Origin of the sequence: Exiguobacterium abrahamii, assembly GCF_015645365.1 — a bacterium.
Lineage (GTDB): Bacteria > Bacillota > Bacilli > Exiguobacteriales > Exiguobacteriaceae > Exiguobacterium_A > Exiguobacterium_A abrahamii.
In genome coordinates, this window is the sequence record NZ_JADOYC010000001.1 from 55,432 (window position 1) to 112,261 (window position 56,830).

Genomic DNA, 56,830 nt, shown 5'->3' on the forward strand with positions numbered 1-56,830 from the left:
TTACCCCGGAAGATATTTTTGGATTGATCGCCTTGTCGGGCGACGCCAAAGCAAGCTACCACCAAGCGATGTTACTGATGCAAGAAGGTAAAGTCGAAGAGGCACAAGCGGCTGTTGCAGCAGGTGACGCGACACTAAAGGATGCGCACAGCATTCAAACGAAGTTCGTCACACTTGAAGCACAAGGCAAGACAGCGACGGTTGGCGTCCTGATGGTACACGCGCAGGATCACCTCATGAACACGATCCTCGTCAAGGAAATGCTCGGATATATGATGAACATGCAAAACGAAATCAACCAATTGAAGGGAATGGATCAATAATGATGAAAATCGGACTCTTTTGTGCGGCAGGTATGTCGACGAGTATGTTAGTAGAAAAAATGAAAGCGGTTGCCTCGGAGCGCGGCTTAGAAGCAGATATCGCAGCATATCCGGAATCAGAGATGGAAACGTACGTCAATGAGCTTGACGTCGCTCTCCTCGGACCACAGGTGAAGTACCTTCTTTCGAAAGGGAAACAGATCTGTGAACCAAAAGGTGTACCAATCGATGTCATCAACACGATTGATTACGGCATGATGAACGGAACGAAAGTACTCGATCAAGCAATCAAACTCGCAAACAAATAAGAGGTGAAGACGATGAAAATGCCAAAAGATTTTCTATTCGGCGCTGCTTCTGCTTCTTATCAAGTAGAGGGTGCTTGGAACGTAGACGGAAAAGGCGTCTCGAACTGGGATGTCTTCTCGAAGATTCCCGGAAAGACGTTTGAAGCAACGAACGGGGATATCGCAATCGATCATTACCACCGTTACAAAGAAGATATCGGTCTGATGGCAGAAATGGGTCTTGAATCGTATCGCTTCTCGATCTCATGGCCACGCATCTTCCCGAACGGCACAGGAGAAGTGAACGAAAAAGGACTTGAGTTTTATAACAACGTGATCGATGAGTGCCTCAAGCACGGGATCGTCCCGTTCGTGACACTCTATCACTGGGATTTACCACAAGTCCTTGAAGAACAAGGCGGCTGGCGTAGTCCTGAAACAACAGATGCCTTCGTGCGTTTTGCGAAGACTTGTTTCGAAGCGTTCGGCGATCGTGTCCGCAACTGGATTACTTTCAACGAGACGGTCATCTTCTGTTCGCTCGGCTACTTGACGGGCGCACATCCACCCGGCATCACAGGCGATGCAAAAGCGTACTTCCAAACGACGCACAACGTCTTCGTCGCTCACGCTCGCGCCGTCGAAGCGTTCAAGGAAGCGGGATATGAAGGAGAAATCGGAATCACCCACGTCTTCAACCCGGCATTCAGCATCGATGAAGCACCAGAGAACAAACAGGCCGAAGTACATGCGAATGAATACGCGACGCACTGGTTCTATGATCCGATTCTAAAAGGTGAGTACCCAGCGTATGTCGTGAAGGATTTAGAAAAGCAGGGCTTGTTACCGGAATGGACAGAAGAAGAGCTCGATCTCTTGAAACGGACAGCACCGCTGAACGACTTCATCGGACTGAACTACTATTGTCCACAACGTGTCATGAAAAATGATTCGGCACTCGTCATGGCAGGTGGTCGCGAAAACTCAACTGGACGTCCTGGGAACCCATCGTTCGATGGCGTCTACAAGACAGTCTTGATGGACGATAAAGTCTATACGAAGTGGGGCTGGGAAATTGCACCGGATGCTTTCCTGGAAGGAATGCGGATGCTCCAAGCACGATACGGCGATATCAAAATCTACATCACGGAGAACGGTCTCGGTGACGAGGATCCGATCGTCGGCGAAGAGATCATGGATACACCACGAATCGAGTACATCGAAAGTCATCTTCGCGCCGTCAAGCGTGCTGTCGAAGAGGGCATCAATGTCTCTGGTTATTATGCATGGTCCGTCATCGATCTACTCAGCTGGTTGAACGGATATAAAAAGCAGTACGGATTCATCTATGTCGATCATGCGAATGGTCTGGAACGGAAGAAGAAACAGTCGTTCCATTGGTACCAGGAAATCATCGCGACACGTGCTGCTGAACTATAAGGAGGAGTCGGAATGAACCGATTAGAAACCGTATTTGAAAAAGTCACTCCTGCCTTCGCACGATTCGCGAACGCCAAGCCTGTCCTTGCGATCAAGGACGGCTTCATCTTAACGATGCCGATGACGATCATCGGCTCGTTATTCCTACTGATTCTCGCGTTACCAATCCCAGGCTGGGAGAAGTTCATGACGGGCCTATTCGGTGCCGACTGGACATTACCGCTGACACAGGTCGTCGGTGCGACATTTGATATCCTAGCATTGATCGGTGTTTTCGGTATTGCCTACTCCTATGTAAAAAACGAGAAGATCGAAGGGGTTCCAGCCGGGATTCTTGGAATCATCGCCTTCTTGATCATCACACAATCATCCGTTTTGTCGAAGTCAGGGGAAGTCGTCACGGGTGTCGTACCGAAAGTATGGACGGGCGGACAAGGGGTCCTTGCCTCGATCGTCGTCGGACTCGTCGTCGGGTTCATTTACTCGCAGTTCATCAAGCGCGGTATTCGGATCAAAATGCCAGACGGTGTACCACCGGGTGTTTCGAACTCGTTCTCGGCCCTTATTCCGGGACTTGCGATCATCACGTTGTCTGTCGTCACGTTTGCCGTTTTCCAAGCATTCGCTGACCGGACGTTCACGGAAGTTGTCTACGACGTCTTGCAAGCACCGATTCAAAACTTGACGGATACGCTCGCAGGAGCAGTCTTGATCATGATCTTGATGTCTGTCATGTGGTGGTGCGGGATTCACGGCGCAGCGATCATCATGGGAATCATGGGACCGTTGCTGACAGCGAACGCTTTACAAAACCAAGCGATCATCGACTCCGGAAAAGAACTTGTCGTCGGTGACAACGCGAAGATCGTTACGATTCAGTTCCTCGATGTCTTTACGAAGCTCGGTGGAACAGGGATTACGGTCGGCTTCATCATCGCGACGTTGATCGTTGCCCGCTCGGCTCACTTGAAGCAGCTCGGGAAGCTCTCACTTGCGCCAAGTTTGTTCAACATCAACGAACCGGTCATCTTCGGGATGCCGATCGTCTTCAACCCGATCATGTTCGTTCCGTTCGTCATCGTACCAGCGATTGCATCCTTCATGGTCTACTTCTCGATCCTCTGGGGTTGGGTCGAACCATTTAATGCGCTTCAAGTACCATGGACGACACCACCTGTCATCTCTGGCTTCTTGATCAGCGGCTGGCAGGGTGCCTTGCTCCAGCTGGCGACGATTGCGATGTCGGTCGCGATCTATCTACCGTTCGTCCGCATGCAGGATCAGCTGTCTTACGGTGAAGAACTAAAAGCACAAGAAGAACATGCTTCGGCATGATCAAAAAAAGGAAGCGCGAATGGCGCTTCCTTTGAAACTGAAGACAGAGTGCAATTTTTCTTTAACGAGAAGGATTGCGCTTTTTTGTTCGTTTCGCATCGTTTTCCTGGGACAAGCATCGCGCCGCTTCGCTGCAGGGTCGCTCTTGCTTGTTTTTCCCTAGGAAGCGATGTCGAGTGAACAAAACGCTTCTCTGATCCTTCTTCCGAGTATCAAAAGAATGACGCGTTACACGCCACTCCTACAGGAAAAAGCGCAATTTTGCGCTGTCAGAGACAAACGAGACCCGTTTTCCTGCTCGAATGGAGCAGGAAAATTGGCTAGTGTCTCGCCTGAGGAAAGAGCGTGAAAAGACAAGTCATTCTTTTTTTGAGTCAGCCCATTTGTCTACAATCTGAAAGGAAGCGCGAATGGCGCTTCCTTTTTGTATACCGGTCATGAACGGTTTCGCTTTGATTCAATAAAGCTCGTAAGCTTAGTCAGACGCGGACACGTATCCAGTGAGCTTTATATTATAGAAGAAAAACGTCAATCCCACTCTTCCGTCATCTCTTGGAGTTGCGTTAAGATATGCGTCAAGAGGAACGCACAAAGGGCAAGACTCGGCAGTCCGTGGCGTGAACCGTCTTCTGCGGGAAGCAATCCTTTATTGAACTTCAATGCGAGCGGAGCAATCGAACGCTCGAGCGTTTCCGTCACGTCACTGAGTGTGACGATCGCATAAGGCGTATGCCATGCGTCGTAACGGGCAAGAGAAGCGAGGAAATCCGAGCGTTCCGTATCCGGCGTGAAGATCAAGACACGATCGACAGCGTGCAAGGTCTTTCGATCCTTGATCTTCGTAACGCGTTTCATCTGGTCTGGTCCTTCTGAGAGCATCGGATAGAGTCCTTCACATTCGCCGTAGGCGTCGACGTAGACCGTGCCTTCTCCGACGAGCGCTTGTGCGAGCAGACGGACGACATCAAATAGTTCGTCTTCCTGTTTTGCGAGCGTTTGCAATTTTCCGTTGAATTGTGTAGCTAAGATTTTCATCATTTTTCTTCATCCTTTCTATGTTTCTCTCAAGGACAGTATAAAGCAAGTTTTGCTTTAGTGTAGAATGGAAATAACTAGAGGGGGAGTGGCAGAGATGAAAGGCAGATTGTTGATCGTCGAGGATGAGCCGGGAATCCGGAATTTGCTTGCACAATTGTTCCGGGCAGAAGGGTACGAAACGGACGTCGCCGTCGATGGAGAGGAAGCGATCGTCTACTTACAGGAAACGGCATACGATCTATTGTTGATGGATGTCAACATGCCGGGGAGGACCGGGATCGAGGTATTGCGTCATCAGGACCGGATCGGACGACGTGTCCGGACGACGTGTCCGGACGATTTTAATGACGGCACTCGGTGAAAAAGAAGCGATGGAAGAAGCGAAACGATTAGGGGTCGTCGCCTTCTTCGGGAAGCCATTTGACATCTTTGAATTAAAAAAAGAAGTGACTGTGCAAATTTCTCACGATGTAAGCGGTTAATCTTTCACGTCGCCGTCACAAACCAAAAAACCGAGCGAAATGCTGTACGTTCCGATGAATCAGTATGTTATAATCAGTCTGAAATTGCACGAGTTCGTGTAAGCAGCGATCAAAACAGAGGAGGATGTCATTATGCCATTAGTATCTATGACAGACATGTTAAACAAAGCTCTCGAAGGTAAGTATGCAGTAGGTCAATTCAACATCAACAACCTCGAGTGGACACAAGCGATTCTCGGTGCGGCTCAAGAAGAGCAGTCACCAGTCATCCTTGGAGTATCTGAAGGTGCAGCACGCCACATGGGCGGATTCTACACTGTCGTGAAAATGGTTGAAGGTCTCGTACACGACATGAAAATCACAGTTCCAGTTGCAATCCACCTCGACCACGGTTCGAGCGTTGAGAAATGTAAAGAAGCGATCGACGCTGGATTTACATCTGTCATGATCGATGATTCGCACAGCCCGATCGACACAAACATCGAAACAACTAAAGCAGTTGTTGAATACGCTCACGCTAAAGGCGTTTCAGTAGAAGCGGAAGTTGGTACAGTTGGCGGACAAGAAGACGACGTCATCGGTGATGTCATGTACGCGAAACTTGACGAGTGTGTACGCATCGTCAAAGAAACTGGAATCGACACGCTTGCTCCTGCACTCGGTTCTGTTCACGGACCATACAAAGGTGAACCAAACCTCGGATTCAAAGAAATGGAAGAAATCCGTGACGCTACAAACCTCCCACTCGTTCTTCACGGTGGAACTGGAATTCCGACACACGATATCGAAAAAGCGATCTCACTCGGAACTTCAAAAATCAACGTTAACACAGAGAACCAAATCTCATTCGCGAAAGTCGTTCGTGAAGTGTTAGCTGAGAAACCAGAAGCATATGACCCACGCGTATTCATCGCACCAGGTCGTGAAGCAATCAAACAAACTGTCATCGGTAAGATGCGTGAGTTCGGTTCAAGCAACAAAGCTTAATCGACTCCTCTTTAAAGTGCGGTAGACTTCGGTCTACCGTGCTTTTTTCATATCATGTGAACGCGTATTCAATGGAAAACAGTAGGACTTCTCGTGAAAAAAACCTATAATAGAGTCGTAAGCGATTTCAAGGGATGAAAGGGGAACGAGAAAGATGAGATTTTTTATTGACACAGCAAACGTAGAGGACATCAAGAAAGCACATAAAATGGGGATTTTAGATGGTGTCACGACGAATCCGTCGCTCGTCGCTAAGGAAGGCGTCGATTTCCATACACGACTTCGTGAAATTTGTGAAATCGTCGGGGACGTCTCTGTCAGCGCTGAAGTCATCGCGCTTGATGCAGAAGGAATGATTCGTGAAGGGAAGGAACTTGCCCAGATCGCACCGAACATTACGGTTAAGGTTCCAATGACTCCGGCCGGACTCGAGGCGGTCGCAGCACTTTCAAAAGAGAAGATCACGACGAACGTCACATTGATCTTCAACCCGAACCAAGCATTACTCGCAGCCCGTGCTGGTGCGACATACGTATCACCATTCCTCGGTCGTCTAGATGATATCGGACAAGATGGAATGGGGCTCGTCGAGACGATTGCTCAAATTTTCGTCGTACATGATATTCCGACACAAATCATCGCAGCATCGGTCCGGAATCCGGTTCACGTCACGAACGCTGCTCTTGCGGGCGCAGACATCGCGACGATTCCATTCTCGGTCATCGAGTCACTCACACACCACCCACTCACGACGCAAGGAATTGAAAAGTTCCTCGCCGACTGGGAAAAAACGCAGCAATAATCGTAGCGAAGAGAAAGGTTGATGGAACGTGGACATTTTGCATATCGTAGGGCAACAACGCCTAGAAGGAACCGTATCAATCAGTGGTTCGAAGCAAAGCGCCATCCCGTGTCTTGCTGCAGCCCTCCTGACGGATCAGACGGTCGTTCTGGAAGGCGTGCCGGAGATTGGCGACGTCGCGACGATGATCGAGATTTTGGAGACGCTCGGCGCGGTCGTGACACGTCAAGGCGATATGGTGACGATTGATCCAAGTCGGGTCGAATCGATGCCGTTGACTGGTGCGGAGACGCGCAAGTTACGCGGATCGATCTACCTCATGAGCGTTCTGGCAGCCAGATTCAAACAAGGAGTCGTCGGTCTGCCTGGAGGTTATGCCATCGGACCACGACCGATCGATTTACACATCAAAGCACTAGAGCGTCTCGGTGTTTCTGTACGTAACGAGCAAGGCGTCCATTACATGCGCGTCGATCGTCTCGTCGGCAACCGGATTTACCTCGATCTCCCGTCTTTCGGAGCGACGATCAGTGCGTTACTCGTCGCTGTTTTTGCGGAAGGAACGACTGTCATCGAAAACGCTGCCTATGACCCGGAAGTCATCGACGTCAGTACGATGTTGACGAACATGGGGGCAAGCGTCAAAGGGGCAGGAACGGACGAGATTCGAATCAAGGGCGTATCGCAACTAAGTGGTTGCCGGCATACCTTGATTCCAGACCGCATGGAGGCAGGAACGTTCTTGACGATGGGAGCGGCACTTGGACGCGTCACCGTCGATAACGTCATTCCGCTTCATCTCGAGAGCGTCATCCAAAAACTTGAGCGGTACGGTGCGTTGATTGAAGCAACGGATGATTCCGTCACGGCGACGTTTCAGGAGGCGAAGCCGGTCGATATTCGTGTCTTCCACTACGGTGGATTCCCGAGCGACTTACAACCTGTCATCTCGGCAGCGTTGTTGCAAGCGAAGGGAGCGAGTATCGTCGTCGATAAGTTGTACCCGCAACGTTTCCGGCATGTGCAGGAGTTACGACGCTTGAATGCTCGAATCACGCATGAAGACGCCTCAATCATCATTCGTGGTGGAGAAACCTTACTCGGTACGGAAATCGAGGCACCGGACCCACGCGGGGGCGCAGCACTTGTCTTGGCGGGACTTCTCGCTTCAGGGGAGACGACGTTGCACCACGCAGAAGTGCTTGACCAGAGTTACGAACGATTTGATCAGAAGTTGAAGGAACTGGGCGCCCTCGTATGGCGTGAAACGATTTGACCGATTTGTAACAATGGAGAGGGGACATACACATGGAGAGAAGTCTATCAATGGAACTTGTACGCGTCACGGAGGCAGCAGCGCTTGCCTCTGCGCGTTGGATGGGAAAAGGATTGAAGAACGAAGCGGATGATGCGGCAACAAGCGCTATGCGTGACGTCTTCGATACGATTCCGATGAAAGGAACCGTCGTCATCGGGGAAGGCGAGATGGATGAAGCACCGATGCTTTACATTGGAGAAAAGCTAGGAAATGGGTATGGACCACGACTCGACGTCGCTGTCGATCCGCTTGAAGGAACGAACATCGTCGCAAAAGGAACATGGGGCGCACTTGCTGTCCTCGCGGTCGCGGATGCAGGAGATTTACTCCATGCACCGGACATGTACATGGATAAGATCGCAGTTGGTCCGGAAGCGGCAGGCCATATCAGTCTGGATGCGACGATCGAAGAAAACATCGCAGCCGTCGCGAAGGCGAAGAACAAAGAAATCGAAGACGTCGTCGTCTCGATCCTGGATCGGGAACGTCACGAAGAAATCATTCAACGAATTCGGGCAACAGGGGCACGGATTCGCTTGATCGGTGACGGTGACGTTGCTGGTGCGATTAACACGGCGTTCCCGCATACCGGGATTGATATCTTGCTCGGTTCAGGTGGAGCACCGGAAGGCGTTCTTGCTGCCGTTGCCTTGAAATGTCTCGGTGGTGAACTCCAAGGACGCTTGTTACCAGCAGACGAGGCTGAGATCGAGCGTTGTAAGAAGATGGGCATCGAAGATCCGTCGAAGATCCTTATGATGGATGATCTCGTTGCAGGAGACGACTGTATCTTTGCTGCAACAGGCGTCACGGACAGCGAATTGATGAAGGGTGTTCAATTCACGGCGCAAGGTGGTCAGACGCACTCTGTCGTCATGCGTGCGAAATCAGGAACGGTTCGTTTTGTCGAGGGTATCCACTCGTTCAAGAAGAAACCGAAGCTTGTCATTAAGTAAAACAGGACGACTCCTCAAACAGGACGTCTGAATCCATATAAAAAGAGTTGGCGTTGCGGATGATTTCCGGAATGCCAACTCTTTTTTGATGATGTTTAAAACTGATAACGTTCATATCCTCACTTTCCTCAGGCGGGAGGTAAGCCGCGACATCCCGCAACTTGTGCGGAATGCCGGGTCTTACCTTACCCTGACGAAAACGTTGAACCCGTTTCCTTTTCCTGTAGGAGTTGAGGATGAACGTCATAGATATTGAAATAATGAACATTATAACTATCACCGCGGACGCTGGACTTCTCCTGCTTGTCGGGTGACGTACCGACGCGGTAGAAAACGCGTCGAAAAGATGTACCAGGCATTGCCGAAGCCAGGCACGATGAACGTTTTCCCTTTCATATAGCCGCGGTGGGCGATGCACGCAACTGTCGGAGCATCCATGACGCCTGGCCGCAAGAACAAGCGTGACTGTTCAAGATTTGCTGCCGATTCAAATCCGGTATGGGTCGCACCCGGACAGACGACGCTCACTTGAATCCCGTCTGGTGCGAGCTCTTCCGTCAAGCCTTCCGAGAAATGAAGGACATAGGCTTTCGTTGCGTAATAGACACTCAGCCATGGTCCGCCTTCAAATGCAGCCGTTGACGCAAGATGGACGATACGTCCTTTGATTCCGTGTTCTTTCATCCGTGAGGCATAGACCTTCGTCACATGTGTCAATGCTTCGATGTTTAAAGCAATCATTCGAGACTCGTCTTCAAACGAGGTCTCAAGGAAGGAACCAAAGACGCCGATTCCAGCATTGTTGATGACGCAGTCGACCGGAATCTGTTCCGTTGCCCGAAACAGTGCCAGACGATGCGTCCGCTTCGTTAAGTCATACGGAAAGACGGTTGCCGTTCCCCCGAGTCGCTCGACATGGAACTTCGTCTCGAAGAGTGCTGTCGCATCGCGTCCGACGAGCAGGACGTGATCCCCTTGTCGTGCATGCAGATAAGCGAATTCACGACCAAGACCTCTTGAAGCACCTGTGATTAAGACATGCATCTTGTTTCCTCCTTATGAATGAGATGAAAAAAAGCGATCGAGCCAATGCTCAACCGCTTTGAGATGATGAATTAAAGGTAAGATCCTGCGCCGACAAGGCGTGAACCCCAGTACCCTGATTTGAAGCTTGAGTATTTAACGCCACCTGTTTCTGAGTTGACCATGCTTGACTTGCTTGTTGCGATCCCAACGTGCTGAATGCCGCTACCGTGTGAGAAGAAGACAAGATCTCCTGGTTGTACTTTTGAAACGCTGACTTTCTTAGAAGAAGAATATTGTGAAGAAGACGTACGTGGCAATGTTTTACCAGCCGCTTTCTTGTACACGTAGCTTGTGAAACCAGAGCAGTCGAATCCACGAGTCGTTGTTCCGCCCCATACATAAGGTGTACCTTTATGTTTTGCTGCTTCGTTCAGGATTTTCGTCCGTTTAGAAGAAGAGCTTGTTGATTTTTTAGCGCTAGAAGATGATTTGTATGTCTTTGTGTACTGTGAGTAGACATAGCGTGTTTTACCGCCGTATGAGATTTTTGTCCAGCTGCCTGATTTGCCTTTGTATGTAAAGACTTGACCAGCGTTGACTTTCCCGACGATGCTTGCTTTCGTAGAAGGTGCTGTCCGAACACGAAGACCGTTGTCCGTGATCTTGACTTTTGTGACTGTCGCTGCTTCAACTTTACCTGTACCCACTGATGTAAAACCTGAAACCACTAAGGCTGCCGTCGCGATCGATGCTAGAAAACGTTTCATGTTAAGAATTCCTCCGTTTAAATGTAGTGTGTTGCGTCCGTAAGTTATATGATGAAATCATTAAGTGTGTGATTAAGCAGTCTACCTTACAACTGTGTAAGAATTTTGTCTGCAGGAATATCTTAGCACGAGCACACTTGAAAACGTTTTTTCAGTTAGAAGACAAAACAGATGCTTTTGTAACATAACTGAAATAATATCCTTGAATATTACAAAGTAAGAAACGCAGAGGATTGTTAACGACGAATTCAAAAAAATATGATACCTTTAGTTCACGAATAAAATTACATACCTCCTGATGTATGTATGGAAGTATGCTGAATGCAGTTGAATTTATAAAGAATAGGTGAAGAACATGCCAACAACTGATAAAAAAGATAAACCAGAACGTTCCTATACACTGGCTCAATTGAGCCAACTAACATTAAAAGAACTCTATGAAATCGCAAAGACGAAGAATGTCCCACAATACCGGGAAGCCCGTAAACGCGAGTTGATGTTCAAGATTCTAAAAGCACAGGCTGAATCGACTGGTCTTTATTTCCTCGAAGGGGTACTCGAAGTCATCCCTGGCAACCCACAAATGCAAAACGATGGTGGCTTTGGCTTCCTTCGTCCTATCAATTATTCCCAATCCTCTGAAGATATTTATATCGCAGCATCTCAAATCCGACGCTTTAATCTACGTAATGGTGATGTCGTCACAGGTAAAGTCCGTCCACCGAAGGAAAACGAACGATTCCAAGGATTACTGAGTGTGGAAGCCGTCAACGGTGAAGCACCGGATACTGCCCGTAACCGGTTATTCTTCCCGGCACTGACACCAATCTATCCGGATCGTCTAATGCGACTTGAGACAGAACCACGCCATCTATCTGTGCGTGTCATGGATATGATTGCACCGGTTGGGTTTGGTCAACGTGGTTTGATCGTCGCACCTCCAAAAGCAGGGAAGACATCACTCCTCAAAGAAATCGCAAACTCGATTCAGGAGAATCATCCGGAAGTCGAATTGATCATTCTCTTGATTGATGAGCGTCCTGAGGAAGTAACAGATATTGAGCGCTCGGTTCCGGGAGCAGATGTTGTCAGCTCGACGTTTGACGAAACACCAGACAACCACGTCCGGATTTCTGAGCTTGTCCTCGAGCGGGCGATGCGACTCGTCGAACATAAGAAGGATGTCGTCATCTTGATGGATTCGATCACACGTCTGACACGGGCCTATAACTTAACGGTACCGCAAAGCGGTCGGACGCTCTCAGGGGGAATTGACCCGGCTGCGTTCCATAAGCCGAAACGGTTCTTTGGGGCAGCGCGAAACATCGAACACGGTGGTAGTTTAACGATTCTTGCGACAGCACTCGTTGAGACAGGATCACGCATGGATGACGTCATCTATGAGGAATTCAAAGGGACGGGTAACATGGAGTTGCATCTTGATCGTAAGCTGTCAGAGCGTCGGATCTTCCCAGCGATCGACATTCGGAAGTCGGGTACACGGAAGGAAGAACTCTTGCTTCCGAAAGAGCAACTCGATGCGCTTTGGACGATTCGCCGGACGATGAATGAGTCGAACGAATTCGTTGATACGTTCTTGCGTAAGATTCGTGATACGAAAAATAATGAGGAATTTTTCGTCGAACTCGAGAAGGAAAAGAAGAAGGCGGTCCGACGCGCACCGGCAAAACCGCGTACCGTCAAGAAGGAAACGACGACGGAAAAATAACTATTGCGACGCGCAAAAAAATCGTTTAGTATAGGAAGGTAACTTACTCTGGCTCAGCAAATGAACCAGGGCGGAAGGAGAGAAATCAACCATGAAACAAGGAATTCACCCTAACTACAACAAAGTAGTATTTATGGATTCAACGACTGAGTACAAATTCTTAAGCGGTTCTACTCGTTCTTCGAACGAAACGATCACTTGGGAAGATGGTAACGAGTACCCACTCATCCGTGTGGATGTGTCTTCAGACTCGCACCCATTCTACACAGGTCGTCAAAAGTTCAACGCGGCAGATGGTCGTGTCGATCGCTTCAACAAAAAATACGGCCGCAAGTAATCACTTGTCGGTTCTTAAAAAAACAGCCTGCCTCCATTATGGAAGCAGGCTGTTTTTGTATAGACTGAATTGTGAACGATACGCGAGATACGTCTTCAAGACGAAGGAGAAGGCGATTCCACCGGCAATCCCGATTAAATACGGCATGACTTCCGGATGTGCCAAGATATAGTCCACGACTTTGTGGAACGAGAGATGACGACCGACGAAGTAGCCGGCGCCTAAGAAAACGCTGATCCAAATCAACGCACCTGTATACGCATAACTCGCAAACACGCGAAACGGCATTTTCGAGACACCTGCAAAAAAGGCAGAGAGTTGGCGGAGACCAGGTATGTAGTAACCGATGATTAGGACCGATTTTCCGTAACGACGAAATCCGGCTTCAGCGGAAAGAATATGTTTTTCTGAGATACGCATTTTCGGTCCGACGCGGTGTAGTAGTGGCATACCGAGTTTTAATCCGAGTAAATAGCTGATCGTCATCCCGATACAACTGCCGGCGTAAGCGGCGAGAATCGTACCGACGAGTGGTAGATTGCCTTGATGCATCCAAAAACCGGACAGGACGAGCAGGGTCTCATCAGGAACCGGCAATCCCACGATACCACCTGCGAGAAGGACGGAGAGACCAAGGGCACCATATTGGTGCAGGATGTCATGTAAGAGATGATGAATCGGGGACACCTTCTTTCGTGAGAGTCTTCTTCTTCAGTGTACAGGAAATAGGGGACGGTTGGAATGAAAGGACAAAAATTCTAGGTAAAGAAAAAATGAATTTTGATTTCCGGAAGTCAACCCTTTTTCTCGATACCGTTTCGGGCTATACTCGTTAAAGTGACTATTTTTAGAGGACGGTGTCGGACGATGATGCATGTAATAAATCAGTACGGCTGGATCGAAGTAATTTGTGGCAGTATGTTTTCCGGGAAATCGGAAGAGTTGATTCGTCGTGTCAGACGGGCGCAGTACGGCAAACTGCCCATTCAAGTATTCAAGCCGGCAATCGACGACCGGTACCATGAAGAGCATGTCGTCTCTCATATCGGCAATTCCGTCGTGGCGATTCCGATGGCGACGAGTCGCGATCTCTACGCAGCAGTAGCAGAAGAAACACAAATCGTCGGAATCGATGAAGTTCAATTCTTTGATGATGAGATCGTACAAGTCATCGAAGCACTCGCACAAGACGGAAAACGCGTCATTTGTGCAGGTCTTGATCAAGATTTCCGGGCAGAGCCATTCGGCAAGATGCCGGAATTACTGGCGCGCGCAGAATTCGTAACGAAGCTACAGGCCATCTGTCTTTCGTGTGGGGATCCGGCTTCCCGGACACAACGGTTGATTGATGGAAAACCAGCGAACTACGATGATCCGATCATCCTAGTAGGCGCTTCAGAATCGTATGAGCCACGATGCCGCCATTGCCATGAGGTGCCTGGAAAACCGAAGCCGCTCCAGTCGGTGCAGCACCAAGAAAATTAAAAAAAGACGAACCGATCGCGGTCGTCCTTTGATGTAGCAGCTATTCGCTTCTAAGTGAATAGCTGTTTTTTTTTATTATCCCGTTTCCTGTGAGAACCGGCTTGAGCGTTCGATGAAGCGGATCGTCTCACGAACGATCAAATCCTGATCATGATCGAGTGTCGCGACGTGATACGAGTTCAGTAAACAGTAGCTGCGTTTATCATTCGTCCCGATATGTTGATGCAGATAATCTGAGCTCGATGGCGGAACGACGTGATCCGTCGCCGAGTAAAGAATCAAGGTCGGTAGAAGGATCGATCCAAGACGTCCTTTCGTCTCATCCATCAGACGAACGAGTTCGAACGCACAACGGCTTGGAACGAGGTCATAAATGATTTCGAAAGCAGACCGCTTGATGTCCGGTGCCCCTTCCGGTAAATACTCTGGACCGTCGTCGAACGATAGTGCTTCATAGGATGGAACGGAAAGAGCGGCATTGATCGTAATGATGCCGGCGAACGGAATGCCGTCAGCGGCGAGTGACAGTGCAAGCGTCGCCCCCATCGATTGACCGATGACGAAGACTTGATCGCATGTTTCTTGTAAACGTTCATAGCCGTCTTGCAGGCTTTGCTTCCAACATCGAGCAGTCGATTGTTCAAACTCGCGGACGTTCGTTCCATGTCCACGTAAGCGCGGGGCATAGACGGTAAAACCTTCAGCAGCGAATGCCTCACCGACGTCTCGGACACTTTGCGGAGTGGCATTAAACCCATGACAGATTAGAATGCCGATCGGTCCACCTTGAAAATAAAACGCTTCAGCACCAGTCAATACAGGATAGTTCATCATTACTATTTTTCCTCCATTCATGAAAAAAACTCGTCGACGTCACTGCTTGGACGCCCACGAGTTTTTCACCGTATCATCCAAAGCCGCGCTTTGCTGGTCGGAGCACCTTACAGATTGCAGGTTGCCGTGAAGTCATAGAGCCAGGTCTCTCGTTCACTCTTGATAAATATCATATTGGAATTGTCGGAATAATCATTGAAACGATGGTAGCACGTTCGAAAATGACTTGTCAAATCGTTCTTGACGAATCATGATCCGTTCATTAAGCTAATTCGTAACTTGTTTATCCATCGATATGCGCCAAATGGATTATTTTTGCAAAGTTGGTTGACTTTTAAAGTTTCGACCCGTAATGTAAAAATTAGTTTTACGACATAAGCAACAACGCAACAACACACATACGAATTTCATACCGCAATACTTATCCAGAGAGGTGGAGGGACTGGCCCTACGAAACCTCGGCAACAGACTCATTATGAGCACTGTGCCAATTCCATCAGACAGATGTCTGAGAGATGAGTGGAGTGGATTCTGCCACTGTGCGGATCCAGGTCTCTTCTTGTTTCTCAAGAAGAGACCTTTTTTGTTGAATGAAGGGGGAAAACGGAATGATTGCATTTCATCAAGTCAAAAAAACGTACGTCACGAAAGATCAGACGATCGCAGCGCTCGACGGTGTCGACCTGACAATCGAAAAAGGCGAAATCTTTGGTGTCATCGGCTTTAGCGGTGCCGGAAAAAGTTCACTGCTCCGCTGCGTCAATCTGTTGGAACGACCGACGTCAGGAACGGTGACGGTCGATGGGGAAGATTTAACGCAACTGTCTCCGAAAAAATTGCGCCAAGCAAAACAACGGATCGGCATGATCTTTCAGCACTTCAATCTATTGAATGCGAACACGGTCTTTACGAACGTTGCGAAGCCACTCGTTCTCGCAGGCGTCAAGAAAGATGAGATTCGCCGCCGGGTGACGGAGTTGCTCGAATTCGTTGATCTCGCGGATAAGGCGGATCATTATCCGGATCAATTGTCGGGTGGACAGAAACAGCGCGTTGGTATCGCCCGGGCACTCGCGACGCAACCTTCCGTCCTCTTATGTGACGAAGCGACGTCAGCGCTCGATCCCCAGACGACGCATCATATTCTCCAGTTATTAAAACGGATTAATGCCGAGTACGGGATCACGATTCTCTTGATCACCCACGAGATGGGCGTCATCCGGGAGATTTGCGACCGCGTCGCTGTCATTGAAGCTGGGAAACTGATCGAGTCAGGAACGGTCTTTGACGTCTTTTCAAATCCGCAGACTGAGACAGCGAAAAACTTCGTCCGCTCTGTCATGCATGACGAGATTCCAGCATCGATTCGTCAGTTGATCGAGTCGCGGAGTGCACATCCAATTTATAAGATTCATTTTCTCGGACACCATACCGGTCAACCACTCTTATCGCAAGTCGCAAAACGCTTTGACGTCGATGTCAATATCTTGCACGGGAGCATCACAGAGTTGCAGGAGACACCGTTTGGCACTCTGCTCGTTGAACTGATCGGTGAGCCGGCTGAAGTGAAACGAGCGTTACACTACATCGATCAGGCACAGGTGACGGTCGAGGAGGTACTTGCCCATGCTAGTTAATTACAGTGATATCTGGACAGCATTTTTGCAGACGATGACGATGGTATCCGTCTCACTCTTATTCTCGACCTTGATCGGTTTACCACTCGGGATCCTGCTTGTTGTCACGCGAAAAGGCGCATTGCTTGAAAATGTTCCACTGTTCACGTTCTTCAACAGTATCGTCAATATTTTCCGCTCGATTCCGTTCATCATCTTACTCGTCGCAATCATCCCCTTGACGCGCTTGATCGTTCAGACATCGATCGGAACAGAAGCCGCCATCGTCCCGCTCGTCTTTTACGCCGCACCGTACATGGCACGTTTGATTGAGAGTTCGTTACTCGAAGTCGATAAAGGCGTTCTTGAAGCAGCAGAAGCGATGGGCGCAACACCGTTTCAAACGATTTTCCGCTTCCTTCTGCCGGAGGCACTTGGTTCACTCATCCTGAACTTAACGATCGCGACGGTCGGCTTGATTGGGGCGTCAGCGATGGCAGGTGCCATCGGTGGTGGCGGTTTGGGTGACTTAGCAATTACTTATGGTTATCAACGATTCGATACGAAAGTCATGATCATCACGGTCGGGATTCTCGTCATTTTAGTCCAAGGCTTACAGACGACAGGCAACATCGTCGCACGAAAAATCAGAAGACATTAATCAAGGGAGCGATTCAGTCATGAAAAAAGCAGTAGCAATTGGAGCAACACTCACGACGATTTTATTTGCCGGGTGCGCAGCATCAGGAGAAGACGAAAAGACGATCAAGCTCGGTGTCAGCGGTTCAGACACACAAGTTTGGGATTATGTCGCGAAAAAAGCAGAGAAGGAAGGCATCAAAATCGAGCTCGTCAAGTTCTCCGATTATGTCCAGCCGAACATGGCACTGGCTGAGGGCGAGATCGACGCCAATGCCTTCCAGACGATTTCCTACTTCAACGCCTTCAAGAAGGAACACAAGTTGAAGCTATCACCGATCGCGACGACCGTCATCGCACCGATGGGGATCTACTCGGATAAATACAAGGACGTCAAAGACATTCCAAATGGCGGGAAAATCGCCGTTCCGAACGAAGCGACGAACATGGGGCGCGCCCTCTTATTACTGCAAGAAGCGAGTCTGATCAAGCTACCGGACGACTTCGATGGCAACGGCTCGGTCGATAAGATCGTCGAGAATCCGAAGAAGCTGAAAATCGTTCCGATCGTCGCCGGGCAAACGCCACGCGTCTTACCGGACGTCGCGGCATCAATCATCAACAATGGCATTGCCGTTGACGCTGGCTTCAACCCGATCAAGGACTCGATCGTTCATGAGAACGAGACAGCCAAACCATACATCAACATCATCGCGACACGGACGGAAGATAAGAACAAAAAAGAACTGAAAAAAATCGCGTCGCTGTATCAACAAAAAGATGTCGCGGCCTTCATCAAAAAAGAATATAAAGGCAGTACGATCCCGACGTTCGTTCCACTGAGCGATATCGGCGAATAAATTTAAAAGGAGAGTGGACAGTATGACGACACCAGTACGCACGACATGGGTAGAGACGATTGAACAAGACATCGAACAAAAACGGGAATCGCATCTTGAGACAAGTCACCGGATTCATGCAACGCCGGAAATCGGGAACGAGGAATTCTTTGCTTCGCGGCTCCATGCGGAACGTCTAACGGCGGAAGGTTTTACGGTAGAACTCGGCGTCGCGGGACACGAGACCGCATTCTTCGCGAAGAAGTCGAGCGACCGACCAGGCGCGACGATTGCCTTTCTGGCTGAATATGATGCGTTACCAGGCATTGGTCACGCGTGCGGACATAACATCATCGGCACGACGAGTGTCGCGGCAGCGATCGCACTCAGTAAAGTGCTCGATGAAGTCGGCGGGAGTGTCGTTGTCCTTGGAACACCGGCCGAGGAAGGGGGACCGAACGGTAGTGCGAAAGGCAGTTTCGTCAAACATCAGTTACTCGAAGGAATCGATGCAGCCTTAATGGTTCATCCGTCGGGTCAAACACGGATTACGGGTTCTTCCCTTGCGGTCGATCCACTCGACTTTGCCTTTACGGGTCGTCCGGCACACGCAGCGGCGTCACCGGAAGAAGGCATCAATGCCCTCGACGCGGTCATCCAACTCTTTAACGGAATCAATGCTTTACGTCAGCAATTACCGGACGATGTCCGGATTCACGGAATCATCACGCATGGAGGCGATGCGCCGAACATCATCCCGGAATACGCAAAAGCACGTTTCTTCATCCGGACGACGACACGAGAACGATTGAATGCCGTCACGGAAAAAGTCAAAGCCGTCGCCCAAGGCGCGGCACTCGCGACTGGGGCGACACTTGACGTCATCGCCTTCCAAAATGAAGTCGATAATCTCGTCTTCAACCGGACGTTCGACCGTCTGTTCCAAGAAGAAGCAGAGGCGCTTGGTGAAAAGGTCCACTTAGATGAACGACCGGGTCTTGGTTCGACGGATGCCGGTAACATCAGTCAAGTTATTCCGACGATCCATCCGTATATCAAGATTGGTCCGGACGATCTCGTCGCGCATACGGAAGCATTTAAAGAAGCGGCTCGTTCAGAAGCTGGAGATGAAGCATTGATCACGGGGGCGAAAATCCTCGCTCGGACAGCGCTTCGCGTCCTCGCTGATGAACGAACGCGCGGGGCGATCGCTCAAGAATTCCACGATCGGAAGAACGGATATTTATAAGCGGAAAACGACGACTGGATGCACTGCTATCAAGTGCTCCGGTCGTTTTTGAGATGCAGTCGATCACGAATTGGGGATGGGTGACAGAACTGGAGCGACATCAAAAAAGAGACAAGACAGAAGCATTTGCGCTTTGTTTTCTTGAAAAAGATATGCTAGTCTAAAATTGTATAACTCAATAATCCAGTTCTTCGGGGTAGGGTGAAAATCCCAACCGGCGGTGATGCGATCGATTGATCGACGAGCCCGCGACCTGTGATGTACGCATCATGGCTGACTTGGTGAGATTCCAGGGCCGACGGTAAAGTCCGGATGGGAGAAGAACGAAACGACACGATTCAAGCCGTTTTCTGAAAAAATGTTTTCAGGAGATGGTCTCTTTCTGCATGAAAAAATGCAGGGAGCGAACCGTGTATTTCGTGAACCCTTCTATACAGACGCCCCTTTTTCAAGGGGCGTCTTTTTCATTTGAAAGGAGTGAACGCGATGTCACAGATGATGAGTTATGCCATGCAATTAGCACAAATGTTACACGGACAAACAAGTCCGAATCCAAGTGTCGGCTGTGTCATCGTCAAACAAGGACGCATCATCGGTTTTGGTGCGCACCGGTTTGCCGGTGGTCCGCACGCAGAAGTCGAAGCCTTACGGATGGCAGGGGAAGCCGCCCGTGGTGCTGATCTCTATGTGACGCTCGAGCCATGCAACCATCACGGCAAGACACCACCGTGTACGGAAGCGATTCTCCAAGCAGGAATCAAACGAGTCTTCGTCGCAACGGAAGACAAACATGCGATCGTCGCTGGTTCCGGAATCAAACGGCTACAGGACGCGGGAGTCGAAGTCGAGGTCGGCTTGTTACGGCATGAGGCAGAAGCCCTCTACACGGCATTCTGGAAGACGATCGAACGAAAACGCCCGACCGTGACCGTCAAAATCGCTCAGACGATGAACGGGATCGCGGCGACAGGTGAACAGCGCTGGATCACGTCAGAAGAAGCACGCGCGAACGGTCGTGCCCTGCGTGGACGCCACGATGCAATCCTCGTCGGCAGTGAGACGGTGCTCGTCGATGATCCGGCACTGACGTTACGCGCATCGTCAGGCATCGAGCCGATTCGAGTAATCGTTGATCGCCGGGGGCGGGTTCCGGAGACGGCACAAGTCTTCCGCGATGGTAAAAATCCAACCTATTGGCTAACGAGTGTACCGCGTGTTAGTCACGATCAAGTGACGGTGCTCGTAGGTGAATATGAGACGCCGGAAGCGATTTTGAAACGCTTATACGAACAAGACATCCGCAGTGTCTTGATTGAAGGTGGACCAACGATTCAAGCTGCTTTTCTTGAGGCAGATCTCGTTGATCGGCTTGAAGTCTATCAAGCCCCATCGATTTTTGAAGGCAATGCGTGGAACAGTCAGCACGATATCGAAGATCGGTTTCAAATCGACCAGATTGAAACGGTCGGACCGGATCTCCATCTGACGTACATCCGAAAGGAGGAGACGACATGTTCACCGGATTGATTGAAGAAGTCGGAACCTTAAAACGAAAGATCCCGCGACCAAACGGGTTAGCGCTTGAAATTGAGGCGCATCGGGTACTCGAAGGAACGAAGATCGGAGATAGCATCGCCGTCGATGGGATTTGTTTGACGGTCACGTCGATGAGTCCGACCGGTTTCACGGCAGATGCCGTCCATGACACGATCCGGTCGACGGCACTCGGCACGTACCGCGTCGGAAGCCCATTGCAACTCGAACGGGCGATGCCGGCAGACGGTCGCTTCGGCGGCCATTTCGTCAGTGGACATATCGACGGAACAGCGCGGCTGATCAGTCGGCGACCGGATGGAGAAGCGATGGTCTATACGTTTGATGTCGGATCGTGGCAAAAGTATTGTATTCCGAAAGGCTCGATCGCAATCAACGGTACGAGCCTGACGTTGCAACGCGTCACGCCGGAAACGATCTCGATTTCATTGATTCCGCACTCCCGTCAAGTGACGACGTTTGATCGATTGGCAAGCGGTGCAGTCGTCAATATCGAGTGTGACATGATGGCGAAACATCTCTATCATTTCACGCGGCATGAGAAGCAGACGGACTGGGCAGCATTCTTAGGAGGCGACATGTAATGAACGGATTCGACTTGATTGAAGACGCAATAGAAGATTTGAAAAAAGGACGACCGATCATCGTCTGTGATGACGAGGATCGTGAGAATGAAGGCGATCTCGTCATGCTCGCAGAACACGCGACACCAGAAAACATCAACTTCATGATCACATACGGAAAAGGACTCGTCTGTGTACCAGTCAGTCCGCGGATCGCACAGCGACTCGAACTTGCTCCGATGACAGCGAATAATACGGATCCGCATGGAACGGCATTCACACTCAGCATCGATCATGAAGAGGCGAAGACCGGTATCAGTGCAGAGGAACGGTCGCTAACGATTCAGCGAATGCTGACGGATGGACCGGAACGTTTCAAACGACCGGGTCATATCTTCCCATTGATCGCAAAAGAGGGTGGTGTCCGGGAACGACGCGGACATACGGAAGCGGGTGTCGATCTTGCCCGTCTTGCCGGTAGCGATGAGATCGCCGTCATCTGTGAAATCATTAAGGAAGATGGCACGATGGCACGGGTCGATGATTTACTTCTCTACAAGGAAGAACATGATTTGAAGCTGATTACGATCGAAGCACTCGTCGCGTATCTCGAGCGTCCATTGACGCGGGAGGCGGAAGTGTTACTTCCGACGACGTTCGGAGCCTTTCGGATGATTGGCTATACGACACAAGATAAGAAAGAACATGTCGCTGTCTTATCCGGCGAAGCACACGACGGGATGCTCGTCCGTCTACACTCGGAATGCCTGACAGGGGACGTCTTCGGTTCGAAGCGGTGCGATTGTGGACCGCAACTCGATGCGGCACTCGAGCGGATCGAACGAGAAGGTGGAGCCGTCTTGTATTTACGTCAGGAAGGACGCGGCATCGGTCTGATGGCGAAGTTAAAAGCGTACGAGTTGCAGGAACAAGGACTCGATACGGTCGAAGCGAACCATGCACTCGGTTATCCGACGGACATGCGTGATTATACGGTCGCAGCGAACATGTTGCGCGATCTCGGCGTGACGAAGATCCGCTTGATGACGAACAATCCGGACAAACAACGGGTGCTCGAACAAGAAGGCATCGAAGTCATCGAACGTGTACCCCATCAAGTACCGGTTGAACCTGAAAATCAGCGTTATCTGAAAACAAAACAAACGAAACTCGGGCACTGGCTCGATATCCAAGGAGGACACACATCATGATCTACGAAGGTTTCTTAACAGGAGAAGGACTACGCGTCGCAATCGTCGCTGCACGTTTTAACGAATTGATCACTTCAAAACTCGTCGGAGGAGCAAATGACGCTTTCCGTCGTCACGGTGTCGCAGCGGATGCTGTCGATACGGCGTGGGTTCCGGGAGCATTCGAAATTCCACTCGTCGCGGAAAAATTAGCGAAAAGCGGCAAGTATGACGCAGTCATCACGCTTGGCGCCGTCATCCGCGGGGCGACGTCGCACTATGACTATGTCTGTAACGAAGTCGCGAAAGGTGTCGCGAGCGCATCACGCGACACAGGCGTACCAATCATCTTTGGTGTCCTGACGACGGATTCGATCGAGCAAGCAGTCGAACGTGCTGGTACGAAAGCTGGGAACAAAGGCTACGAAGCTGCGGTTTCTGCGATTGAGATGGCAAATCTTTTACGCACGATCTAACAAATCAGAAACGGGGCTGACTCAAAAGTCAGTCTCTACAAAGATAAGGGTGGCAGAATGATGATCTGCCATCCTTATCTCGTAACAAAAAGAATGACGCGTCACACGCCACTCCTACAGGAATAAGCGCATTTATGCGCTGTCAGAGACGAACAAGACCCGCTTTCCTGCTTGAATGAAGCAGGAATACTGGCTTGTGTCTCGCCTGAGGAAAGGGCGTGAAAAGACGCGTCATTCTTTTTTTGAGTCAGCCCCGTTTTTTTTGCAGAAATCTCGCGAATACTGAACCAAATTTCAAAAAAAGGATAGTAGATTTGAAATTTGAGGGTTCGTTTTGAAGTAGAACGGTAATGGTCTACTAAAGAAAGTTTGAAACATTTTCCAATGTTTTTCGTAAATCAGGGTAACGCGTATAAAGGAGGAAATGAATATGAAGAAAACAAGGTGGGTAGCAGCCGGGATTGTCGCAGCATCGATTGGACTTGCCGGATGCCAAGATGGACAGACGGATTCAGGTAGTGGTAGCGGATCGGGTTCGACGAAGTCAGGGGAACTCTCGAACACAGAGCTATTAAAGAAAGCGACGGCCGCTCAAGAAGACATTAAATCGTTCCATATGGAAGGAACGGTCAGCTCTAAAGCAGGTGAGATGGCGATGGATCAGAAAGTTTCAGCTGATATCATTCAAAAGCCGCTCGCGATGAAGCAGACGATGACGATGAAAAATCCTGAAGACGGGAAAGATGTGACGATTGAGAGTTATATCGTTGACGATAAAATGTATCTCTCACAAAACGGACAATGGATCGTTCAAGATGTTTCGGAGCTAGGCGAAATGGTCGAAGCGATGGAATCATCGGCATCAACGGAACAAAACCTACAGCTCCTAAAGAAATACAAAGATAATTGGACAGCGAAAAAAGAGGGCGACGTCTATCAGATCGACGTTAAGCTGAGTGGTGACGATCTGAAAGCCTTCATGAAGGATTCACTCGAACAGACAGGACAGATGGCACAGATGAAAGACGCGATGGATAGCATCGATTATAAGAAGATGAACTACAAGATGACGTACGATGCGAAGACGTTCTATCCGAAGTCTCTCGACATGGACATGGTGTTTGCGATTGAAAAAGAGACTGAGTTCAATATGAAGAATGAGTCGACGTTCTCGAAATTCAATGAGATCGACGAGATCACATTACCGGCGGAAGCAAAAGACGCACAACCGCTCACAGGTGCAGGACAATAAATAATAAAAAGCAAGCCCCTCTCTTCTGATCTGAAGACGAGGGGCTTGTCGTTTAGACTTGGAACTGGCGTAAGACCTCTTTTAGTGCCTCCGCCTGCTGTTGACTGACGGAAGTCTGGTCATGGACATCCCGGAACGCTTGGACGGAATGATTGATTTGTTCTGACATCGATTGTGTGCCTTGCGCCCCATCATTGACGGTGACGGCAACATCATGGATGACACCGAGCATGTTCGCTGTCAGTTCCTGGAGTTGACCGGCTTGAGCGGCGAAGTGTTCCGCTGCATCACCGAATAATTGTGCGTCATTTCGATACTGAACGGAGGCGTCTTCGAATAAATCATAGTCCTTGACGACCTTCGTATCGATGAAGGAGAGCATCTCACCGGAAGCGGAATTCAAATGTTCAACGGACTCGATGACGGAAATCGAGACGTCTTGGATTTGTTCGACGGTATCCCGGCTACTCTCAGCAAGTTTACGAATCTCATCAGCGACGACGGCAAAGCCGCGACCGACTTCACCAGCGCGTGCTGCTTCAATTGAAGCGTTAAGGGACAATAGATTCGTTTGCGCCGCAATCGAGAGGATGGCGTCCGATAAGACGGAAATTTCTTTGACAGCTTTCGCGCGAGCCATCGCGTCCTCGAGTTTACTTTTCGTTTCGGCGAGAATCTGATTCGCGGTCTGTTTCGCTTCTGTTGCGACGACTTGAAGCGATTCGGCACGTCCGCCGACTTCTTGTGCCCGTTTTCCGTTCGCTTCCGCACTAGAGACGATATCATGAATCGTCGCTTCCATATCGACGGCAGACGAGTTCATCTCTTCGGCAGAAGCAGCTGTCTCCTGCATCCCGGCTGATAAGTTTTCAATCGTATGGGAAGTCGACGCCATATCCTGATCGAGTTCGCTGATTCGACCGGAGACGTGACGTGAAGTCGACACGACATGGGTTGCTGTATCATCGACCTGGACGATGATCGTCCGTAAATGGGCGATGAATTGATTCATCGACTGGGCGATTTGTCCAATCTCGTCATCACGTACGACGTCGAGTTGTGCCGTCAAATCGCCACCTTGTGTTGCCAGTTCATGCGTTTTCGCCTGCAGTTGGCGGAGTGGACCGAAGATCGAGCGTAAAATCAAGACGGTGAAGATGACACCGAGTAATCCGACGACACCGATGATCGTGAAGAGAAGGATGTGAGCTGTATTGGCAGAACTTGTGATGGCATCACCATTTATTTTGGCTTGTTGATTATTAAATTTCACGATTTTTGTTAATTGATCAGAAACAGCGAAGTATGAATCACGACTCTCACCTTCATAATAGGTGACCGCTTCTTTTTGAGTTTCCGGCGTACTGAGGGCGAGAAGACGATCAGTCGTCTCATTGAAAGTTTGCCATTTTTTCGTGAGATCATTGAACAGTTCGCGATCGCTTTCTAAATAAATCGTTTTCTCGTATTTCGCGAGATTCGCGTCAACGGTCGCTAAGCCGTCTTTGACACGCTTATCATAACCGGCTTTAATTTCTGGATCATTTTCTTGAATGTGTAATAATTCAACACGTCGTAAATCCGATAGAGCAGTATTCGTTTCATGAGATAAGTTCAGACCAGGAATCCAGGAGGACGTGATGGTCTGACTCTCTTTGTCGACACGGTCGAGCGAGAATCCGCCGTACAGTCCGACACCAATCAAGCTAAGCAAAAGTATGGAGGACAATAAGATAAGCTTCGTTTTAATCTTCATTTGACTCGCTCCTTTTTTTGCAAGATGAACTATTTATTTTCTTGATTATACCGTCACAAGTAAAAAATTTACTTATTATCGAAAAAATTAAAACGCAAAATAGTTTCATGAAAAAATAGTTTGACAATTATCAGTAAATTCTGAAAAAATGGTAAGGAACTACATATTTCATAAAGGGAGGTAAGACGAATGGGAAATTCATTTAGTGACTGGGTTAGTGCGGTGTCCGATATCGTATGGGGACCACCGTTACTCATTCTGTTGGTCGGTACGGGGATTTACTTGACGATTCGCTTAGGATTCATTCAAATTACCAAACTGCCGTATGCGCTGAAACTTGCGTTTTCAAAGCATCAGGACGATAAGTCAGAAGGTGACATCAGTCACTTTCAAGCGTTGATGACGGCACTGGCTGCGACCGTCGGTACGGGGAATATCGTCGGTGTCGCGACCGCTGTCGTCCTCGGAGGACCAGGCGCGATCGTCTGGATGTGGTTGTCCGGTCTGTTCGGGATGGCGACGAAGTACGCGGAAGCGATCCTTGCCGTCAAATATCGTGTCGTCGATGAAAAAGGACAGATGGCAGGAGGACCGATGTATTACCTTGAGCGTGGACTGAAGCAGAAATGGCTCGGTGTCTTGTTTGCTGCATTCGCTTCGATCGCTGCGTTTGGGATTGGAAACGGGGTCCAGACGAACTCGGTCGCCCTCGCGATGAAATCGACGTTCGATGTGCCACTTTACGTGACGGGGATCGCGTTGATGGTATTGACGGGTGTCGTCATTCTTGGTGGGGTCAAGTCAATCGGGAAAGTCGTCAGTCTGTTCGTTCCGTTCATGATTTTCTTCTATGTCGGAAGTGGTTTACTGATTCTCATCATGAACTATGATCTGATTCCAGGTGCGATTTCAACGATCTTCAGTAGTACGTTCTCAAGCGAAGCCATCACAGGTGGGGCAATCGGAGCGGCAATTCGTTATGGTGTCGCGCGTGGTGTCTTCTCGAACGAAGCCGGTCTTGGTTCAGCACCGATCGCAGCTGCTGCTGCAAAGACAGACTTCCCGGGGCGTCAAGCACTCGTCTCGATGACGCAAGTCTTCCTCGATACATTGGTTGTCTGTTCAATCACGGGACTGACGCTCGTCATGGGAGGACAGCTCGATACGGACTTGCAAGGCGTTGAACTGACGACAGCGAGCTTCGAGGCTTTCCTTGGACCAACAGGAAAATACATCGTTACGATCGGACTCGTCATGTTCGCGTACTCGACCGTTCTTGGCTGGTCGTACTATGGTGAAAAATCGATTTATTATCTATTTGGTCAAAAATCAATCCTACCGTACCGCATCCTGTTCGTCTTAGTCGCTGGAGCCGGCGCGATGACGACGAACTTGAACATGGTCTGGGCGATTTCCGATGTCTTCAACGGATTGATGGCGATTCCGAACTTAATCGGTTTGATTGGATTGTCCGGCGTTGTCATTGCCGAGACACGACTGTTCCGCGAACAGTTGAAACGAGAAGAAGCGAATCGGAAGGTTTCGTAGGATACATGCTCTAAAAACGAGCTTGCGTATGATGAAGTATGAGAAAAGGAGATCACGTTCCGGGTCATGGACTCGGATGGTGATCTCCCTTTTTATTTGATCGAAAGAAATTAAGAATGTGCATCCTCGACTCCTACAGGAGAAAAAAGCACAGACAGTGCTTTCGGCAGGGATAGGTAAGACCCGGCAGACCGCAGTGGATTCGGGTGGGCGCGGCTTACCTCCCGCCTGTGGAAAGCGAGGATGAAACATTCGTTATTATAGATGGTAATCAAGAGAAAAACGAGAGATACATCACTTTTGACGATAAAGCATCAGGGATTCATACGGACGTAACGTCAAAGTCTGACCCTCTGTCTGCATCTCCTGGTAGTTGTGAAGCAACACCGTATAATCCGATCCGTCACGAGGTAACGTGAACGTCGTCTCTGTTCCGTAGAAGTTCGAAACGACAAGCAACTCTTCCACGCTTGTGGCACGTTCGTACGCCCAGAGTGACGAATCGTCTGGTGTCAACAGACGGTATGAACCGTCCGTCAGCACGTCATACTGTTTGCGGAGTTGAATCAATCGTTTGTAATGATGATAGACCGAGTTTGGGTCTGCGACTGCCGACTCGACATTGATGTGCTCATACGTCGGTGAGACTGGTATCCACGGCTCGCTTGTACTGAAGCCACCGTTACTTGTATCCGACCACGGCATCGGTGTCCGCGCATTATCACGCGATTTTTGACGAATCGCAGCGAGAATCGCTTCTTCCGTTACGCCGTTGTCCCGAGCTTCCTGATAGGCGTTCAACGTCTCGACATCGCGGTAGTCGGACAGATCCGTGAAGTCCGGATTCGGCATGCCGATCTCTTCTCCTTGATAGATGTACGGTGTACCTTGTAGACCATGAAGCGTCGTCGCGAGCATCTTCGCACTTTCGACGCGATACGTGACGTCGTCACCAAACCGGCTGACGACGCGTGGCTGGTCATGGTTGCACCAAAAGATTGCGTTCCAGGCTTGTCCGTTCATGCCGGATTGCCAGTCGGAGAAAATCTGTTTCAGTTGCTTGAAATCAAATGGTGCTGCCGTCCATTTTTCACCGTTCGGATAATCGACCTTCAAATGATGAAAGTTGAACGTCATCTTCAGTTCTTGTTCATCAAGCGATGAATAACGAAGGCAGTGTTCAAGTGACGTCGACGACATCTCGCCGACCGTCATGAGATCGTGTCCAGCAAAAACGGCTGCGTTCATCTCTTGCAAGTAGTCATGGACGTTCGGTCCGTCCGTATAATACGAACGTCCGTCTCCTGCTGGATCGTTCGGAAGACCTGGCGTCTTTGAAATCAAATTGATGACATCGAGTCGGAAGCCGCTGACCCCTTTATCCCGCCAAAAGCGCATCATATTGTAAACATCTTCCCGTAAACGTGGATTTTCCCAGTTCAGATCCGCTTGCGTCTTGTCGAACAGGTGCAAGTAATACTTACCAGCTACCTCATCAAATGACCAAGCGGGACCGCCGAATTTTGATATCCAGTCGTTCGGTGTATCGCGCCAAATGAAGTAGTCGTGATAGGGACTATCCGGATGACGTCCTTCTTCAAACCAGACATGCGACGTTGAGCAGTGATTAACGACGATGTCCATCATGACAGACAGACCGCGTTGTTTTGCTTCTGCAAGTAACGTCTCGAAATCGTCCATTGTTCCGTAGGATGGATCAATCGCGTAATAATCACTGACATCATAACCATTGTCGTTTTGTGGTGAGGCATAGACCGGCGTCAACCAAAGGTAATCGACACCTAGATCCGCCAGATAATCGAGTTTGGCAGTCACGCCACGTAACGTACCGGTCGCTTTGCCCTCCGGACTATAAAAACTCTTCGGATAGATTTGATAAACGGCGGATTTGCGCCAATCGGTTGTCGTGATCATGAGATACACACCTTTCTAGAATTACGCTGCTTTTTTCAGAGCAGCTTTTTTTGCGCGTTTCGTTGAGACATAGTGGAACAGGAACGTACAGGCGACAGGAACGATGATCGCGATCACCATGCCGACGATGAACGACAGAATCGAGCCTGGTACGATCGAAATGAAAGCAGGTAATCCGCCGACACCGATTGCAGGAGCAAGAACGCCACTGACAGCGATGAAAGCTGACGCGATCGCTGAACCGACGAGTGCTGCGTAAAACGGATATTTGAACCGGAGATTGACCCCGAACATGGCCGGTTCTGTGATGCCAAAGTAGGCGGATAAAGCGGACGTTGATGCCATGTTTTTATCGTTAACGTTTTTCGCGAGGAAAAGCATCGCGAGTGTTGCTGAACCTTGAGCGATGTTCGAAATCGCAATCATCGGCCAGATGAACGTCGTTCCACTTTGTCCGATCAACTGTAAATCAACAGCGATGAACATGTGGTGCATGCCGGTGATGACGAGCGGTGCATAGAGTGCGCCAAAGAGCAGGGCACCAAGTAATGGAACAGCTTCGAACGTATTGACGACACCGATCGTAATCCAGTCACCGACTTGACGCGTGACCGGTCCGATGACGGCAAGGGCGAGGAAGCCCGTCAATGTAATCGTCGTAATCGGTACGACGAGCAATTGAATCGCATTCGGTACCCGTTTTTTGAGCCAACGTTCAATCGTACTGAGGACATAAGCGGCAGCGAGTACGGGGAGGATTTGTCCCTGATAGCCGACTTTTTCAATTTCAAAGAGACCGAGAATGTTAAACGTCGGGATTTCACCTTTTAGAGCACTTTGCCCGTAGTTCCAAGCGTTTAAGAGATCTGGGTGAACGAGCATCAGACCCATGACGATCCCGAGAATTTCACTACCACCGAAGCGTTTCGTCGCTGACCAACCGACGAGTGCCGGGAGGAAGACGAAGGCGGTGTTTGCCATCATATTGATGAGATCCCAAAGTCCTTGTAAGTTCGGATAACGATCAATCATCGTCTTGCCACCGAACTCGATTCCGAATAGATTATTGATTCCCATTAAGAGACCAGCAACGATGATTGCCGGAATGATAGGCATGAAGACATCAGAAAAGACTTTGATCAACTTTTGGAACGGATTCATCTTAGCAGCGCCAGACGATTTGACATCCGCGATCGTTGTTGCCTGTAAACCGGTTAATTGAATGAATTCTGCATAGACCCGGTCGACGTCTCCGGCACCAATGACGATTTGATAGACACCCGCGTTCAAGAACGCGCCTTTGACGAGCGGGACTTCAAGTAAGGCTTCTTGATCGACAAGTTCTTGGTTCTTAAGCGTTAAACGAAGGCGGGTGACACAGTGAGCTGCCTGCTCGACGTTCTCCTTGCCTCCGATGTTCTCAATGATTTGCTCTGCAATCTGACGATAGTTTGGTTTCATCTCGATGCTCCTTTTTGGAAGTGACATACTCGACCACTTTTGAAATGAAAACGTTTTCTTATCTGCGCACATCTATCTTAACTTATCTATATAAGTTGGTCAAGAACTTATATAGATAAGTTGAAGGAGATAAAAAAGAGAACCCGTCATCTACGGATTCCCTCATTTAAAAATGCCTATTCAACGACGGGCAATATCAGTGAACTGAAACTTATCGAGCCGATGACGCGATTCGGTCCGCTCAAAATGTTGTCCTTCATAGAAATACGTATCGTTCGTGACGACGATGACATGCGTCATATCATGAAGGTCGAGTCGTTCTTGGTCTTCCATTGTCGCAGGGCGAGCTTCGATTTTTCGTTTCGCGTAGCTGATCTGTCGACCGAGTGTCTCTTCGATGTATTGATAGATCGAACCTCGAGCGATGTCAGTAGTGAGTCCGGGCACGAGTGCGGTCACGAAATGATTGATGTCACGGATGACACGCTCACCATCAATCTGGCGAATGCGCTCGATGCGTGTCACGTCCGTTCCTTGTGCCACATGCAATAACGAAGCCAGCTCAGCGGAAGCGGAAAGAACTTCGCAGGACACGACATCCGTCTCGACAGTATGACGCCCCATCCGGCGATGTGCTTCCGAGAAGCTGACGATCCCGTTGAATTGGAATTCGATCGCTTCTTGTGACAGGACGAAGACACCTTTCCCCTGGTGTTTACGGACGAAGCCTTTTTCTTGCAAGGCATCGATCGCTTTTCGGACCGTTCCGCGGCTCGCCTCGAATTCGTGCATCAATTCCGTCTCAGAAGGTAATTTCGTTTCAGCCGGGAGCGTTCCTTCCTGAATCCGCTGTGCGAGCTCGTGATAGATGTTTAAATACTTCGGCATATGATCCGTCCTTTACACTCAAATAATGCCTTTAGTGTAGCACGGAATCATCGACTCCACCCAATCATCCGACGATACGAGCTAAACGTCGGCCAGGCGAGAATCGCGATTGCGAGCCAGTACAGGAACTGATTCTCAGATGAGATCAGACCGATGATGCCGGCAAGCAGAATCGTCGTATAGATCGAGAAGGTAATGATGAGTGCTGGGTGTAATTTCGGGAAAATCGTGAATCGCCCGAGACGTTCGTTCGCACCTTTGACGTAGAGGCGACTACCGAAAATCAGTAAGACGACCGTCAAGGCTACGTTGAACAACACAGCATAAGTGATATTGAACTCGGTACTGTACTTGAAGAAGAGCGCAAATGGTGTCGTGATTGTCATCAGGAAGCTTATGGGTTTGTCTAACTCTTCGTAGCCTACGCCGAAGCCCAACTGACCGATCGCATAGATGCTGAAGTACGTGAAGTAATTCAAGAACAAGAAGAATGTTCCGAGTAAGAGCTGTCCGATGATGTCACCGGCAACTGTTCCGGCGAATAAGAAGATCGTCAAAATCGTCACATCAAATAGAAGGAATAGACCAAAATCTTGAAGGAGTGACGACCATGTGACGTAATCAAACGGATTGATACCGAATGCTTGCAGTAATGACCAGCTGGCGAAAAAGCCGATGATTGGGAAGACAATCAACGTCACAGTGCCGATTGCCCATTTGATCCAAAACAGCCAGACCTTCGGAAACGGCAACGCGTGTAAGATCAGGCTGCGGCCACTTCCACGCTCGGAACCGAGCATCAAAATCGCAAAGACGGCGATCAGAATGGCAGCGAATCCAGTGAAGAACGGACTGACGAGGACAGCTTGAATCGTTTCGGTTTGATAAGATACTTCATATGTTTCAAAGTCGTTGATGATGGTATAGCTACCAAAACCATAACTGAAGATTGCGAGCAGAATGAAACAAGCGAGTGGCCAAATGCCTTGCTTGATGTGATAGCGGATCAATTGCTTAACCATGTCGTTTCCCTCCAAATGTCCCTAAGAAGTAATCTTCCATCTGCACCGGCAAAGCATCCTTTAAGAGAGGACGCGTCGTTTCAAGATACTGCGCGCCTGCATCGGATAAAACGAGTAACGTCACGACCCGACCTGTTTGGGATAAGACGTGGAGATCGGCATGACTGAGCTCTGGAACCTCTTCATAGACGACTTGCCATTTCTGCATGCTAGCTTTGGCATCATCGAGTGCCTTCGGTTCGCGGACGAGGTGTTTTTCGATCGTCATCACACGGTCGGCAAGGGAATCGAGTTCTTCGAGCTGATGGGAAGCAATCAGAACGGCTGTTTGACGCTCTGCAAGTAATGAGACGAGTTGTTTCAGATAATCACGTTTGTTGATCCGATCAAGTCCATCGGTTGGTTCATCGAGTAAGAGAACCGGGGCATTCGTTGCGAACGCGAGTTGGAGAAGGAACAATTGCGCTTGTCCCTTCGATAAAGAAGTGACGCGACGTCCGCGATCGAGATTCGACGAGCGGCAGTAGTTTTCGATATACGTCTTCTCGAAGTTTGGATAAAAGACGTGATAGAAGTTGATCAGTTCACCGAGCGTCATCTGGCGGTAGACGGAAACAGAATCCGGAACGAGGAAAAGGTGCTCTCGCGTCTTTGGAACGTGATGGATCGACTCACCATTCCATTCGACCTTTCCACGGGTCGGCTCGAGCGCTCCGACGAGCGTTTTCAGTAATGTCGTTTTTCCGGCACCATTACGACCAATTAAGGCAGTAATCGTTCCTGCCGGCAGGGTGAAGGATGCATTTTCATAAATCATGGTACGGTCAATTTGTTTCGTCAGATGAGAAACGGTCAACATGAGGAATCCTCCCTTATGTGTAAGATATGTTGATAGAGTTCTTCGTTTGAGATGGATAATTCGTCGGCAATGGCACAAAGGCGGATGAGTGGATCTTGGATGGCGGCTTGTTTGACTTCATGAAGTGGGATGTCTGAGATGAAGGAGCCTTTACCGCGCATCGTGACGATGAAGTTGCGGCTCTCGAGTTCCTGATAGGCGCGGGAGACAGTGTTCGGATTGACAAGGAGTGTACCGGCAAGTTCACGGACGGATGGCATCTGTTCGCCGGAGCGGAGTAGACCACGGGCAATCGAGCGGATGATTTGAGCGACCAACTGTTCATAGATCGGTAACGGACTTTTCGGATCAACGGTGAACATTTCTTCACCTCCTTAAATGTACTAATTCAATTAATACACCAATTATAGGAATTTACAACCTGTCTGTCAACGTTTCTTTTCAAGAAGACGATGACGCCATCGATCGCAATATTTGCTATACTGACGACAGAAGAATCGCCAGGAAGGATGACCGAGATGTTGGATCGATTGAGTGCGTTAGAGGACCGTTATGAAAAACTGAATGATATGTTGGCTGATCCAGCCATCATCAATGATACGAATCAATTGCGTGAGGTCTCAAAGGAGCAGTCACAACTTGCGCCGACCGTCGAGACGTACCGTGTATATCGCGAGAAGATGGAAGCTTATCAAGAGGCACGTCAAATGTTGACGGATCCCGAGATGCGCGACCTTGCAAAGGAAGAAGTCGCAATGCTTGAACCGGAGATCAAAGAGCTCGAAGCCAAGCTGAAGGCTTTATTATTACCGAAGGATCCGAATGACGATAAGAACGTCATCGTCGAAATCCGCGGAGCAGCAGGGGGAGACGAGGCAGCCTTATTTGCGGGTGACCTGTTCAAGATGTACTCGAAGTTTGCTGAGAAACAGAGCTGGAAGATTGAGATCATCGATGCGAGCTACACGGAACTCGGTGGCTATAAAGAGATCATCTTCATCGTCAAAGGAACGGGTGCTTATTCGAAGTTGAAATACGAGAACGGGGCACACCGCGTCCAACGCGTTCCGTCAACGGAATCCGGCGGACGGATTCATACATCGACGGCAACGGTCGCCGTGTTACCGGAAGCAGAAGACGTCGAAGTCGAGATCCATGACAAGGATGTCCGGGTCGATACGTTCACGTCGAGTGGACCAGGGGGACAGTCCGTCAATACGACGCAGTCCGCTGTCCGTGTCACGCACGTGCCGACGGGAATCGTCGCCAGCTGTCAGGATGAGAAGTCGCAAATCAAGAACAAGGAAAAAGCGATGAAGGTCTTGCGCGCGCGTGTCTACGATAAGATTCAACGCGAACAGCAAGCAGAATATGATGAAAAACGGAAGTCGGCTGTCGGTACAGGTGACCGTTCAGAGCGGATTCGGACGTATAATTTCGCCCAAAACCGGGTGACGGATCACCGGATCGGATTGACGATCCAGAAGCTCGATCGAATCCTGCAAGGCGAGATGGATGAAGTCATCGATACGCTCGTCATGGAACATCAGGCGCGGGCATCGGAGGCGGCGAACTGATGCGGATCGCAAAACGTTTAAATGATGCAAAAACGATGATGGAACAAGCAGGACGCGAGGGTTCAAGTGCCGAATGGTTACTCATGCACGTCTTGGATGTCGACCGGACGGGACTCCTTGTCCGCTTGTCTGATGAATTGACACCGGAGCAGGATTTACGATTCAGTGAATACTTGCTTGCTCATGTTCACGGCGTGCCGGTTCAGCATTTAATCGGCTATCAGCCGTTTTACGGACGGGATTTCCGTGTCACACCGGATGTCTTGATCCCACGACCGGAAACGGAGGAGTTGATCGTCTTCGTGACGGAACGTCTCAAACGTGAGTCGTTCACCGCGGGACAGATCGTCGACATCGGTACCGGTAGTGGAGCGATTGGAATCACGCTCGCCCTCGAACTCGAGCAACCGGTCACGACCGTCGACATTTCACCGGCCGCGATTGCGGTCGCGAAGCAAAATCAAGCAACGCTTGGTGGAGACGTGACGTTCCTTGAAGGAGATTTACTCGCACCACTTGCGGACGGTTCCGTCCGGGTGCTCGTTTCGAATCCTCCTTATATCGAGGAAGAAGAATTACTCAGTGAAGTCGTGTTCGATCATGAACCGCATCTCGCTCTGTTCGGCGGAAAAGACGGTCTCGTCTTTTACCGACGTCTCGTCGAGGAGAGTGGACGGGTCCTACGCGACGATTTCCGATTGATTGCGTTTGAAATTGGACACAATCAAGGACCAGAAGTGCAAATGATGTTAAAAGAACGTTATCCAAATGCGGAAACGGGTATTTTAAAAGATATAAACGGTAAAGACCGTATCGTGTATGCGGAACGAAAGGATTGTACAGCGTGAAGACGGAAATGATTGACTTACAGACAATGGATGAAGCAGTTCGGTTATTGCAGGAAGGAGAGGTCGTGGCGATGCCGACCGAGACCGTCTATGGTCTCGCAGGGGACGCAACGAACGAAGCGGCTGTTCGGCGAATCTTCGCCGCGAAGGGTCGACCTTCTGACAATCCGCTGATTGTCCATGTCGCATCCGTAGAACAGGCACATCAGTTCGTCACGCACATTCCAGATGTCGCGGCACGTTTGATGGAGGCGTTCTGGCCAGGAGCCTTGACGATCATCCTCGAATCGAACGGCACCGCATCCACACTCGTCACAGCAGGACTAGATACGATCGGATTACGGATGCCAGACCATCCGCTCGCGCTTCGATTGATCGAGGCGACAGGGTTGGGTCTCGCAGCACCGAGTGCCAACCGTTCCGGAAAACCTTCACCGACGTCATCTGCGCACGTCGCACATGACCTCTCGGGGCGCATCGCTGCGATCGTCGATGGAGGGGAAACGGGCATCGGGGTCGAATCGACTGTCATCGATTGTACGATGACGCCACCGGCGATTTTACGACCGGGCGGCGTGACACGCGAACAAATCGAGTCGGTCATCGGTCCTGTCACACTCGATCCTGCCTTATCGATGAAAGATGTTACACCGAAGGCACCCGGGATGAAATATACCCACTATGCGCCGGAAGCAACACTTTCCGTAGTGGAGGGAGATCTTTCATTCTTACAGCAACTCATCGATGATGCACGACAAACCGGACACAAGACGGGCGTTCTCCTGTTTGACGGGGAGGATGTCGACGCAGATGTTCGCTGCTCCCTCGGTGATTCGATGGAGACGGCGGCACAACGTCTTTACGATTGTTTACGGCGATTTGATCAGACGACGGTGGATCAGATTTTTGTACGAGACCTATCAGAAGAAGGGGTGGGGCTTGCGGTCCGCAACCGCCTCCATAAAGCAGCAGGTGGTCGGGTCATTCGCCCTTGAAGAAGGAGGATACGGAGATGAGCACACGTCGCGTTTTATTCATCTGTACAGGAAATACATGCCGTAGCCCGATGGCGATGGCGTTGCTACGCTCGAAAGTCGCTGATCAGGAATTCGACGTCCGTTCAGCAGGACTACGTTCGATGCAAGGATTTGATGCGTCCGAGAACGCCTTACAAGTGTTACGTGAGCGCGGGATCGAACTCGAACACTATACGCAAGTCTTTGATGATGTACTCGGACGTTGGTCTGACATCATCTTGACGATGACGCGTCAGCACAAGCAGGAAGTCGGTGAACGCTATCCGGAACTGAAGGAACGGACGTTCACCTTATATGAATATGTGACAGGGCTTGAACGGGACATCAACGATCCGTACGGCGGATCAATGAACGTCTACCGGCAAGTACGTAATGAACTCGAACCCCTCGTCAACCGTCTTGTGTTAAAATTGACGCAGAACGGAAACGGAAGAAAAGCTCCGGATACACGGAAACTTCCGAAAAAACAACCTAAACAAACGGGGGAATAGTAAAGATGAAAGTAGCAATCGGCGCGGATCATGGCGGTTTTAAGTTAAAGGCAGAAATCAACGACCTCTTACAAGAGCTCGGCATCGACTATACGGACTTCGGTACGCATTCAGCCGACTCGATCGATTATCCGGATGTCGCGATTCCAGTCGCTGAGGCAGTCGCAAGCGGAGAGTTTGATCGTGGCATCTTGATTTGTGGAACAGGTATCGGGATCGGAATCGCAGCGAACAAAGTCAAGGGCATCCGAGCAGCACTCGTCCATGATACGTTCAGCGCGAAAGCGACGCGTCAGCACAACGATTCGAACATCTTGACGATGGGCGAACGCGTCATCGGTCCAGGACTGGCTCGTGAGATCGCACAGCTTTGGCTTGAAACGGAATTCGAAGGCGGACGTCATGAGAACCGCGTTTGCAAAATCTCAGATTATGAGGTGAAGTAATGGACTTGACACGCATCCAGCACGATTTAGAAGAAGCACTGAACGCTCTGGATGAACGATTTTCCTTAAAAGGAAAATTGCTCGTGATCGGCTGTTCGACGAGTGAAGTCATCGGCAAACAAATCGGCAAGGCCGGTTCACCGGAAGTCGCGGACGCGTTGTTCGACGTTTTCGATGCCTTTCGTCGGTCGCACCAAGTCGATCTTGCCTTCCAAGGCTGTGAGCATATCAACCGGGCGCTGACGCTTGAGCGGCAAACGGCAGAACGGCTCGGACTTGATCCAGTGACGGTCGTTCCCGTTCCGGAAGCCGGTGGATCGATGGCGAGTGCTGCCTATCAGCGTTTCTCGGCACCGGTCGTCGTCGAAGCGATTCAGGCAGACGCCGGGATTGATATCGGGGATACGTTCATCGGGATGCACTTGAAGGCTGTTGCGATTCCCGTGCGCTTGCCGCACAAGGAAATCGGTGAGGCACACGTGACGGCAGCCGTGACACGACCGAAATTAATCGGTGGAGCACGTGCTAAATACGAATGATTGATGCAAGGGGTTGCGCACCCCTTGCTTTTTTGATGTTGTTTTTAGGGATGCCGGGAACGAAACATTCGTGTTAAGATAGGTCTATCGAAATGAAATGGGGGAATTCAGATGGAACAAACACCGCTTACGTATCTGAAACAACAAGATGAGGCACTCTTTTCGGCAATGCGCCAGGAACTAGGTCGTCAACGGGATAACATCGAATTGATCGCATCCGAGAACTTCGTCTCGCAAGCTGTCATGGAAGCACAAGGCAGCGTCTTGACGAACAAGTACGCAGAAGGTTACCCAGGTCGTCGTTATTATGGTGGCTGTGAGTATGTCGATCTCGCTGAGAATTTAGCACGCGACCGCGCGAAGGAAATCTTCGGAGCAGAGCACGCGAACGTGCAACCACACTCGGGCGCACAAGCGAACATGGCGGTCTACTTCACGATTCTCGAGCAAGGCGATACGGTCCTCGGGATGAACCTCTCGCACGGTGGCCATCTGACGCACGGTAGCCCCGTCAATTTCTCCGGTGTCCAGTACAACTTCGTGGAATACGGTGTCGATCAAGAGACAGAGATGATTGATTATGACGTCGTCGCGAAATTAGCAGAAGAGCACAAACCAAAATTAATCGTCGCGGGCGCATCGGCGTATCCGCGCGTCATCGACTTCAAACGTTTCCGTGAAATCGCAGACAGCGTCGGCGCTTACTTGATGGTCGACATGGCACACATCGCAGGACTCGTCGCAGCAGGTCAGCACCCGAACCCGGTCGAGCATGCACACTTCGTCACGACGACGACGCATAAGACGTTGCGTGGTCCACGTGGTGGGATGATCCTCTGTAAAGAAGAGCATGCGAAAGCAATCGATAAAGCGATCTTCCCAGGAATCCAAGGTGGTCCACTCATGCACGTCATCGCCGCGAAAGCTGTCGCGTTCGGTGAAGCTCTTGCACCAGAGTTCAAGGACTATATCGGTCAAGTCGTCACGAATGCGAAAGTCCTCGGTGAGGAATTGACGAAGCGTGGACTCCGGATTGTCTCAGGTGGAACGGATAATCACTTGCTCCTCGTCGACTTGCAACCGCTCGGAATCACAGGGAAACTCGCTGAGCACGCGCTTGACGAAGCCGGCATCACGGTCAACAAGAACACGATTCCGTTCGACCCAGCGAGCCCATTCGTCACGAGTGGTATCCGGATCGGAACGGCAGCTATGACATCACGTGGCTTCAAGGAAGCTGAGATGAAAGAAATCGCCGAGTTGATCGAACTCGTCTTGAACCACCCAGAAGAAGCAGACGTTCTCGCACAAGCACGTGAGCGTGTCGTTGCTTTGACAGGTCGTTTCCCACTCTACCCAGAGCGCGGATGACTGTCATCCCCTTCGTCCTTTTCATTATGAGAAGGGGAAGGGGATTTTTGTTTGTCTAACAAAGGAGGCGTACGATGTATATTTTAGTCGTTGAAGATGACCCACATATCCAATCACTTGTCGTATCGACGTTACAAGCCGACGGACACTCCGTCCGAGCGACAGCAGACGGAAACGAAGCGCTCGCTTGGATTGAAACAATGACGTTCGAAGCAGCCGTGCTCGACGTCTTACTTCCCGGGCAAACCGGTCTCGTCCTGTGTGAGCGGTTACGGCAAAACGGGGACATCCCCATCTTGATGCTGACGGCACTCGGTGAACTGACAGATAAGCGGGACGGTTTTGCAGCAGGTGCCGATGATTACATCACGAAACCGTTTGATCCGGAAGAATTAGTGTTTCGCCTTCACGCCGTGGCGCGGCGTTATCAAAAAGCGGCGCAACCCGTTCTGCATCTCGGGGATGTCACGATCGATAAACGCAGTCAGCTCGTGACGATCCAATCGACCGAGTGGACACTTCCGCGACGCGAATTCGAATTATTACATCAGCTGGCGAGTTTCCCGGGACGGGTCTTCAGTCGCGAGGAATTGATTGAACACGTCTGGGGACTTGATTTCATGGGAGATGACCGGACGATTGACGTCCACATCAAACGACTTCGTGGACGCTTAAAGGAGACGGATCAGATGAAGATCGAGACCGTTCGCGGACTTGGGTACCGCTTGGAGGTCGACGCATGAGGACCCTCTATACGAAAATCGTCGGACTCGTCTGTGTCGTCTTACTCGCGTCCGCCCTGCTTGCGCTTTTAATCAGTAACATCGCCTACTATTCGTTTTGGCAGGACAGCTATAGCCAAAAAGTCGAGGAAGCGGTCGAGACGGCGATCGATTATTACGAGACACATGGTGACGGAAAGACGGAATCGTTTTACCGAATGTTACAAGCAACTGGCTTTCAACTATATGTGCAGACCGAAGACGGAACGGAGCGTTACGGGAATCCATTTCGTGATGAAACGCTCTCGAGTCAAGTCATCGAGCAAGTGAAGAACGGTCAGCCATATTACGGGATGCGTGAGTATCCGTTTCATCTCTTCCTGCTCGGTCTGTTCGATAACGAAGTCATCAATACGTATGGGACGTCAGTCAAGACGGCACAAGGAACGGATGCAATCTTTGTCCGACCGGACTTGAGTCGGCAAATCCGCGAATTACATCTGTTCGTTGGTCTGTTCCTCGGATTGCTTGTCGTGATCAGCTTCCTTTTGCTCGTCTTCTCGATCCGGTATCTCGTTCGTCCGATCCGGCGCCTGACAAAAGCGACGGAACAGATGGCGGACGGTGACTACGGAATCCGCGTCGGAACGAAGGCACGCGATGAGATTGGAGAGCTGTCCCGGCGATTTGACGAGATGGCAACGGCAGTCGAAGCGTCTGATACGGAACGACGCCGGTTCGTCGCAAACGTCTCGCATGAATTCCAGTCACCGCTGACGACGATCTCGGGGTACGCGGGACAACTCGATGTGACGGGAGAAGACGTCAGGAGACGGGCGATCATTCAACAAGAGGCAGCGCGAATGTCGGAGCTGACACGTCAATTATTGATTTTAGCGAAGCTCGATGAAGGACGGCGCTTCAAGCGGCAAGCACTCGATCTACGCGCGAGTCTAGAGACGACACTCGCAACACTTGCCTTTCAGCTCGATGAGCAAGGCATCGCCGTCGCACTCGATGTATCGCCAGCGTTACAGATTCAGGCAGATGCCAGTGCACTGGAACATGTCTTTCAAAATGTCATTCGAAACGCCGTCTCGGTCTCGAAAGAAGGAGCGACGATTCATATTCAAGCGGAAGAACAAGTGAACCAGGTCATCGTCCGAATCAAGGACGAAGGACCAGGGATGACTGAACAACAGATGGAACATGCCTTTGAACGCTTTTATCAAGGCGATATTGCTCGGACGTCACGGGGAACGGGTCTCGGGCTTGCGATTGTTAAAGAGACGATGCGCCAACTTGGTGGGGACACGAACTTGTCGTCTGATTCATCCGGTCTGACTGTGACATTGACTTTTTTACGCATTTGACGCGTGCGTTCATGTTCCGTTCATATTGAAGTCGTATCATCAATCCTGTAGAGAACATACAGGAGGGATCACGCAATGAAGTTAGGATGGAAAGAACTCGTCCGGATGAAAGGACGATTCAGTTGGATGACGATCGTGACGATGTTGATCGTCTTATTGATTTTGATGATCACCGGTCTTGCGGACGGGCTGGCCTACGACAATGGGGCTGCCGTCCGTAATCTACCAGTCGAGCAGTTTGCACTGAGTAAAGACGCGGAAGGGCAGCTGACCCGTTCGTTCTTACAGGCAGATGAGACACCAAAGGGAGCGGAAGCGCTCGGTGTCCAGAACATGGTGCTTGAGAAGAAGAATGGAACGAAGGATGACGTGACAGTCTTTGCGTTACCAGAGACGACGAATTATGGTCCAAAACAGTTGCAATCATTGCAAAAAGGTGAAGTTCTCGTCGATGCCGCGTACGCGGAGCAACGCGGAACCCGTGTTGGCGAGACAATTACGGATTTTCGGACGAAAGAGACGTTTCGGATTGCCGGTACAGTGACGGACGGACGTTATAGTCACGCACCGGTCCTTTGGATGACGGATGAATCATGGCAAGCATGGCAATCGAAGATGGGCACGTCATATGTTTCAGCGTACATCGGTCAGTCGTTGCAAACGGATCAAGCCGTCTTTTCAAAACAAGCGGTCGTTGAGAATGTACCAGGCTATGCAGCGGAGCAAAACTCCTTCCAGATGATGCGGGTCGCGCTCGTCGTCATCGGAGCATTGATTCTGACAGCCTTCTTCTATATTTTGACGATGCAAAAGATGAAACAGCTCGGTGTCTTGAAGGCGATCGGCATCCGGACCCGGACGATGGGAACGAGTTTGCTTGTGCAAGTCATGATTCTGACGAGCCTCGCCTTTGGTGTCAGTGTCGCGATCACCTATCTGACGAGTCGTTTCTTACCGGCGGATCTTCCATTCCGTTTTGAATGGTCGACCAGTCTGATGTACGGCGGCATTTTACTCGTAACAGCGATCCTTGGTGCGCTCGTTCCGTTACGGATGGTCAAGAAACTCGAGGCGGCAGATGCGATGGGAGGAATGAACGGATGATTCGATTAGATCAGATTAAACAACGTTATGGTGAGATGACGGTTTTGCATGACATCAACGTACAAGCAGAAGCGGGTGAGTTGATTGCCCTCGTCGGACCGAGCGGTAGTGGGAAAAGTACATTACTCCAGTTGCTTGGATTGTTACAGACACCAACGAACGGTGCGGTCTACTTCGATGATACGTGCGTCAGTGAAGCAACGGACGAAGAACGTCGTCGCTTACGTCTCGAGGAAGTCGGATTCATCTTTCAAGAGTCGCATCTCGTACCATTTTTGACGGCGGGAGAGCAACTCGAACTGGTCGCCAAGGAAGCTGGACGAACGGTTGACGCGACAGCGGCGCTCGCTGTGTTCGGACTCGAACACCGGAAAGACCATTTGCCGCACGCCTTATCAGGTGGTGAACGACAACGTGTGGCGATTGCCCGGGCATTCGTGAATGAACCACGCCTTGTCCTTGCGGATGAACCGACGGCAAGTCTCGATTACCCGAACGGTCGCCGGGTGATGGAACTATTGCAACAACAAGCGCATGAGTCGAACAAGACGGTCATCGTCATCACCCATGACGAACGGATGCTTGACGTCTGTGACCGGATTTGGCGGATTGAAGACGGGCGGATCACGGAAGCGACAGCATCCCGATCCTATTCTCATAGTTAAACGATTACCACTTGTGTTCGTGTATCACTGTGCGAACACAAGTGTTTTTTTTTGTGATTCGACAAGAAGATAGGGGGAACGTACCATTTGCGGAAGCGTTATCTTTGTTATACTTAACCGTAGTAAAAAAAGATAAGGGTGGAAATAAATGTGAATTTGACAACCTTGATTCAAAACGAATTACAAGCCATTCAGACCGAACGACTGACAGAATGGTTTACCCATAAAAGCCACGAGCGCCGGGAATATCAACGGATGCTCGAAGATTTCAAAGCAATCGTCATCATGCAACAGGCAGGATTTTATGAACAAGCGGATGCTCGTTTTGAACAGTGGAAGACCTTACCGATGCCAGCAGAAGTCTATCGTTATCGCCTGGCGATCGCAGGAAAAGCAGGCGGGAAACGTCTTGCCCAGAAACGACTAGCATCGTTTCCTGTGACGGTTCAGAATCATCCACAACTGAAGGACTGGAAGCGACTCGGCAAACTGAATCCATGGTGGATCGGTGGAGTAGCCGCTATCATCGGTCTTGGTCTCGTCTGGACACAGCTGGACGACGAAACGGGAACACCGGTCGCGACGAAACAGACAGAGGTCGAGCAACAACTCGCAGCACTGCAAACGGAAGTCGAACAGTTAAAAGAAAAAAACGAACAGCTGGCAAGTGAGCAAGAAAAAGCGAAAGCGATCAAACCAGAAAAGAAGGAGACTTCTTCCGCAACAAATCAGACGCAACTACCTCCGAAAGAGGCACTCGAGCAAGGTGTTGCTGCTGTCCAGGCGAAAGACTACAAACGAGCAGACAGTGTCTTGACTGGCTCCGTCTTGACGAACAAGGAGACGGCAGGCATGGCACGCTTCTATAAGTTGATTGCTGCCGGGAAGTTGAAGAAAACGACACAAGCGGACTATATCGCCTATCGGAAAGAATTCCCGAAGTCCGGATACATGAGTGACGTCCTCTGGATGCAAGCGGTCTATGAACAAAAATATAAAAAAGGTGATTATCGTGCGACCTTGCAAGAACTCGCGAAACAACCGGACAATGAATGGTCTTACGCCGCAAAAGCGATTCTTTCTGGTAAGAGCACGCTTGGGAACTGACGAAAAAATAGTTCCCAAGCAGTACGTTTTTAGAGTACAATGCGAAAAGAGAATGGAGAGGAGATGCAAACAATGAGTAAAGTACATGTATTTGATCACCCATTGATTCAGCACAAGATGACGATCATGCGTAAAGTCGAAACAGGAACGAAACAATTCCGGGAACTTGTCGACGAGGTGGCTTCATTGATGGCATATGAACTCACACGTGACCTTCCACTCACAGATGTCGCGATCGAGACACCGGTCACGAAGACGACGCAGAAGATGATCGAAGGCAAGAAACTCGGGATCGTCCCGATTCTCCGCGCTGGTCTCGGTATGGTCGACGGCATGCTTCGCATGATGCCGAACGTTAAAGTCGGTCACATTGGTTTATATCGTGATCCGGAGACACTCGAGCCAACGGAATACTACCTCAAGCTTCCGACAGACGTCGCAGAACGTGATTTCGTCGTCGTTGACCCGATGCTTGCGACAGGTGGTTCGGCGGCAGACGCCATCTCCTCCTTAAAGAAACAAGGGGCAAAGAGCATCAAGCTCGCATGTCTCTGTGCAGCACCTGAAGGCGTCAAACGCGTTCAAGAAGAACACCCGGACGTCGATATCTATCTCGCGGCACTCGACGAGAAGTTGGACGACCACGGATATATCGTCCCAGGACTCGGTGATGCAGGAGACCGTCTCTTCGGAACGAAGTAAAAAAACAGCAAGATACACGAAAAGACCGCAGACGATGATCTGCGGTCTTTTCGTTGCTATTTCGTAAACTGCGCAAGACTGCTGAAATATGCTTTAATGAAAAAAGGAAAAAAGGAGGAAGTCACCATGCCGATTACAGTCATGCCGATTTTCGGGACACGACCGGAAGCCATCAAGATGGCACCGCTCGTCAATGCCCTGAAGCAACACCCTGCTTTTGATGTTCATGTTACGATCACTGCCCAGCACCGCGAGATGCTTGATCAAGTGCTCGAACTGTTTGAGATTGAACCGGATCATGATTTGAATATCATGAAGCAACGTCAGACACTCGTTGATATTACGACGCGTGGTCTCGAAGGACTCGATGCGATCATGAAGGAAATCAAGCCGGACCTCGTCCTCGTCCATGGCGACACGACGACGACGTTCGTCGGAAGCCTCGCTGCCTATTACAATCAGATCGCGGTCGGTCACGTCGAGGCGGGACTGCGGACATATAATAAATACTCGCCGTTCCCGGAAGAGGTCAATCGTCAGTTGACGTCGACGCTTGCGGACTTACATTTCGCTCCGACAGCGCAAGCTGCAGCGAATCTCGCATCCGAGAATCGTCACGCTGGTGTCTATATCACGGGAAATACGGCGATCGATGCCCTGCAGACGACCGTCCAAACCGATTACGTCCATCCGATGCTTGAGACGGTCGGGGATCGGAAGCTGATCTTGATGACAGCGCACCGTCGTGAGAACCAAGGCGAAAAGATGCATCAGATGTTCCGAGCGATCCGTCGTCTCGTCGATGCGTTCCCGGATACACATGTCGTTTATCCGGTCCACCTCAATCCGGTCGTTCAAGAAGCAGCGAAAACGGTGTTTGAGGGGCATGACCGGATTTCGTTGATTGCACCGCTCGACGTGTTCGATTTCCACAACTTCGCAAGTCGTGCGCATTTGATCCTGACTGATTCAGGTGGCGTACAGGAAGAAGCGCCGTCACTTGGTGTACCTGTACTCGTCTTACGCGATACAACGGAGCGTCCGGAAGGGATTGCTGCTGGAACGTTGAAGCTCGCTGGTACGGAAGAAGAGACGATCTATCAGATGGCGACGGAACTCTTGACGAACGAAACACTTTATCAAGAGATGGCGCATGCCTCGAACCCGTACGGCGATGGTCATGCCTCAGAACGGATCGTCCAAGCGATCCTGCATCACTTCGGTCAAGGGGAAGCTCCGGCACCGTTACTCACGAAATGAAGTAGGAGTAGGAAAACACGCGTCATCACCCGACTCCTACAGGATAAAGCGCGACTTGTCGCGCTGTCAGAGACGAACAAGACCCGAATTCACGGGCCGGAAGGAACGTGAATCCTGGCTTGTGTCTCGCCTGAGGAAAGCGGGTGAAGGAAGCGTGGAAAATTCAAAGCAAGATAAAATACTAGTATATGTAGCTCCTTACATGAAGGAGCTACATTATTTTTGTCATTTTCGCTAAAATCAGCCCATTTGTTTAGAAAATGTAAAACCAGATGACCTTGAAACTGGAAAGGAAACGATGACGATTCAAGCTGTGACGTACCGCACGATTGAAAAAATGGAAATCGCTGAAATGTATTGTTACAAACAGATGTCAGAGTTGTTTTTATGTCCCGATTCGGAAGCGTTTTCAATTGTGAACAAAAAATGTTTTTTCACAAAATCGACACAAATCAATTTTAGAGGTCTTGTTTCGCTTGAACGGGCACGATATAACGTTACTATTCAACGGTTTTGTTCACCATATGAACAATCTCTTTAACCGTTGATAGTACTACATATTTTCTTCACATCTTCGTGAAATGACTTGCACGGATGACATCTGTGAAAACCTTATCAATCGTTGATATGTATAGGTTTTTCGGCTCTGTTTTTATTGTGAATTCATTTGACTATGAAAGCTGCTTCATTGTATTCTTGACTAGTATGAAAATCCGCAAATTGTGGGAAAGAAAAAGAGCTCACAATTGGGAAAAAAGGGGGTCGTCTCTAGTGCGCCAAAGTGGGCTCGCGAAGAGTATGGTCATGGCCTCGCAAATTTCGACGGCACTGGCTGCACCGATCGTCATTGGCTTTTTGGTTGGGAACTATGGGGAACAACAACAATGGTGGGAAAAAATGGGTGCAACGTTCGCCGTGTTCATCGGGATTTTCATCGGCATTCTTTGCATGATCGCCATGATCAGGCACTTGTTAGGGGAGAAGACATGAACATCATCCTTCAAGATGCGTTGTATCGTGCGTACTTACGATGGTTTGGACTCTTTTATGGAATCCTGGCTGTCCTGCTGCTCATAGGACGCCCGAGTGATCCAGTCATTTATGGACTAGCGCTTGGTGGAACTGGCAGCTTTCTGATCTTGACGCTTCAACGACTCAGCGTCGATCGGATGTATCGTGTAATCGAGACGGGGCGCAAGCCAGTGTCTCGAGGGACCGTTTCACGCATGGCGGTCGCGGTACTTTGTGTGATGATCGGTTTGAAGTATCAAACTGAATTGTCATTAACTGCGGTGGTAATAGGCCTTCTCGCCGGCCACGTCATACAATTTTGTGAGTTCTTGACTCACGAACTCAAGCGGGAAAAGAGGTGAATAGTCAAATGAACCACGAAATGCCACTTTACGAAATCCCACTCTGGGGTGACTTCGTTCTGTACGGTAGCTGGACGAACTTGATCACAGTATTGATTGCTGCTGCTCTCGTCTTCTTGATTGCCGTGGCCGGTACGCGACGTCTTGTGATGAAGCCAACCGGTGCTCAAAACGTGATGGAGATGTTCCTTGAATTCGTTCGCGGAATCATCAGCAGCACGATGGACTGGAAAACAGGGGGTCGCTTCCTTACGTTCGGAATGACATTATTCCTGTTCATCCTTGTGTCCAACATCATGGGTCTCCCATTCAACGTCGTGACGGGACACTACATTTGGTTCAACTCACCAACTGCAGATCCTTACGTGACACTGGCACTTTCATCCATGGTAGTGGTCATGAGCCATTACTACGGTGTGAAGATGCGAGGCTTCGGCGCTTATGCGAAAACATTCATGACGCCGATGTTTATCATTACCATCATCGAGGAGTTTGCAAACACGTTGACGCTCGGTCTTCGTCTTTACGGAAACATCTTCGCTGGTGAAATCATGATCGGAATCATTCTTTCGATCGGTATCGTCTCTGGTACGAACGATTTCCAATTCCTCGGACCAGTCGGCGCGATCATCTCGGGTATCCCGATGTTGATCTGGCAAGGATTCTCACTCTTCATCGGTGGTATCCAAGCGTACATCTTCCTTATCCTGACGATGGTTTACATCGGACATAAGGCAGCGCACGACCATTAATTCGAAGGTAAAGCATCCGCTTTTCCGATAACAGCACGACAAATCAATGAACATACTCTAGGGAGGCAATTTATCATGAATCTTATTGCAACAGCGATCATCATCGGACTCGGCGCACTCGGCGCAGGTATCGGTAACGGTCTTATCGTAAACGGTACAGTATTAGGTCAAGCACGTCAGCCAGAACTCAAAAACGAACTTCGTCAAACAATGTTCATCGGTATCGGTCTTGTCGAGGCACTTCCAATCATCGGTGTAGCGGTCGGTTTCCTTCTTCTCAACTCTTAATCCACGATTAACGAGAACGGACTACATAGGGCGCTATTCGTTCAACGTTTGAGTGAACCGTCACGGGAGCTTAGGCTCCCTTATGTAGATATTGAAGTTGAACCAACCACGAGGGGAGTGTAATCGAATGAATCTAACGTATCTTGCGGCAGAGGGTGTTGCGGAAGCAAGTAAGCCTCTTATTGCCAACATGATCGTCACGATCGTCGTTTTCCTCTTGCTCCTCATCCTCTTGAAGAAATTCGCATGGGGCCCGCTCGTCAACATGATGAAAGCGCGGGAAGAGCATGTGGCTAGCGAGATCAACTCGGCTGAAAAGAGCCGTAAAGACGCTGAAGTCTACGTAGAACAACAACGCGAAGAATTAAACAAGGCGCGTACGGAAGCACGCGATCTTTTAGAAGCATCACGCCGTCAGGCAGAAGCAGAGCAAGCACGTGCGATGGAGCAGGCACGTCTTGAATCCGAAATGAGTAAGGAAGAAGCACGCCGTGCGATCGAACGTGAACGCGCTGAAGCACAAGCTGCTTTGAAGAACGATGTCGCTCTTCAAGCCATCGCTGCAGCACGCCACGTCATGAAAACACAGCTTGCGACAGACGAAGCGGCTCAAAAAGCACTCGTCGATCAATTCCTTGCTGATACTAAGGGCACGAACTAATGCGTGATCACGTAGCGGGACGCTACGCAAAAGCGCTCTTCGATCTTGCGCTTGAGCACCATGTGCTCGAGCAAGCAGAAGCTGATGTGCGGACGCTCGGCGAAGTGCTCCACGCAACACCAGAGCTCGCTTCGGTTTTAGATAACCCATCGATTTCTGCTGAAGAGCTCAAGCAAGTTCTTCAAACAAGCTTCACTGGCTTCAACTCGATCGTCTTGAACACATTGCTCGTCATGGTCGAAAACGACCGGGCGGCAGAGATCGTTACATTACCGGAACACTTCATTGCATTGTTGAATGAACACCGCAATGTCGCGACGGCAATCGTCACGAGTGCATACAAATTGTCAGACGAGGAACTCACGAAAGTGAAAGAGACGTTTGGCCAAAAATCAGGTAAAACGCTTGAAGTCGAGAACGTCGTCGACACGAGTGTCATCGGAGGACTTCGCGTTCAAATCGGTTACACGACATATGACGGTACGATCGAAACTAAACTAACGCGCCTTGAGCGTGAGCTGTTAAAAGCGTAAGAAAATAGGGGTGAAACGCATGAGCATTAGAGCTGAAGAAATCAGCGCCCTGCTTAAAGCGCGTATCGCGCAGTACGGTTCTACGATGGAAGTGAACGAGACAGGTACGGTCATCCAAATCGGTGATGGTATCGCTCGTGCACACGGACTCGACAACGTCATGTCGGGAGAGCTCGTAGAATTCGCTAACGGCACAATGGGCTTGGCGCAAAACTTAGAAGAAGGCAACGTCGGTATCATCATCCTCGGTGACTACCTTGAAATCAAAGAAGGCGACTCTGTTCGCCGTACGGGCCGCATCATGGAAGTACCAACTGGAGACGCACTCCTCGGACGTGTCGTCAACCCACTCGGTATGCCAATTGATGGTCTTGGTCCAATCGAAACAGAACACTACAACCCGATCGAGCGTAAGGCGTCTGGCGTCATGGCGCGTAAATCGGTACACGAGCCACTTCAGACAGGAATCAAGGCGATCGATGCCCTCGTTCCAATCGGTCGTGGACAGCGTGAGTTGATCATCGGTGACCGTCAGACGGGTAAAACGTCGATCGCAATCGATACGATCATCAACCAAAAAGAAGAAAACATGATCTGTATCTACGTCGCAATCGGACAAAAAGAATCAACAGTCCGTGGCGTCGTCGAGACGCTCCGTAAAAACGGTGCCCTCGATTACACGATCGTCGTTTCGGCAGCGGCTTCACAGCCAGCTCCACTTCTTTACCTCGCACCATTCGCAGGTGTCGCGATGGGTGAACACTTCATGGACCAAGGCAAACACGTTCTTGTCATCTATGATGATCTTTCAAAACAAGCAGCTGCTTACCGTGAGCTTTCACTTCTCTTGAAACGCCCACCAGGTCGCGAAGCTTACCCAGGGGATGTCTTCTACCTCCACTCACGCCTTCTTGAGCGTGCGGCGAAGTTGAACGACGAGCTTGGCGCAGGTAGCTTGACTGCCCTTCCGTTCATCGAAACACAAGCGTCGGATATCTCGGCTTACATCCCGACGAACGTTATCTCGATCACGGATGGTCAAATCTTCCTTCAATCGGATCTCTTCTTCTCAGGTGTCCGTCCCGCGATCAACCCGGGTCTCTCGGTATCGCGTGTAGGTGGTTCGGCTCAAGTAAAAGCGATGAAGAAGGTAGCGGGTACGCTCCGTCTTGACCTCGCATCTTACCGTGAGCTTGAAGCATTCGCACAGTTCGGATCTGACCTTGATAAAGCGACTCAATCGAAGCTTAACCGTGGTGAGCGGACAGTTGAAGTCTTGAAACAAGACTTGAACCAACCACTTACTGTCGATAAGCAAGTCATCATCATCTATGCCTTGACTCGTGGTCACCTTGATGATGTTGCTGTAACGGATATTCGTCGTTTTGAAAAGGAACTCAACCTCTGGCTCGATCAAAACCGCAAACAACTTTGCGATGAGATCCGTAAGACAGGTAACCTTCCAGCAGACGAAGAGCTCGTAGCAGCAATCTCAGAATTTAAGAAAACGTTCCAAGCGACGGTCTAATCCGGCGGAACGCTCTTGATACTAACAAGGTGGTGAATCGAAATGGCATCGTTGCGCGAGATACAAACGCGGATCAACTCGACGAAAAGTACGAAACAGATCACGAAAGCGATGAACATGGTTTCGGCGTCGAAACTGAACCGCGCTCAAGCACATAGCGCGAAGTTCCAACCTTACATGCTGAAAATGCAAGAGGTACTCGGAACCATTGCGAATGGCACGACAGGTGCGAGCCATCCGATGCTCGAGAAACGTCCCGTCAAAAAGACGGGCTACATCGTCATCACATCGGATCGCGGCTTAGCTGGTGCATATAACGCCAACGTGCTGCGTGAAGTCTACCGGGAAATCAAAGAAAAGCATACTACGGACAGTTACGTTCTCTTCGTGGTCGGTAAAGTCGGTGTCCAGTTCTTCCGTTCACGCGGAATCACGGTCACGGATGCGATCACAGGCTTGAACGATTCTCCTTCGTATGTCGACGTCGCTGAGATCGTGAAGCGCACAGTGAGTGCGTTCACGATCGGCGAAATCGACGAGCTCAAGCTGTGCTACAACCACTTCTTATCTGTCATCAGCCAGGAAGTGAAAGTCGAAACGCTTCTCCCACTCGGAGAAATCGAAGCTTCGTCTTCGACGACTTATGAGTACGAGCCAAGCGAGGAACAAATCCTTGCGGAACTCCTCCCGCGTTATGCGGAGAGCTTGATCTTCGGTGCGCTTCTTGACGCGAAAGTAGCAGAACATGCGTCACGTATGACAGCAATGCAAAGTGCGACAGATAACGCAGATGACTTGATCGGTCGATTGACTCTCGTCTACAACCGAGCTCGACAAGCTGCGATCACGCAAGAAATCACAGAGATCGTCAGTGGGGCTGCTGCGCAGCAGTAATCCCGACTGGCGTAACGATAGGTAGGAGGAAACACGATGAACGAACTCGGTTTAAAAGGCCGCGTCGTCGCGGTCATGGGACCTGTCATCGACGTTAAGTTCGAAGGACACTTACCGAACATCTACAACGCGCTCCGTATTCAATATACGCCGCAAACTGTAGAAGAAGTGGCTATCGACTTGACGCTTGAGGTCGCCCTGCACCTTGGTGACGACGTCGTCCGTACCATTGCGATGGACTCTACGGATGGAGTACGCCGTGGAATGGAAGTACTCGATACGAATGCTCCAATCTCGGTACCCGTCGGAGAAGCGACACTTGGTCGCGTCTTCAACGTACTCGGTAACCCAATTGATGAAAAAGAAATCGCTGCTGACGTGGAACGTCTTCCGATCCACAAAAAAGCACCGACTTTCGATAACCTTTCAACGAAAGTTGAAATCCTCGAGACTGGAATTAAAGTCGTCGACTTGCTCGCTCCTTACATCAAGGGTGGTAAGATCGGTCTCTTCGGTGGTGCCGGTGTAGGTAAGACCGTCCTCATCCAGGAATTGATCAACAACATCGCGCAAGAGCACAGCGGTATCTCGGTATTCGCAGGTGTTGGTGAGCGGACGCGTGAAGGAAATGACTTGTTCCACGAGATGACGGATTCAGGCGTTATCAAACAAACAGCGATGGTCTTCGGTCAGATGAACGAACCACCGGGTGCACGTCTTCGTGTTGCCTTGACTGGTTTGACAATGGCAGAATACTTCCGTGATGAGCAAGGACAAGACGTTCTTCTCTTCGTTGATAACATCTTCCGTTACACACAAGCAGGTTCTGAGGTATCGGCCCTTCTCGGTCGTATGCCATCTGCCGTTGGTTACCAGCCAACACTCGCAACAGAGATGGGTATGCTCCAAGAGCGAATCACATCAACAAACAAAGGTTCGGTTACATCGATCCAAGCAGTTTATGTACCAGCCGATGACTATACTGACCCGGCTCCTGCGACGACGTTTGCTCACTTAGATGCAACGACGAACCTTGAGCGCCGTCTCTCTGAGATGGGGATCTATCCTGCCGTGGATCCACTTGCTTCAACATCACGCGCCCTTTCACCGGAAATCGTCGGCGAAGAGCACTACAGTGTTGCACGTCAAGTTCAGGAAACACTTCAGCGTTATAAAGAACTTCAAGATATCATCGCGATCCTCGGTATGGACGAGTTGTCAGAAGACGACAAATTGACTGTACACCGTGCGCGTCGTATCCAGTTCTTCTTGTCGCAGAACTTCCACGTAGCTGAGCAGTTCACAGGACAAAAAGGATCGTACGTCCCAGTTAAGGACACGATCCGCGGCTTCAAAGAAATCCTCGAAGGTAAACACGATGACTTAACGGAAGAAGCATTCCGTCTCGTCGGTCCGATCGAAGATGCGATTGAAAAAGCGAAGGCGCTTGTCTAAGTGACAAAGCATAAGGGGGACTTGAGATGAACACACTTCATGTCAATATCGTCACCCCGGATGGCGAAGTGTATGATGGCGATATCCGTATGGTCGTTGCGAAGACGATTTCTGGTGAGATCGGGGTTCTCCCGCACCACGTCCCACTCGTGACACCACTCGATATCAGCATCTTGAAGTTGCGCCACGAAGATGGCGGACGCACGTTGATCGCTATCAGCGGTGGCTTTATGGAAGTGCGCCAGGATACTGTAACGGTTCTTGCGGAAACTGCGGAGCAAGCAGACAAGGTCGACTACGACCGTGCTGCAGCTGCGAAGGTTCGTGCAGAACGTCGTCTCCAGGACACGAAATTATCAGAACTCGAATTCAAGCGTGCTGAACTTTCACTGAAACGAGCAATTAACCGTCTCAGCTTGAAAGACTACGGTCGCGATTGATTTGATGAAACCCCGGTTCCGTTCGCGGAACCGGGGTTTTTTTATATAAACCATCAATGATTTTCCGTATGGCAACCGTTTTCGCAACACGATAAAGGATACAGGTTTAAAATACTGCAAAAATGTAAAAGAACAGTATATGCCTCGTCTTCACGAATTCTTCAACCTTTTTTCAGTAGAAGACCAAATTTATCTTCAATAAATATATTTTATACGCTAAAATTAATTCAGCGTGTTCTTTTTTGTTTGCGCAATCATTCATTTTATGAAATCATAGTAGAGTTGAAGAAACTATGAAGAAGAGGTGCAACGAAAGTGACATCTATTGGTGTGAGTGCGTTAGTTAGTATGCTGGTCTATATCGTGGCGATTTTGCTCGCTTGGTGGTCCTTGTTACCAGTCAAATGGGAGAAAATCCTGCAACATCCTAAAGGACCGCATGCGGTAGCCTTACGAACGATTCTTGCGATTGCACTCGGATCCATCGTAGCGCGCTTTTTACTGGATTATGCCGGTTTTGCACAACGTCTTCAGTTTTTAATCGGGTGAACTTGTAACTGCATTGTAAACCCTGAAATGGTAATTTGTTTTACCATGGAACAGGACACTGCTCTTTCAATGAAGGAACACAGTCATTTAGCAATCATCTAACATTACAATCGAAACGTCGTATTGGCTTTGTAGTAAGAGATCAACTATAGGGAAGTTTCTTTTCTAACATTCGTTGAATTCCAACTATGATCCTCACCAATCACGAATTGAACATACTAGAACAGAAACGAAGCAGAGGAGTAGGGAGAATGGAAAAAATCGTTGTCCGTGGCGGACGTAAATTAGCTGGAACAGTCAAAGTAGAAGGTGCAAAGAACGCGGTCTTAAAAACACTCGTCGCGACATTGCTTGCATCAGAAGGACAATCAGTTCTTCAAAACGTACCACGTCTAGCAGACGTCTATACAATCAATAACGTCTTACGCAACTTGAACGCGGAAGTCGAATTCGACGCAGAAGCGAACACGGTGACGGTCAATGCAGAACCGAATCTCAAAGACGAGGCACCACTCGAGTACGTGCGTAAGATGCGAGCTTCGATTCTCGTCATGGGTCCATTACTTGCACGCCTCGGGCGCGCACGTGTCGCAATGCCAGGTGGATGTGCAATCGGATCACGTCCGATCGATCTTCACTTGAAAGGATTCGAAGCGATGGGCGCAAAAACGATCATCGGAAACGGATTCGTTGAAGCGCATGTTGACGGTCGCCTCCAAGGTGCAAAAATCTACCTCGACTTCCCATCAGTCGGTGCGACAGAGAACATCATGATGGCGGCGACACTCGCAGAAGGAACAACAGTCATCGAGAACGTCGCAAAAGAACCAGAAATCGTTGACCTTGCGAACTTCTTGAACGCAATGGGCGCAAAAGTCCGCGGTGCAGGTACAGAAACGATCCGCATCGAAGGCGTCGAGAAATTACACGGTGCAACACACTATGTCATTCCTGACCGGATCGAAGCAGGTACGTTCATGATCGCAGCAGCGATCACAGAAGGTGACGTCGAAGTCATCGGCGCAGAGCGCGAACACCTTCGTCCACTCATCTCGAAGATGGAAGAGATGGGCGTTAAGATCACGGATACAGAAGAAGGTCTCCGTGTCGTCGGTCCAGCGA

At 49.9% G+C, this 56,830-nt stretch carries 61 protein-coding genes and 3 riboswitches (2 of these 64 running past the window's edge); of the genes, 49 read left to right on the plus strand and 12 right to left on the minus strand.

The genetic code is table 11. From position 1 onward, the window contains the following. The 4 genes in view from ITJ88_RS00320 to ITJ88_RS00335 are tightly spaced (at most 12 nt apart) and all read left to right on the plus strand, a layout consistent with a single transcriptional unit that may run on beyond the window. On the plus strand, positions 1-323 hold the 3' portion of the coding sequence (locus ITJ88_RS00320; protein ID WP_035395779.1) for a PTS lactose/cellobiose transporter subunit IIA. The gene continues 22 nt to the left of window position 1, outside the view; the window shows 323 of its 345 coding nt (coding positions 23-345); the start codon falls outside the window, past its left edge; its stop codon occupies positions 321-323. Continuing rightward, positions 323-631: a PTS sugar transporter subunit IIB gene (locus ITJ88_RS00325; RefSeq protein ID WP_055969344.1), complete on the plus strand. Its 309-nt coding sequence runs from the start codon at positions 323-325 to the stop codon at positions 629-631. The genes ITJ88_RS00320 and ITJ88_RS00325 overlap by 1 nt, the downstream gene beginning before the upstream one ends. Positions 632-643: 12 nt before the next feature. Beyond that, a complete protein-coding gene (locus ITJ88_RS00330) occupies positions 644-2,050 on the plus strand; it encodes a GH1 family beta-glucosidase (protein ID WP_195865488.1) in 1,407 nt (468 codons plus the stop codon). Positions 2,051-2,062: 12 nt separating this feature from the next. Beyond that, complete coding sequence (locus tag ITJ88_RS00335; RefSeq protein WP_023469556.1) at positions 2,063-3,385, plus strand: PTS sugar transporter subunit IIC; 1,323 nt, start codon at positions 2,063-2,065, stop codon at positions 3,383-3,385. 528 nt (positions 3,386-3,913) lie between these two features. On the opposite strand, the gene ITJ88_RS00340 is transcribed toward ITJ88_RS00335, so the two are convergent. Beyond that, positions 3,914-4,420, minus strand: a complete 507-nt coding sequence (locus ITJ88_RS00340; RefSeq protein ID WP_230088482.1) for a DUF2529 family protein — start codon at positions 4,418-4,420, stop codon at positions 3,914-3,916. 97 nt (positions 4,421-4,517) lie between these two features. Here ITJ88_RS00340 and ITJ88_RS00345 point away from each other — a divergent pair, with 97 nt between their 5' ends. The 6 genes from ITJ88_RS00345 (at position 4,518) to glpX (ending at position 8,968) form a co-directional block, all read left to right on the plus strand. Continuing rightward, complete coding sequence (locus ITJ88_RS00345; RefSeq protein WP_230088483.1) at positions 4,518-4,784, plus strand: response regulator; 267 nt, start codon at positions 4,518-4,520, stop codon at positions 4,782-4,784. Beyond that, positions 4,768-4,905, plus strand: a complete 138-nt coding sequence (locus tag ITJ88_RS16210) for a response regulator (RefSeq protein WP_230088484.1) — start codon at positions 4,768-4,770, stop codon at positions 4,903-4,905. Before ITJ88_RS00345 ends, ITJ88_RS16210 begins: the two co-directional genes overlap by 17 nt. Positions 4,906-5,037: 132 nt before the next feature. Continuing rightward, on the plus strand, positions 5,038-5,892 hold the full coding sequence (fba, locus tag ITJ88_RS00350) for a class II fructose-1,6-bisphosphate aldolase (protein ID WP_058704156.1): 855 nt from the start codon (positions 5,038-5,040) through the stop codon (positions 5,890-5,892). 154 nt (positions 5,893-6,046) lie between these two features. Beyond that, entirely contained in the window at positions 6,047-6,694 is a 648-nt protein-coding gene (fsa, locus tag ITJ88_RS00355) for a fructose-6-phosphate aldolase (protein WP_023469552.1), read from the plus strand. A gap of 28 nt (positions 6,695-6,722) precedes the next feature. Next, positions 6,723-7,970, plus strand: a complete 1,248-nt coding sequence (murA, locus tag ITJ88_RS00360; protein ID WP_047394432.1) for a UDP-N-acetylglucosamine 1-carboxyvinyltransferase — start codon at positions 6,723-6,725, stop codon at positions 7,968-7,970. Positions 7,971-8,002: 32 nt separating this feature from the next. Next, entirely contained in the window at positions 8,003-8,968 is a 966-nt protein-coding gene (gene glpX, locus ITJ88_RS00365) for a class II fructose-bisphosphatase (protein WP_064299220.1), read from the plus strand. Between the two features lie 276 nt (positions 8,969-9,244). Here glpX and ITJ88_RS00370 read toward each other — a convergent pair whose 3' ends face one another. Both ITJ88_RS00370 and ITJ88_RS00375 read right to left on the minus strand, forming a co-directional pair. Next, a complete protein-coding gene (locus ITJ88_RS00370; RefSeq protein ID WP_195864338.1) occupies positions 9,245-10,012 on the minus strand; it encodes an SDR family NAD(P)-dependent oxidoreductase in 768 nt (255 codons plus the stop codon). 71 nt (positions 10,013-10,083) lie between these two features. Next, entirely contained in the window at positions 10,084-10,761 is a 678-nt protein-coding gene (locus tag ITJ88_RS00375; protein WP_058704154.1) for a C40 family peptidase, read from the minus strand. A 355-nt stretch (positions 10,762-11,116) separates the two neighbouring features. On the opposite strand from ITJ88_RS00375, the gene rho reads away from it, so the two are divergent. Together rho and ITJ88_RS00385 are read left to right on the plus strand one after the other, a co-directional pair. Continuing rightward, entirely contained in the window at positions 11,117-12,490 is a 1,374-nt protein-coding gene (rho, locus tag ITJ88_RS00380) for a transcription termination factor Rho (protein ID WP_195864339.1), read from the plus strand. Between the two features lie 91 nt (positions 12,491-12,581). Beyond that, positions 12,582-12,827 (plus strand): type B 50S ribosomal protein L31, encoded by a 246-nt coding sequence (locus tag ITJ88_RS00385; RefSeq protein ID WP_023469546.1) that lies wholly within the window; start codon positions 12,582-12,584, stop codon positions 12,825-12,827. Between the two features lie 36 nt (positions 12,828-12,863). Here the strand turns inward: ITJ88_RS00385 and ITJ88_RS00390 are convergent, their stop codons facing one another. Next, on the minus strand, positions 12,864-13,514 hold the full coding sequence (locus ITJ88_RS00390) for a DedA family protein (protein ID WP_195864340.1): 651 nt from the start codon (positions 13,512-13,514) through the stop codon (positions 12,864-12,866). Between the two features lie 183 nt (positions 13,515-13,697). On the opposite strand from ITJ88_RS00390, the gene ITJ88_RS00395 reads away from it, so the two are divergent. Next, the gene (locus ITJ88_RS00395; RefSeq protein ID WP_195865489.1) at positions 13,698-14,312 is read left to right on the plus strand and encodes a thymidine kinase; all 615 of its coding nucleotides are present in this window, start codon (positions 13,698-13,700) and stop codon (positions 14,310-14,312) included. Positions 14,313-14,387: 75 nt separating this feature from the next. Here the strand turns inward: ITJ88_RS00395 and ITJ88_RS00400 are convergent, their stop codons facing one another. Then, entirely contained in the window at positions 14,388-15,146 is a 759-nt protein-coding gene (locus ITJ88_RS00400; RefSeq protein WP_230088485.1) for an alpha/beta hydrolase, read from the minus strand. A 67-nt stretch (positions 15,147-15,213) separates the two neighbouring features. After that, positions 15,214-15,315: riboswitch (SAM riboswitch) on the minus strand. A 249-nt stretch (positions 15,316-15,564) separates the two neighbouring features. Beyond that, positions 15,565-15,668, plus strand: a riboswitch (SAM riboswitch). 86 nt (positions 15,669-15,754) lie between these two features. On the opposite strand from ITJ88_RS00400, the gene ITJ88_RS00405 reads away from it, so the two are divergent. The 9 genes from ITJ88_RS00405 (at position 15,755) to ITJ88_RS00445 (ending at position 24,524) form a co-directional block, all read left to right on the plus strand. Next, positions 15,755-16,783, plus strand: a complete 1,029-nt coding sequence (locus ITJ88_RS00405; protein WP_195864341.1) for a methionine ABC transporter ATP-binding protein — start codon at positions 15,755-15,757, stop codon at positions 16,781-16,783. Continuing rightward, entirely contained in the window at positions 16,773-17,423 is a 651-nt protein-coding gene (locus tag ITJ88_RS00410) for a methionine ABC transporter permease (RefSeq protein ID WP_023469541.1), read from the plus strand. The genes ITJ88_RS00405 and ITJ88_RS00410 overlap by 11 nt, the downstream gene beginning before the upstream one ends. A gap of 19 nt (positions 17,424-17,442) precedes the next feature. Further along, positions 17,443-18,261: a MetQ/NlpA family ABC transporter substrate-binding protein gene (locus ITJ88_RS00415; RefSeq protein ID WP_195864342.1), complete on the plus strand. Its 819-nt coding sequence runs from the start codon at positions 17,443-17,445 to the stop codon at positions 18,259-18,261. Positions 18,262-18,283: 22 nt separating this feature from the next. Then, positions 18,284-19,489: a M20 family metallopeptidase gene (locus ITJ88_RS00420; protein WP_195864343.1), complete on the plus strand. Its 1,206-nt coding sequence runs from the start codon at positions 18,284-18,286 to the stop codon at positions 19,487-19,489. 183 nt (positions 19,490-19,672) lie between these two features. Continuing rightward, positions 19,673-19,817, plus strand: a riboswitch (FMN riboswitch). Between the two features lie 158 nt (positions 19,818-19,975). Next, positions 19,976-21,016, plus strand: coding sequence for a bifunctional diaminohydroxyphosphoribosylaminopyrimidine deaminase/5-amino-6-(5-phosphoribosylamino)uracil reductase RibD (gene ribD / locus ITJ88_RS00425; protein WP_195864344.1), 1,041 nt, complete (start codon positions 19,976-19,978; stop codon positions 21,014-21,016). Further along, complete coding sequence (gene ribE, locus ITJ88_RS00430) at positions 21,001-21,627, plus strand: riboflavin synthase (RefSeq protein ID WP_195864345.1); 627 nt, start codon at positions 21,001-21,003, stop codon at positions 21,625-21,627. Before ribD ends, ribE begins: the two co-directional genes overlap by 16 nt. Continuing rightward, positions 21,627-22,817, plus strand: coding sequence for a GTP cyclohydrolase II (gene ribA, locus ITJ88_RS00435; RefSeq protein ID WP_195864346.1), 1,191 nt, complete (start codon positions 21,627-21,629; stop codon positions 22,815-22,817). The genes ribE and ribA overlap by 1 nt, the downstream gene beginning before the upstream one ends. Further along, positions 22,814-23,272 (plus strand): 6,7-dimethyl-8-ribityllumazine synthase, encoded by a 459-nt coding sequence (ribH, locus tag ITJ88_RS00440; protein WP_035395821.1) that lies wholly within the window; start codon positions 22,814-22,816, stop codon positions 23,270-23,272. The genes ribA and ribH overlap by 4 nt, the downstream gene beginning before the upstream one ends. A gap of 430 nt (positions 23,273-23,702) precedes the next feature. After that, positions 23,703-24,524, plus strand: coding sequence for a DUF6612 family protein (locus ITJ88_RS00445; RefSeq protein WP_064299228.1), 822 nt, complete (start codon positions 23,703-23,705; stop codon positions 24,522-24,524). A gap of 52 nt (positions 24,525-24,576) precedes the next feature. Here the strand turns inward: ITJ88_RS00445 and ITJ88_RS00450 are convergent, their stop codons facing one another. Continuing rightward, positions 24,577-26,280 (minus strand): methyl-accepting chemotaxis protein, encoded by a 1,704-nt coding sequence (locus tag ITJ88_RS00450; protein ID WP_195864347.1) that lies wholly within the window; start codon positions 26,278-26,280, stop codon positions 24,577-24,579. A gap of 189 nt (positions 26,281-26,469) precedes the next feature. Between ITJ88_RS00450 and ITJ88_RS00455 the strand changes: the two genes are divergently transcribed. Beyond that, positions 26,470-27,828, plus strand: a complete 1,359-nt coding sequence (locus ITJ88_RS00455) for an alanine/glycine:cation symporter family protein (protein WP_064299230.1) — start codon at positions 26,470-26,472, stop codon at positions 27,826-27,828. A gap of 294 nt (positions 27,829-28,122) precedes the next feature. Here ITJ88_RS00455 and treC read toward each other — a convergent pair whose 3' ends face one another. The 6 genes from treC to ITJ88_RS00485 form a co-directional block, all read right to left on the minus strand. After that, positions 28,123-29,763, minus strand: a complete 1,641-nt coding sequence (gene treC, locus ITJ88_RS00460) for an alpha,alpha-phosphotrehalase (RefSeq protein ID WP_195864348.1) — start codon at positions 29,761-29,763, stop codon at positions 28,123-28,125. Between the two features lie 21 nt (positions 29,764-29,784). Further along, on the minus strand, positions 29,785-31,224 hold the full coding sequence (treP, locus tag ITJ88_RS00465; RefSeq protein WP_047394480.1) for a PTS system trehalose-specific EIIBC component: 1,440 nt from the start codon (positions 31,222-31,224) through the stop codon (positions 29,785-29,787). 180 nt (positions 31,225-31,404) lie between these two features. Further along, entirely contained in the window at positions 31,405-32,112 is a 708-nt protein-coding gene (treR, locus tag ITJ88_RS00470) for a trehalose operon repressor (protein ID WP_195864349.1), read from the minus strand. Between the two features lie 47 nt (positions 32,113-32,159). Further along, complete coding sequence (locus tag ITJ88_RS00475) at positions 32,160-33,134, minus strand: hypothetical protein (protein WP_195864350.1); 975 nt, start codon at positions 33,132-33,134, stop codon at positions 32,160-32,162. After that, a complete protein-coding gene (locus ITJ88_RS00480; protein WP_195864351.1) occupies positions 33,127-33,993 on the minus strand; it encodes an ATP-binding cassette domain-containing protein in 867 nt (288 codons plus the stop codon). Before ITJ88_RS00480 ends, ITJ88_RS00475 begins: the two co-directional genes overlap by 8 nt. Further along, positions 33,987-34,355, minus strand: coding sequence for a GntR family transcriptional regulator (locus ITJ88_RS00485; protein ID WP_029342757.1), 369 nt, complete (start codon positions 34,353-34,355; stop codon positions 33,987-33,989). Before ITJ88_RS00485 ends, ITJ88_RS00480 begins: the two co-directional genes overlap by 7 nt. A gap of 156 nt (positions 34,356-34,511) precedes the next feature. Between ITJ88_RS00485 and prfA the strand changes: the two genes are divergently transcribed. The 26 genes from prfA to murA (ITJ88_RS00615) all read left to right on the plus strand — a co-directional run. Beyond that, positions 34,512-35,570, plus strand: coding sequence for a peptide chain release factor 1 (prfA, locus tag ITJ88_RS00490; RefSeq protein ID WP_047394495.1), 1,059 nt, complete (start codon positions 34,512-34,514; stop codon positions 35,568-35,570). Continuing rightward, complete coding sequence (prmC, locus tag ITJ88_RS00495) at positions 35,570-36,418, plus strand: peptide chain release factor N(5)-glutamine methyltransferase (protein ID WP_195864352.1); 849 nt, start codon at positions 35,570-35,572, stop codon at positions 36,416-36,418. The genes prfA and prmC overlap by 1 nt, the downstream gene beginning before the upstream one ends. Continuing rightward, positions 36,415-37,413 (plus strand): L-threonylcarbamoyladenylate synthase, encoded by a 999-nt coding sequence (locus ITJ88_RS00500; RefSeq protein ID WP_195864353.1) that lies wholly within the window; start codon positions 36,415-36,417, stop codon positions 37,411-37,413. The genes prmC and ITJ88_RS00500 overlap by 4 nt, the downstream gene beginning before the upstream one ends. A gap of 17 nt (positions 37,414-37,430) precedes the next feature. Further along, positions 37,431-37,946: a low molecular weight protein arginine phosphatase gene (locus ITJ88_RS00505; protein ID WP_023469513.1), complete on the plus strand. Its 516-nt coding sequence runs from the start codon at positions 37,431-37,433 to the stop codon at positions 37,944-37,946. 5 nt (positions 37,947-37,951) lie between these two features. Beyond that, the gene (gene rpiB, locus ITJ88_RS00510) at positions 37,952-38,392 is read left to right on the plus strand and encodes a ribose 5-phosphate isomerase B (RefSeq protein WP_023469512.1); all 441 of its coding nucleotides are present in this window, start codon (positions 37,952-37,954) and stop codon (positions 38,390-38,392) included. After that, complete coding sequence (locus tag ITJ88_RS00515) at positions 38,392-38,931, plus strand: TIGR01440 family protein (RefSeq protein ID WP_023469511.1); 540 nt, start codon at positions 38,392-38,394, stop codon at positions 38,929-38,931. The genes rpiB and ITJ88_RS00515 overlap by 1 nt, the downstream gene beginning before the upstream one ends. A gap of 111 nt (positions 38,932-39,042) precedes the next feature. After that, the gene (glyA, locus tag ITJ88_RS00520) at positions 39,043-40,302 is read left to right on the plus strand and encodes a serine hydroxymethyltransferase (protein WP_029342751.1); all 1,260 of its coding nucleotides are present in this window, start codon (positions 39,043-39,045) and stop codon (positions 40,300-40,302) included. 74 nt (positions 40,303-40,376) lie between these two features. Further along, on the plus strand, positions 40,377-41,045 hold the full coding sequence (locus ITJ88_RS00525; protein ID WP_195864354.1) for a response regulator transcription factor: 669 nt from the start codon (positions 40,377-40,379) through the stop codon (positions 41,043-41,045). Then, on the plus strand, positions 41,042-42,397 hold the full coding sequence (locus tag ITJ88_RS00530) for a HAMP domain-containing sensor histidine kinase (protein ID WP_195864355.1): 1,356 nt from the start codon (positions 41,042-41,044) through the stop codon (positions 42,395-42,397). Before ITJ88_RS00525 ends, ITJ88_RS00530 begins: the two co-directional genes overlap by 4 nt. Positions 42,398-42,472: 75 nt before the next feature. Next, a complete protein-coding gene (locus ITJ88_RS00535) occupies positions 42,473-43,501 on the plus strand; it encodes an ABC transporter permease (RefSeq protein WP_195864356.1) in 1,029 nt (342 codons plus the stop codon). Beyond that, entirely contained in the window at positions 43,498-44,166 is a 669-nt protein-coding gene (locus ITJ88_RS00540; RefSeq protein WP_195864357.1) for an ABC transporter ATP-binding protein, read from the plus strand. The genes ITJ88_RS00535 and ITJ88_RS00540 overlap by 4 nt, the downstream gene beginning before the upstream one ends. A 150-nt stretch (positions 44,167-44,316) precedes the next feature. Beyond that, positions 44,317-45,273, plus strand: coding sequence for a tol-pal system YbgF family protein (locus ITJ88_RS00545; protein ID WP_195864358.1), 957 nt, complete (start codon positions 44,317-44,319; stop codon positions 45,271-45,273). A 72-nt stretch (positions 45,274-45,345) separates the two neighbouring features. Continuing rightward, on the plus strand, positions 45,346-45,975 hold the full coding sequence (gene upp, locus ITJ88_RS00550) for a uracil phosphoribosyltransferase (RefSeq protein WP_058704132.1): 630 nt from the start codon (positions 45,346-45,348) through the stop codon (positions 45,973-45,975). A 126-nt stretch (positions 45,976-46,101) separates the two neighbouring features. Beyond that, positions 46,102-47,235, plus strand: coding sequence for a non-hydrolyzing UDP-N-acetylglucosamine 2-epimerase (wecB, locus tag ITJ88_RS00555; RefSeq protein ID WP_195864359.1), 1,134 nt, complete (start codon positions 46,102-46,104; stop codon positions 47,233-47,235). A 771-nt stretch (positions 47,236-48,006) separates the two neighbouring features. After that, positions 48,007-48,225: an AtpZ/AtpI family protein gene (locus ITJ88_RS00560; RefSeq protein ID WP_023469502.1), complete on the plus strand. Its 219-nt coding sequence runs from the start codon at positions 48,007-48,009 to the stop codon at positions 48,223-48,225. After that, positions 48,222-48,608, plus strand: coding sequence for an ATP synthase subunit I (locus tag ITJ88_RS00565; RefSeq protein WP_023469501.1), 387 nt, complete (start codon positions 48,222-48,224; stop codon positions 48,606-48,608). The genes ITJ88_RS00560 and ITJ88_RS00565 overlap by 4 nt, the downstream gene beginning before the upstream one ends. Before the next feature lie 8 nt (positions 48,609-48,616). After that, positions 48,617-49,360 carry a F0F1 ATP synthase subunit A gene (atpB, locus tag ITJ88_RS00570; protein WP_087681510.1) on the plus strand — a complete coding sequence of 248 codons (744 nt, stop codon included), beginning with the start codon at positions 48,617-48,619 and terminating at the stop codon, positions 49,358-49,360. Positions 49,361-49,435: 75 nt separating this feature from the next. Further along, on the plus strand, positions 49,436-49,648 hold the full coding sequence (gene atpE / locus ITJ88_RS00575) for a F0F1 ATP synthase subunit C (RefSeq protein ID WP_023469499.1): 213 nt from the start codon (positions 49,436-49,438) through the stop codon (positions 49,646-49,648). A gap of 127 nt (positions 49,649-49,775) precedes the next feature. Then, a complete protein-coding gene (gene atpF, locus ITJ88_RS00580; RefSeq protein ID WP_035410626.1) occupies positions 49,776-50,309 on the plus strand; it encodes a F0F1 ATP synthase subunit B in 534 nt (177 codons plus the stop codon). Beyond that, entirely contained in the window at positions 50,309-50,842 is a 534-nt protein-coding gene (locus ITJ88_RS00585; RefSeq protein WP_023469497.1) for a F0F1 ATP synthase subunit delta, read from the plus strand. Before atpF ends, ITJ88_RS00585 begins: the two co-directional genes overlap by 1 nt. A gap of 19 nt (positions 50,843-50,861) precedes the next feature. Then, positions 50,862-52,370: a F0F1 ATP synthase subunit alpha gene (atpA, locus tag ITJ88_RS00590; protein WP_035395863.1), complete on the plus strand. Its 1,509-nt coding sequence runs from the start codon at positions 50,862-50,864 to the stop codon at positions 52,368-52,370. Positions 52,371-52,412: 42 nt separating this feature from the next. Beyond that, positions 52,413-53,264, plus strand: coding sequence for an ATP synthase F1 subunit gamma (gene atpG / locus ITJ88_RS00595; protein ID WP_058704130.1), 852 nt, complete (start codon positions 52,413-52,415; stop codon positions 53,262-53,264). 36 nt (positions 53,265-53,300) lie between these two features. Next, entirely contained in the window at positions 53,301-54,719 is a 1,419-nt protein-coding gene (gene atpD / locus ITJ88_RS00600) for a F0F1 ATP synthase subunit beta (RefSeq protein ID WP_058704129.1), read from the plus strand. 26 nt (positions 54,720-54,745) lie between these two features. Further along, positions 54,746-55,159: a F0F1 ATP synthase subunit epsilon gene (locus ITJ88_RS00605; RefSeq protein ID WP_053454400.1), complete on the plus strand. Its 414-nt coding sequence runs from the start codon at positions 54,746-54,748 to the stop codon at positions 55,157-55,159. Positions 55,160-55,507: 348 nt separating this feature from the next. Next, positions 55,508-55,708 carry a DUF1146 domain-containing protein gene (locus ITJ88_RS00610; RefSeq protein ID WP_230088486.1) on the plus strand — a complete coding sequence of 67 codons (201 nt, stop codon included), beginning with the start codon at positions 55,508-55,510 and terminating at the stop codon, positions 55,706-55,708. Positions 55,709-55,959: 251 nt separating this feature from the next. Continuing rightward, a protein-coding gene (murA, locus tag ITJ88_RS00615; RefSeq protein ID WP_195864360.1) for a UDP-N-acetylglucosamine 1-carboxyvinyltransferase crosses the window boundary here: on the plus strand, positions 55,960-56,830 show its 5' portion. Its footprint extends 434 nt past the window's final position; only the first 871 of its 1,305 coding nucleotides appear in the window; it begins with the start codon at positions 55,960-55,962; the stop codon falls past the right edge of the window.

What these genes read in the sequence shown, in the direction of transcription:
- ITJ88_RS00325 (WP_055969344.1), top strand. Translation starts at nt 323, where the DNA reads ATGATGAAAATCGGACTCTTTTGTGCGGCAGGTATGTCGACGAGTATG.
- ITJ88_RS00330 (WP_195865488.1), top strand. Translation starts at nt 644, where the DNA reads ATGAAAATGCCAAAAGATTTTCTATTCGGCGCTGCTTCTGCTTCTTAT.
- ITJ88_RS00335 (WP_023469556.1), top strand. Translation starts at nt 2,063, where the DNA reads ATGAACCGATTAGAAACCGTATTTGAAAAAGTCACTCCTGCCTTCGCA.
- ITJ88_RS00340 (WP_230088482.1), bottom strand. Translation starts at nt 4,420, where the DNA reads ATGAAAATCTTAGCTACACAATTCAACGGAAAATTGCAAACGCTCGCA.
- ITJ88_RS00345 (WP_230088483.1), top strand. Translation starts at nt 4,518, where the DNA reads ATGAAAGGCAGATTGTTGATCGTCGAGGATGAGCCGGGAATCCGGAAT.
- ITJ88_RS16210 (WP_230088484.1), top strand. Translation starts at nt 4,768, where the DNA reads ATGACGGCACTCGGTGAAAAAGAAGCGATGGAAGAAGCGAAACGATTA.
- fba (WP_058704156.1), top strand. Translation starts at nt 5,038, where the DNA reads ATGCCATTAGTATCTATGACAGACATGTTAAACAAAGCTCTCGAAGGT.
- fsa (WP_023469552.1), top strand. Translation starts at nt 6,047, where the DNA reads ATGAGATTTTTTATTGACACAGCAAACGTAGAGGACATCAAGAAAGCA.
- glpX (WP_064299220.1), top strand. Translation starts at nt 8,003, where the DNA reads ATGGAGAGAAGTCTATCAATGGAACTTGTACGCGTCACGGAGGCAGCA.
- ITJ88_RS00370 (WP_195864338.1), bottom strand. Translation starts at nt 10,012, where the DNA reads ATGCATGTCTTAATCACAGGTGCTTCAAGAGGTCTTGGTCGTGAATTC.
- ITJ88_RS00375 (WP_058704154.1), bottom strand. Translation starts at nt 10,761, where the DNA reads ATGAAACGTTTTCTAGCATCGATCGCGACGGCAGCCTTAGTGGTTTCA.
- rho (WP_195864339.1), top strand. Translation starts at nt 11,117, where the DNA reads ATGCCAACAACTGATAAAAAAGATAAACCAGAACGTTCCTATACACTG.
- ITJ88_RS00385 (WP_023469546.1), top strand. Translation starts at nt 12,582, where the DNA reads ATGAAACAAGGAATTCACCCTAACTACAACAAAGTAGTATTTATGGAT.
- ITJ88_RS00395 (WP_195865489.1), top strand. Translation starts at nt 13,698, where the DNA reads ATGCATGTAATAAATCAGTACGGCTGGATCGAAGTAATTTGTGGCAGT.
- ITJ88_RS00400 (WP_230088485.1), bottom strand. Translation starts at nt 15,146, where the DNA reads ATGATGAACTATCCTGTATTGACTGGTGCTGAAGCGTTTTATTTTCAA.
- ITJ88_RS00405 (WP_195864341.1), top strand. Translation starts at nt 15,755, where the DNA reads ATGATTGCATTTCATCAAGTCAAAAAAACGTACGTCACGAAAGATCAG.
- ITJ88_RS00410 (WP_023469541.1), top strand. Translation starts at nt 16,773, where the DNA reads ATGCTAGTTAATTACAGTGATATCTGGACAGCATTTTTGCAGACGATG.
- ITJ88_RS00415 (WP_195864342.1), top strand. Translation starts at nt 17,443, where the DNA reads ATGAAAAAAGCAGTAGCAATTGGAGCAACACTCACGACGATTTTATTT.
- ITJ88_RS00420 (WP_195864343.1), top strand. Translation starts at nt 18,284, where the DNA reads ATGACGACACCAGTACGCACGACATGGGTAGAGACGATTGAACAAGAC.
- ribD (WP_195864344.1), top strand. Translation starts at nt 19,976, where the DNA reads ATGTCACAGATGATGAGTTATGCCATGCAATTAGCACAAATGTTACAC.
- ribE (WP_195864345.1), top strand. Translation starts at nt 21,001, where the DNA reads ATGTTCACCGGATTGATTGAAGAAGTCGGAACCTTAAAACGAAAGATC.
- ribA (WP_195864346.1), top strand. Translation starts at nt 21,627, where the DNA reads ATGAACGGATTCGACTTGATTGAAGACGCAATAGAAGATTTGAAAAAA.
- ribH (WP_035395821.1), top strand. Translation starts at nt 22,814, where the DNA reads ATGATCTACGAAGGTTTCTTAACAGGAGAAGGACTACGCGTCGCAATC.
- ITJ88_RS00445 (WP_064299228.1), top strand. Translation starts at nt 23,703, where the DNA reads ATGAAGAAAACAAGGTGGGTAGCAGCCGGGATTGTCGCAGCATCGATT.
- ITJ88_RS00450 (WP_195864347.1), bottom strand. Translation starts at nt 26,280, where the DNA reads ATGAAGATTAAAACGAAGCTTATCTTATTGTCCTCCATACTTTTGCTT.
- ITJ88_RS00455 (WP_064299230.1), top strand. Translation starts at nt 26,470, where the DNA reads ATGGGAAATTCATTTAGTGACTGGGTTAGTGCGGTGTCCGATATCGTA.
- treC (WP_195864348.1), bottom strand. Translation starts at nt 29,763, where the DNA reads ATGATCACGACAACCGATTGGCGCAAATCCGCCGTTTATCAAATCTAT.
- treP (WP_047394480.1), bottom strand. Translation starts at nt 31,224, where the DNA reads ATGAAACCAAACTATCGTCAGATTGCAGAGCAAATCATTGAGAACATC.
- treR (WP_195864349.1), bottom strand. Translation starts at nt 32,112, where the DNA reads ATGCCGAAGTATTTAAACATCTATCACGAGCTCGCACAGCGGATTCAG.
- ITJ88_RS00475 (WP_195864350.1), bottom strand. Translation starts at nt 33,134, where the DNA reads ATGGTTAAGCAATTGATCCGCTATCACATCAAGCAAGGCATTTGGCCA.
- ITJ88_RS00480 (WP_195864351.1), bottom strand. Translation starts at nt 33,993, where the DNA reads ATGTTGACCGTTTCTCATCTGACGAAACAAATTGACCGTACCATGATT.
- ITJ88_RS00485 (WP_029342757.1), bottom strand. Translation starts at nt 34,355, where the DNA reads ATGTTCACCGTTGATCCGAAAAGTCCGTTACCGATCTATGAACAGTTG.
- prfA (WP_047394495.1), top strand. Translation starts at nt 34,512, where the DNA reads ATGTTGGATCGATTGAGTGCGTTAGAGGACCGTTATGAAAAACTGAAT.
- prmC (WP_195864352.1), top strand. Translation starts at nt 35,570, where the DNA reads ATGCGGATCGCAAAACGTTTAAATGATGCAAAAACGATGATGGAACAA.
- ITJ88_RS00505 (WP_023469513.1), top strand. Translation starts at nt 37,431, where the DNA reads ATGAGCACACGTCGCGTTTTATTCATCTGTACAGGAAATACATGCCGT.
- rpiB (WP_023469512.1), top strand. Translation starts at nt 37,952, where the DNA reads ATGAAAGTAGCAATCGGCGCGGATCATGGCGGTTTTAAGTTAAAGGCA.
- ITJ88_RS00515 (WP_023469511.1), top strand. Translation starts at nt 38,392, where the DNA reads ATGGACTTGACACGCATCCAGCACGATTTAGAAGAAGCACTGAACGCT.
- glyA (WP_029342751.1), top strand. Translation starts at nt 39,043, where the DNA reads ATGGAACAAACACCGCTTACGTATCTGAAACAACAAGATGAGGCACTC.
- ITJ88_RS00525 (WP_195864354.1), top strand. Translation starts at nt 40,377, where the DNA reads ATGTATATTTTAGTCGTTGAAGATGACCCACATATCCAATCACTTGTC.
- ITJ88_RS00530 (WP_195864355.1), top strand. Translation starts at nt 41,042, where the DNA reads ATGAGGACCCTCTATACGAAAATCGTCGGACTCGTCTGTGTCGTCTTA.
- ITJ88_RS00535 (WP_195864356.1), top strand. Translation starts at nt 42,473, where the DNA reads ATGAAGTTAGGATGGAAAGAACTCGTCCGGATGAAAGGACGATTCAGT.
- ITJ88_RS00540 (WP_195864357.1), top strand. Translation starts at nt 43,498, where the DNA reads ATGATTCGATTAGATCAGATTAAACAACGTTATGGTGAGATGACGGTT.
- upp (WP_058704132.1), top strand. Translation starts at nt 45,346, where the DNA reads ATGAGTAAAGTACATGTATTTGATCACCCATTGATTCAGCACAAGATG.
- wecB (WP_195864359.1), top strand. Translation starts at nt 46,102, where the DNA reads ATGCCGATTACAGTCATGCCGATTTTCGGGACACGACCGGAAGCCATC.
- ITJ88_RS00565 (WP_023469501.1), top strand. Translation starts at nt 48,222, where the DNA reads ATGAACATCATCCTTCAAGATGCGTTGTATCGTGCGTACTTACGATGG.
- atpB (WP_087681510.1), top strand. Translation starts at nt 48,617, where the DNA reads ATGAACCACGAAATGCCACTTTACGAAATCCCACTCTGGGGTGACTTC.
- atpE (WP_023469499.1), top strand. Translation starts at nt 49,436, where the DNA reads ATGAATCTTATTGCAACAGCGATCATCATCGGACTCGGCGCACTCGGC.
- atpF (WP_035410626.1), top strand. Translation starts at nt 49,776, where the DNA reads ATGAATCTAACGTATCTTGCGGCAGAGGGTGTTGCGGAAGCAAGTAAG.
- ITJ88_RS00585 (WP_023469497.1), top strand. Translation starts at nt 50,309, where the DNA reads ATGCGTGATCACGTAGCGGGACGCTACGCAAAAGCGCTCTTCGATCTT.
- atpA (WP_035395863.1), top strand. Translation starts at nt 50,862, where the DNA reads ATGAGCATTAGAGCTGAAGAAATCAGCGCCCTGCTTAAAGCGCGTATC.
- atpG (WP_058704130.1), top strand. Translation starts at nt 52,413, where the DNA reads ATGGCATCGTTGCGCGAGATACAAACGCGGATCAACTCGACGAAAAGT.
- atpD (WP_058704129.1), top strand. Translation starts at nt 53,301, where the DNA reads ATGAACGAACTCGGTTTAAAAGGCCGCGTCGTCGCGGTCATGGGACCT.
- ITJ88_RS00605 (WP_053454400.1), top strand. Translation starts at nt 54,746, where the DNA reads ATGAACACACTTCATGTCAATATCGTCACCCCGGATGGCGAAGTGTAT.
- ITJ88_RS00610 (WP_230088486.1), top strand. Translation starts at nt 55,508, where the DNA reads ATGCTGGTCTATATCGTGGCGATTTTGCTCGCTTGGTGGTCCTTGTTA.